The sequence below is a fragment of the Mesorhizobium abyssinicae genome (assembly GCF_049887195.1).
GTDB classification, from domain to species: Bacteria; Pseudomonadota; Alphaproteobacteria; order Rhizobiales; family Rhizobiaceae; genus Mesorhizobium; species Mesorhizobium abyssinicae.
On the sequence record NZ_JARAKC010000009.1, the window covers coordinates 1 to 55,263 of the forward strand.

At 64.3% G+C, this 55,263-nt stretch carries 58 protein-coding genes; 31 read left to right on the plus strand and 27 right to left on the minus strand.

The features are described 5' to 3' along the window. The first annotated feature begins 364 nt into the window (after positions 1-364). On the plus strand, positions 365-1,075 hold the full coding sequence (locus tag PU724_RS19975; protein ID WP_426213542.1) for a hypothetical protein: 711 nt from the start codon (positions 365-367) through the stop codon (positions 1,073-1,075). 126 nt (positions 1,076-1,201) lie between these two features. Further along, positions 1,202-1,489, plus strand: coding sequence for a hypothetical protein (locus PU724_RS19980; RefSeq protein WP_426213544.1), 288 nt, complete (start codon positions 1,202-1,204; stop codon positions 1,487-1,489). 181 nt (positions 1,490-1,670) lie between these two features. Here the strand turns inward: PU724_RS19980 and PU724_RS19985 are convergent, their stop codons facing one another. The 3 genes from PU724_RS19985 to PU724_RS19995 are packed head-to-tail and all read right to left on the minus strand — an operon-like array spanning position 1,671 to position 5,442. Then, positions 1,671-3,965: a xanthine dehydrogenase family protein molybdopterin-binding subunit gene (locus PU724_RS19985; protein WP_354423611.1), complete on the minus strand. Its 2,295-nt coding sequence runs from the start codon at positions 3,963-3,965 to the stop codon at positions 1,671-1,673. Next, positions 3,962-4,945, minus strand: coding sequence for an FAD binding domain-containing protein (locus PU724_RS19990; RefSeq protein WP_354423609.1), 984 nt, complete (start codon positions 4,943-4,945; stop codon positions 3,962-3,964). The genes PU724_RS19985 and PU724_RS19990 overlap by 4 nt, the downstream gene beginning before the upstream one ends. After that, a complete protein-coding gene (locus tag PU724_RS19995) occupies positions 4,942-5,442 on the minus strand; it encodes a (2Fe-2S)-binding protein (protein WP_354423608.1) in 501 nt (166 codons plus the stop codon). The genes PU724_RS19990 and PU724_RS19995 overlap by 4 nt, the downstream gene beginning before the upstream one ends. 278 nt (positions 5,443-5,720) lie before the next feature. On the opposite strand from PU724_RS19995, the gene PU724_RS20000 reads away from it, so the two are divergent. Continuing rightward, positions 5,721-6,353 (plus strand): TetR/AcrR family transcriptional regulator, encoded by a 633-nt coding sequence (locus PU724_RS20000; RefSeq protein ID WP_354423606.1) that lies wholly within the window; start codon positions 5,721-5,723, stop codon positions 6,351-6,353. 20 nt (positions 6,354-6,373) lie between these two features. On the opposite strand, the gene PU724_RS20005 is transcribed toward PU724_RS20000, so the two are convergent. Then, the gene (locus tag PU724_RS20005; protein WP_320254358.1) at positions 6,374-6,670 is read right to left on the minus strand and encodes a hypothetical protein; all 297 of its coding nucleotides are present in this window, start codon (positions 6,668-6,670) and stop codon (positions 6,374-6,376) included. A gap of 146 nt (positions 6,671-6,816) precedes the next feature. Here PU724_RS20005 and PU724_RS20010 point away from each other — a divergent pair, with 146 nt between their 5' ends. After that, a complete protein-coding gene (locus PU724_RS20010) occupies positions 6,817-7,647 on the plus strand; it encodes an aldo/keto reductase (protein ID WP_354423604.1) in 831 nt (276 codons plus the stop codon). Between the two features lie 90 nt (positions 7,648-7,737). On the opposite strand, the gene PU724_RS20015 is transcribed toward PU724_RS20010, so the two are convergent. Then, positions 7,738-8,550: a class I SAM-dependent methyltransferase gene (locus tag PU724_RS20015; RefSeq protein ID WP_354423602.1), complete on the minus strand. Its 813-nt coding sequence runs from the start codon at positions 8,548-8,550 to the stop codon at positions 7,738-7,740. Between the two features lie 507 nt (positions 8,551-9,057). Here PU724_RS20015 and PU724_RS20020 point away from each other — a divergent pair. From PU724_RS20020 to PU724_RS20040, 5 genes are all read left to right on the plus strand, one after another. Then, positions 9,058-10,062, plus strand: a complete 1,005-nt coding sequence (locus PU724_RS20020) for a LacI family DNA-binding transcriptional regulator (RefSeq protein WP_354423623.1) — start codon at positions 9,058-9,060, stop codon at positions 10,060-10,062. Positions 10,063-10,345: 283 nt separating this feature from the next. After that, the gene (locus tag PU724_RS20025) at positions 10,346-11,137 is read left to right on the plus strand and encodes a 3-methyl-2-oxobutanoate hydroxymethyltransferase (RefSeq protein WP_354423600.1); all 792 of its coding nucleotides are present in this window, start codon (positions 10,346-10,348) and stop codon (positions 11,135-11,137) included. 24 nt (positions 11,138-11,161) lie between these two features. After that, complete coding sequence (locus PU724_RS20030; RefSeq protein WP_354423598.1) at positions 11,162-12,169, plus strand: sterol desaturase family protein; 1,008 nt, start codon at positions 11,162-11,164, stop codon at positions 12,167-12,169. A gap of 78 nt (positions 12,170-12,247) precedes the next feature. Further along, positions 12,248-13,195 carry a substrate-binding domain-containing protein gene (locus tag PU724_RS20035; protein WP_354423596.1) on the plus strand — a complete coding sequence of 316 codons (948 nt, stop codon included), beginning with the start codon at positions 12,248-12,250 and terminating at the stop codon, positions 13,193-13,195. 74 nt (positions 13,196-13,269) lie between these two features. Continuing rightward, complete coding sequence (locus tag PU724_RS20040) at positions 13,270-13,584, plus strand: MocE family 2Fe-2S type ferredoxin (protein WP_354423594.1); 315 nt, start codon at positions 13,270-13,272, stop codon at positions 13,582-13,584. A gap of 171 nt (positions 13,585-13,755) precedes the next feature. On the opposite strand, the gene PU724_RS20045 is transcribed toward PU724_RS20040, so the two are convergent. Further along, positions 13,756-14,055: a hypothetical protein gene (locus PU724_RS20045; RefSeq protein ID WP_127310928.1), complete on the minus strand. Its 300-nt coding sequence runs from the start codon at positions 14,053-14,055 to the stop codon at positions 13,756-13,758. 176 nt (positions 14,056-14,231) lie between these two features. On the opposite strand from PU724_RS20045, the gene PU724_RS20050 reads away from it, so the two are divergent. Together PU724_RS20050 and PU724_RS20055 are read left to right on the plus strand one after the other, a co-directional pair. Then, the gene (locus tag PU724_RS20050) at positions 14,232-15,131 is read left to right on the plus strand and encodes a VOC family protein (protein ID WP_127284463.1); all 900 of its coding nucleotides are present in this window, start codon (positions 14,232-14,234) and stop codon (positions 15,129-15,131) included. 23 nt (positions 15,132-15,154) lie between these two features. Further along, entirely contained in the window at positions 15,155-15,778 is a 624-nt protein-coding gene (locus PU724_RS20055) for a sulfotransferase family protein (protein WP_354423591.1), read from the plus strand. Between the two features lie 79 nt (positions 15,779-15,857). Here PU724_RS20055 and PU724_RS20060 read toward each other — a convergent pair whose 3' ends face one another. After that, positions 15,858-16,088 (minus strand): hypothetical protein, encoded by a 231-nt coding sequence (locus PU724_RS20060; protein ID WP_127391387.1) that lies wholly within the window; start codon positions 16,086-16,088, stop codon positions 15,858-15,860. Between the two features lie 113 nt (positions 16,089-16,201). Beyond that, complete coding sequence (locus PU724_RS20065; RefSeq protein ID WP_127284466.1) at positions 16,202-16,504, minus strand: hypothetical protein; 303 nt, start codon at positions 16,502-16,504, stop codon at positions 16,202-16,204. Positions 16,505-16,739: 235 nt separating this feature from the next. Here PU724_RS20065 and PU724_RS20070 point away from each other — a divergent pair, with 235 nt between their 5' ends. The 8 genes from PU724_RS20070 to PU724_RS20105 all read left to right on the plus strand — a co-directional run bounded on the left by PU724_RS20070 (position 16,740) and on the right by PU724_RS20105 (position 25,939). Then, a complete protein-coding gene (locus PU724_RS20070) occupies positions 16,740-17,882 on the plus strand; it encodes a helix-turn-helix domain-containing protein (RefSeq protein ID WP_354423590.1) in 1,143 nt (380 codons plus the stop codon). A 395-nt stretch (positions 17,883-18,277) separates the two neighbouring features. After that, complete coding sequence (locus PU724_RS20075; RefSeq protein ID WP_292101813.1) at positions 18,278-19,927, plus strand: putative bifunctional diguanylate cyclase/phosphodiesterase; 1,650 nt, start codon at positions 18,278-18,280, stop codon at positions 19,925-19,927. A 162-nt stretch (positions 19,928-20,089) separates the two neighbouring features. Then, on the plus strand, positions 20,090-20,611 hold the full coding sequence (locus PU724_RS20080; RefSeq protein WP_127310436.1) for a ubiquinone biosynthesis methyltransferase UbiE: 522 nt from the start codon (positions 20,090-20,092) through the stop codon (positions 20,609-20,611). Then, positions 20,608-21,786 carry a methyltransferase domain-containing protein gene (locus PU724_RS20085; RefSeq protein ID WP_354423588.1) on the plus strand — a complete coding sequence of 393 codons (1,179 nt, stop codon included), beginning with the start codon at positions 20,608-20,610 and terminating at the stop codon, positions 21,784-21,786. The genes PU724_RS20080 and PU724_RS20085 overlap by 4 nt, the downstream gene beginning before the upstream one ends. Further along, positions 21,783-24,149: a SpoIIE family protein phosphatase gene (locus PU724_RS20090; RefSeq protein ID WP_127310431.1), complete on the plus strand. Its 2,367-nt coding sequence runs from the start codon at positions 21,783-21,785 to the stop codon at positions 24,147-24,149. Before PU724_RS20085 ends, PU724_RS20090 begins: the two co-directional genes overlap by 4 nt. 3 nt (positions 24,150-24,152) lie before the next feature. Continuing rightward, positions 24,153-24,713 carry a slr1658 superfamily regulator gene (locus PU724_RS20095; protein ID WP_189340528.1) on the plus strand — a complete coding sequence of 187 codons (561 nt, stop codon included), beginning with the start codon at positions 24,153-24,155 and terminating at the stop codon, positions 24,711-24,713. Between the two features lie 18 nt (positions 24,714-24,731). Further along, on the plus strand, positions 24,732-25,070 hold the full coding sequence (locus tag PU724_RS20100; RefSeq protein ID WP_127284471.1) for a slr1659 superfamily regulator: 339 nt from the start codon (positions 24,732-24,734) through the stop codon (positions 25,068-25,070). Positions 25,071-25,276: 206 nt separating this feature from the next. Further along, positions 25,277-25,939: an ATP-dependent DNA ligase gene (locus PU724_RS20105; RefSeq protein ID WP_354423585.1), complete on the plus strand. Its 663-nt coding sequence runs from the start codon at positions 25,277-25,279 to the stop codon at positions 25,937-25,939. Positions 25,940-25,974: 35 nt separating this feature from the next. Here PU724_RS20105 and PU724_RS20110 read toward each other — a convergent pair whose 3' ends face one another. Then, a complete protein-coding gene (locus PU724_RS20110) occupies positions 25,975-26,643 on the minus strand; it encodes an ArsR/SmtB family transcription factor (RefSeq protein ID WP_127391392.1) in 669 nt (222 codons plus the stop codon). Between the two features lie 72 nt (positions 26,644-26,715). Here PU724_RS20110 and PU724_RS20115 point away from each other — a divergent pair, with 72 nt between their 5' ends. Both PU724_RS20115 and PU724_RS20120 read left to right on the plus strand, forming a co-directional pair. Next, complete coding sequence (locus PU724_RS20115; RefSeq protein ID WP_127391382.1) at positions 26,716-27,456, plus strand: MBL fold metallo-hydrolase; 741 nt, start codon at positions 26,716-26,718, stop codon at positions 27,454-27,456. Between the two features lie 3 nt (positions 27,457-27,459). Continuing rightward, on the plus strand, positions 27,460-28,710 hold the full coding sequence (locus PU724_RS20120) for an MFS transporter (RefSeq protein ID WP_127391381.1): 1,251 nt from the start codon (positions 27,460-27,462) through the stop codon (positions 28,708-28,710). Here PU724_RS20120 and PU724_RS20125 read toward each other — a convergent pair. From PU724_RS20125 to PU724_RS20145, 5 genes are all read right to left on the minus strand, one after another. Next, positions 28,707-28,895 (minus strand): DUF1059 domain-containing protein, encoded by a 189-nt coding sequence (locus tag PU724_RS20125; RefSeq protein WP_127284475.1) that lies wholly within the window; start codon positions 28,893-28,895, stop codon positions 28,707-28,709. The two genes, PU724_RS20120 and PU724_RS20125, sit on opposite strands and share 4 nt — an antisense overlap. Positions 28,896-29,060: 165 nt before the next feature. Next, a complete protein-coding gene (locus PU724_RS20130) occupies positions 29,061-31,280 on the minus strand; it encodes a sensor domain-containing diguanylate cyclase (protein WP_354423582.1) in 2,220 nt (739 codons plus the stop codon). A gap of 198 nt (positions 31,281-31,478) precedes the next feature. Beyond that, positions 31,479-32,210 carry a DUF2270 domain-containing protein gene (locus PU724_RS20135; protein ID WP_127286116.1) on the minus strand — a complete coding sequence of 244 codons (732 nt, stop codon included), beginning with the start codon at positions 32,208-32,210 and terminating at the stop codon, positions 31,479-31,481. Between the two features lie 111 nt (positions 32,211-32,321). Next, positions 32,322-32,525, minus strand: a complete 204-nt coding sequence (locus PU724_RS20140) for a hypothetical protein (RefSeq protein WP_127394105.1) — start codon at positions 32,523-32,525, stop codon at positions 32,322-32,324. Positions 32,526-32,572: 47 nt separating this feature from the next. Further along, complete coding sequence (locus tag PU724_RS20145) at positions 32,573-32,782, minus strand: hypothetical protein (protein WP_354423579.1); 210 nt, start codon at positions 32,780-32,782, stop codon at positions 32,573-32,575. On the opposite strand from PU724_RS20145, the gene PU724_RS20150 reads away from it, so the two are divergent. The 4 genes from PU724_RS20150 to PU724_RS20165 all read left to right on the plus strand — a co-directional run bounded on the left by PU724_RS20150 (position 32,757) and on the right by PU724_RS20165 (position 36,601). Continuing rightward, positions 32,757-35,000, plus strand: a complete 2,244-nt coding sequence (locus tag PU724_RS20150; RefSeq protein WP_354423577.1) for a cation:proton antiporter domain-containing protein — start codon at positions 32,757-32,759, stop codon at positions 34,998-35,000. The genes PU724_RS20145 and PU724_RS20150 overlap by 26 nt on opposite strands. A gap of 147 nt (positions 35,001-35,147) precedes the next feature. Beyond that, positions 35,148-35,711: a hypothetical protein gene (locus PU724_RS20155; protein ID WP_354423575.1), complete on the plus strand. Its 564-nt coding sequence runs from the start codon at positions 35,148-35,150 to the stop codon at positions 35,709-35,711. A gap of 41 nt (positions 35,712-35,752) precedes the next feature. Continuing rightward, positions 35,753-36,289 carry a GNAT family N-acetyltransferase gene (locus PU724_RS20160; protein ID WP_354423574.1) on the plus strand — a complete coding sequence of 179 codons (537 nt, stop codon included), beginning with the start codon at positions 35,753-35,755 and terminating at the stop codon, positions 36,287-36,289. Positions 36,290-36,304: 15 nt separating this feature from the next. Beyond that, complete coding sequence (locus PU724_RS20165) at positions 36,305-36,601, plus strand: DUF1330 domain-containing protein (protein WP_354423572.1); 297 nt, start codon at positions 36,305-36,307, stop codon at positions 36,599-36,601. A 71-nt stretch (positions 36,602-36,672) separates the two neighbouring features. Here PU724_RS20165 and PU724_RS20170 read toward each other — a convergent pair whose 3' ends face one another. Further along, positions 36,673-37,308, minus strand: coding sequence for an ankyrin repeat domain-containing protein (locus PU724_RS20170; protein ID WP_127286121.1), 636 nt, complete (start codon positions 37,306-37,308; stop codon positions 36,673-36,675). A gap of 154 nt (positions 37,309-37,462) precedes the next feature. Further along, complete coding sequence (locus PU724_RS20175; protein WP_354423570.1) at positions 37,463-38,671, minus strand: MFS transporter; 1,209 nt, start codon at positions 38,669-38,671, stop codon at positions 37,463-37,465. Between the two features lie 293 nt (positions 38,672-38,964). Between PU724_RS20175 and PU724_RS20180 the strand changes: the two genes are divergently transcribed. Then, positions 38,965-39,384, plus strand: a complete 420-nt coding sequence (locus tag PU724_RS20180; protein ID WP_354423568.1) for a VOC family protein — start codon at positions 38,965-38,967, stop codon at positions 39,382-39,384. 11 nt (positions 39,385-39,395) lie between these two features. Here PU724_RS20180 and gcvA read toward each other — a convergent pair whose 3' ends face one another. Then, the gene (gene gcvA, locus PU724_RS20185; protein WP_354423566.1) at positions 39,396-40,289 is read right to left on the minus strand and encodes a transcriptional regulator GcvA; all 894 of its coding nucleotides are present in this window, start codon (positions 40,287-40,289) and stop codon (positions 39,396-39,398) included. A gap of 122 nt (positions 40,290-40,411) precedes the next feature. Between gcvA and PU724_RS20190 the strand changes: the two genes are divergently transcribed. Then, on the plus strand, positions 40,412-41,116 hold the full coding sequence (locus PU724_RS20190; protein ID WP_354423564.1) for an SDR family oxidoreductase: 705 nt from the start codon (positions 40,412-40,414) through the stop codon (positions 41,114-41,116). Positions 41,117-41,186: 70 nt separating this feature from the next. On the opposite strand, the gene PU724_RS20195 is transcribed toward PU724_RS20190, so the two are convergent. The 8 genes from PU724_RS20195 to PU724_RS20230 form a co-directional block, all read right to left on the minus strand. Beyond that, a complete protein-coding gene (locus PU724_RS20195) occupies positions 41,187-42,080 on the minus strand; it encodes a carbohydrate ABC transporter permease (RefSeq protein ID WP_127285796.1) in 894 nt (297 codons plus the stop codon). A gap of 1 nt (position 42,081) precedes the next feature. After that, complete coding sequence (locus PU724_RS20200; RefSeq protein ID WP_407045985.1) at positions 42,082-42,933, minus strand: carbohydrate ABC transporter permease; 852 nt, start codon at positions 42,931-42,933, stop codon at positions 42,082-42,084. Positions 42,934-43,120: 187 nt separating this feature from the next. Beyond that, a complete protein-coding gene (locus PU724_RS20205) occupies positions 43,121-44,446 on the minus strand; it encodes an ABC transporter substrate-binding protein (RefSeq protein ID WP_127285798.1) in 1,326 nt (441 codons plus the stop codon). A gap of 38 nt (positions 44,447-44,484) precedes the next feature. Next, positions 44,485-45,567 (minus strand): ABC transporter ATP-binding protein, encoded by a 1,083-nt coding sequence (locus PU724_RS20210; RefSeq protein WP_127285799.1) that lies wholly within the window; start codon positions 45,565-45,567, stop codon positions 44,485-44,487. 430 nt (positions 45,568-45,997) lie between these two features. Next, entirely contained in the window at positions 45,998-46,600 is a 603-nt protein-coding gene (locus PU724_RS20215; RefSeq protein WP_354423561.1) for a DUF922 domain-containing Zn-dependent protease, read from the minus strand. A gap of 72 nt (positions 46,601-46,672) precedes the next feature. After that, positions 46,673-48,205, minus strand: coding sequence for a winged helix-turn-helix domain-containing tetratricopeptide repeat protein (locus PU724_RS20220; protein ID WP_354423559.1), 1,533 nt, complete (start codon positions 48,203-48,205; stop codon positions 46,673-46,675). A 64-nt stretch (positions 48,206-48,269) separates the two neighbouring features. Next, positions 48,270-48,512 (minus strand): hypothetical protein, encoded by a 243-nt coding sequence (locus PU724_RS20225; RefSeq protein ID WP_127285802.1) that lies wholly within the window; start codon positions 48,510-48,512, stop codon positions 48,270-48,272. 148 nt (positions 48,513-48,660) lie between these two features. Further along, entirely contained in the window at positions 48,661-48,882 is a 222-nt protein-coding gene (locus tag PU724_RS20230) for a hypothetical protein (RefSeq protein ID WP_127285803.1), read from the minus strand. 241 nt (positions 48,883-49,123) lie between these two features. On the opposite strand from PU724_RS20230, the gene PU724_RS20235 reads away from it, so the two are divergent. From PU724_RS20235 to PU724_RS20250, 4 genes are all read left to right on the plus strand, one after another. Next, entirely contained in the window at positions 49,124-50,560 is a 1,437-nt protein-coding gene (locus tag PU724_RS20235; RefSeq protein WP_354423556.1) for a LuxR C-terminal-related transcriptional regulator, read from the plus strand. A gap of 86 nt (positions 50,561-50,646) precedes the next feature. Next, complete coding sequence (locus PU724_RS20240; RefSeq protein WP_127287142.1) at positions 50,647-51,747, plus strand: flavin-containing monooxygenase; 1,101 nt, start codon at positions 50,647-50,649, stop codon at positions 51,745-51,747. A gap of 211 nt (positions 51,748-51,958) precedes the next feature. Continuing rightward, the gene (locus PU724_RS20245) at positions 51,959-52,588 is read left to right on the plus strand and encodes a glutathione S-transferase family protein (RefSeq protein ID WP_127287141.1); all 630 of its coding nucleotides are present in this window, start codon (positions 51,959-51,961) and stop codon (positions 52,586-52,588) included. 130 nt (positions 52,589-52,718) lie between these two features. Beyond that, on the plus strand, positions 52,719-52,961 hold the full coding sequence (locus PU724_RS20250) for a hypothetical protein (protein ID WP_127310050.1): 243 nt from the start codon (positions 52,719-52,721) through the stop codon (positions 52,959-52,961). Between the two features lie 30 nt (positions 52,962-52,991). Here the strand turns inward: PU724_RS20250 and PU724_RS20255 are convergent, their stop codons facing one another. Beyond that, positions 52,992-54,266, minus strand: a complete 1,275-nt coding sequence (locus PU724_RS20255; protein ID WP_127392373.1) for a D-tagatose-bisphosphate aldolase, class II, non-catalytic subunit — start codon at positions 54,264-54,266, stop codon at positions 52,992-52,994. Beyond that, positions 54,266-55,246 (minus strand): tagatose kinase, encoded by a 981-nt coding sequence (locus PU724_RS20260; protein ID WP_128346699.1) that lies wholly within the window; start codon positions 55,244-55,246, stop codon positions 54,266-54,268. The genes PU724_RS20255 and PU724_RS20260 overlap by 1 nt, the downstream gene beginning before the upstream one ends. Positions 55,247-55,263: the final 17 nt, after the last annotated feature.

The following is a 55,263-nucleotide window of genomic DNA, read 5'->3' on the forward strand; positions in this document are numbered from 1 at the left end:
GCACGGCGCCGAAATAGCTTTCAAGGCTCGAAATGGCAGTCTCTCCCTCGTTAAGACTGCCTGCTCACAGAATCCCTTCTCAGCCCAACTTCAAGTCCCAAAAAGCCATATGCGATTCCCCTGCCCTTGAGGGGGAGATGGCGGTTTCAGCGCCGGCGCGCACCCTCGCAGCGTTCGAAATTGGCGAAGGCGGCGGAGCGAACAATCTCCCCCCTTGAGGGGGAGATGCCCGGCAGAGCAGATGGGGGTGCCTGGCGCGACCTCCCAAATCACCTTCTCCGATCGCCGCCTGACCGTCGCAAAATAGCCGCTGTTACTGGAAATCCTGCTGGCTGCAAGGGCGTGGCCCGGGGGGAGAGTCATGATGAGATTTTCGATCATGGTGGGTCTTGTTCTCGCCAGCTCCATGGCGCGGGCGGACGACAACCTCCCCTATTCGCCCTCCGCTGATGTCCCCGACTATGTCGCGACCATGACGGTCCAGCCATTGGTAGGACCGACTGCAGCCTATACGAGGATAGTCACGCATCATGGCGGCTGGGTCCGTGTCGAGGAAATGCAAGCCACAACCTATGGAAATCCGGCAAAGCAGATATCAGTCACTTTCCGCGGGGATTCGCAGACAGGCTATTCGCCTGTTTCGATAAGTCGTGAGACATCGACATCCTATGAGAGGATTCGCGGGGTAATCGAAACCGGACAGACCCAGACGCACGGTAGCGAGCGATGCGCTGTACGGGAAATCCAGCGGCGCGATCCAGACAGGTCAGAACCCGGCCTGAAATGGCTGAGTTGCGTGACAGCCGATGGTATCGAGATCGCCACCAAGGTGTTTGTGAACGGTTCGCCGTTTCGTCAGTCAACGCTTGTCAAACTCGAACGCCGGCCTGTGTCCGCCGAGGAGGTCGCGCTCCCTGCCAAGCTGCTCGACGTCGCCCAATGGCTGCACTTCGACGACCAGCCGGCCGCAACGGGTGTCAAGCGGCAGCCGGATTTCGCCATGCGCATGCATTGGAAAGGTGCGGTCAGAGTCATGCGGCGGCATGATCCGTGGATCTATGATGAAGCTGCCTAACCGGATGGGCGGAGATACCTAAGCATCCGCAACGCTCGGACAGGGCAGGAACTGTCCTTCAGGGCCGCCAAGGGCGGCGCGTTCGAGGATCTCTTCCTGTGCCAGAAATGTCGGCCAGGAGATATGTTGTCTATTCTCCTTGGCCGCGACGTCATCCCCGAGAGCATCGGTCGCACGGACAGTGTCCTCGGCGAGGCATGCGAGTGGTTCGACATGGCGCCGCGCACGGTTGATGTCGACCATTCGCAATGTCTGACGCCGGACAAGATCCCGTTGGAAATCGGCATTGGTGGGGCGTGGGCGCCGCGTGAGGAGTTTGTCGCCGATGAGATCCAGCGCCGGGACCTCAATCCCGAAGAGATCCTTCCACCCGCCGATGTGCTGACACGATCGAACTGGGACATTCCGGGATAGCGGAACTTACCAAAACGCGGGCGGGACAGCACCCCCCTCTGGCCTGCCGGCCATCTCCTCCTCAAGGGGAGATTATTCGCTCCGCCGCCTTCGCCAATTCGAACGCTGCGAGGGTGCGCGCCGGCGCTGAAACCGCCAATCTCCCCCGGGGGAGATGCCCGGCAGGGCAGAGGGGGGTGCCTCAGATCAATTTCTCCAGCGTGATCGGCAAATCCCTTACCCGCTTCCCCGTCGCATGGAACACCGCGTTGGCGATCGCCGGCGCGACGCCGACGATGCCGAGCTCGCCGACGCCCTTGCCGCCGAGCGCTGACGAATGCGGGTCGGGAATGCCGACCGAGATCGTCTGGATATCCGGAATGTCGGCATTGGTCGGGATCATGTAGTCGGCGAGGTTGCCGTTGACGATGCGGCCGTGGCGGCGGTCGACCAAGCCTTCTTCCAGCAGCGCCTGGCCGATGCCCATGATGATGCCGCCCTTCCACTGGCTTTCCGCCAGCTTGGGGTTGTAGAGCCGGCCTGAATCCAGCGCCGACACCACGCGCGACACCCGCACCGTGCCGAAATCCTCGTCGACGCGGACCTCGACGAAATGCGCGCACCAGGAATGGCGCGAATAGTCGCCCTCGGTGTGTGGGATCGACATGGCGATGGTGGTGTAGTTCTTGTAGCGCTCCTCCGCTGTCGTGGTCGCCGGCATGGTGTCGCCCTTGGCCTCGATCTTCTCGCGACCGACGGCGGACAATAGCTCGGCGATCGACAGCTCCGGCCCTTCGCCGCGCGGCGAGGCGATGCGGCCGTCCCTGACCACCAGCGTGTTCGCCTGCAGCGCATGGAAGGGCGAGCGCGGATCGGCGATCGCCAGCCCGATCAGCTCGTCGAGCGCCTGGCTGGCCGCCTTGTAGACGGCGCCGGTCATGACACCGGCAAGCCTGGAGCCACCTGCAACGCCGGCGCGAGCGAAGTGGGAATCTCCCAGCTTCACCGACACCTGTTCCACCGGCACGCCTAGCGTCTCGGCCGCCGTCTGCGCCAGGATCGTGTAGGTGCCCTGGCCCATGTCGATGGAGGAGCTTTCGACCTCGACCGAACCGTCGGCGAGAATGTTCACCACCGCCTCGCCATGGGCGCGCCGCACCGGATAGGTGCCGGCCGCGACGCCCCAGCCGATCAGGTGATGGCCGTCGCGCATCGAGCGCGGCGCGGGCGAACGCGTCGCCCAGCCGAAGGCTTCCGCGCCGGCCGCGAAGGCCTCGCGCAACTGGCGTGTCGACCATGCCTTCCGGGCGTGCGGGTCTTCCTCGGCGTAATTGCGCAGCCGGATCTCCAGCGGATCGATACCGAGCTCATAGGCGAGCTCGTCGATGGCACTCTCGATGCCGAAGGCGCTGGGGTTTTCGCCCGGCGCCCGTTTGGCTCCCGGCACCACGGTGTTGACCCGCACGACATTCTGCTTCGAGGAGAAATTGGGCGTGGCGTACATGATCGAGGTAACGGAGCCGAGTGGCTCGACCCACATGCCGTCGACCGCCGTCTCGTTGACGCCGCGATGCACGATCGACTGGATCTTGCCATCGCGATCGGCACCGATCGCCACGGTCTGCCTTGTCGCGGCGCGGCCGCCATAGGAGGTAAAATTCTGCGGCCGGGTCAGCACCAGCTTGACCGGCCGTCCCAGCATCTTTGCCGAAGCCGCCGCTACCGCGCTGTGCGCCAAGGCGAGCGCCTTCGAGCCAAAGCCGCCGCCAATATAGGGCGAGACCAGCCGCACGTTCTCGAACGGGATCGCGAACCATTCGGCATAGGTGCGCGCCATGCCGTCGAGCCACTGGCTGGGCTCCCAGATGGTGAGCGCATCGCCCTGCCAGCGCGCGATGAGCCCATGAGGTTCCATCGCCGCCTGGAACTCGCGCGGCGTGTTGTAGGCGGCGCAGACGCGCACCGGCGAGGCGGCAAAGGCGGCTTGGGCGTCGCCCCACTCCTTGGTCATGGCCTCGATCGGGATGCCGTCGCCGGCCTTGGGGTCGCTGAGGTCGACGATGGCCGGCGTCTCGTCATAGGTCACCTTGACGAGGCCGGCGGCCGCGACTGCCTGCTCGAAGGTCTCGGCCACCACCGCCGCGACATGCTGGCCGGAATAGGTGACCACGCGGGCGAGCGGGCAATAGGGGACGTTGGGCGGTGGCGTGCCGAACCAGTCCGACGCCGTCCTCAGCGGTATGATGGTGTCCGGCGTCAGCACTAGCAGCACGCCGGGCGCGGTCTCGGCCGCGCGCGTGTCGATCGAGAGGACCGTGCCGGCGGCGACGGTGCTTTCCACCATCACCGCATACGCCAGCCCTTCGAGCTGCTGCTCGACCGCGTAGTGGGCCGCGCCTGTGATCTTGGCCGGGCCGTCGACGCGTGATAGCCGCCCGCCAACCGCTTCGAGGCGCGCGCTGTCGGAGGCGGCGTGTTTCATCTCGTGAACGGTCATGCCGTCTCTCCCAATTTGAGGATGGCTCTGGCGACGACGCGCGGCGCGAGCTCGATCTTGTAGTGGTTGGCGCCATGGTCGACGGCGCCCTCCATGGCGAGTTCGCTGGCCTTGCGGACTGTGGCCTCGTCGAACGTCTTGCCTTTGAGCGCGTCTTCGACTGCACGCGCACGCCAGGGCTTCGTGGCGACGCCGCCGAGCGCGACGCGGATGTCGCGGATGGTGCGGCCATCGCCTTCGAGTTCCAGCCCGACGGCGGCACTCGCCGCCGCGAACTCATAGGACTGGCGGTCGCGGACCTTGAGATAGGTCGAGCGCCTGGCTGCGGCCGAGCCGGGGATCTCGATGGCGGTGATCACCTCGCCGGGGCGGATGTCGTGCTCACGTTCGGCCGTGGCGCCCGGCGCCAGGAAGAAGTCCTCGACCTTGAGCCGCCTCTCGCCGAGATGGACCTCGGCGTCGAAGGCAACGAGCGCGATGGCGAGATCGCCCGGATAGGTGGCTATGCAGGCCTCGCTGGTGCCGAGCACGGCATGGCCGCGCGTCACCCCGCCGATCGCCGAGCAGCCGCTGCCGGGCGCGCGCTTGTTGCAGGCCGGGAAGTTGGCGGGATCGCGGAAATAGGGGCAGCGTGTGCGCTGCATCAGATTGCCGCCGATGCTCGCCATGTTGCGCAGCTGCGCCGAGGCTGCCTGCCAGAGTGCTTCCGAAACGGCCGGGAAGCGGCCCTTGATCTCGGCATGGTCGGCGACATGGCTCATTTTCGCCAGCGCGCCGATCACGGCGCGGCCGGCGCTGACATCGATGGCGTCGAGCCCCTTGATATGGCTGATGTCGATGACAGCGGAAGGTTCGGCGACGCCGCATTTGGCGAGGTCGACCAGCGTCGTGCCGCCGGCGAGCAGCATGGCGCCGGGAAGGGCGGCGGCGTTGCGTGCAGCTTCCACGCTGTCGGCGCGAAGGTAGGAAAAGTCTCTCATGAGCGGAGCCCCACTGCTGCATGGCGAACGGCGGCGACGATGTGCGGATAAGCGCCGCAGCGGCAGAGATTGCCGGCCATGTATTCGCGGATTTCTTCGTCGGAGCCGGCATGGCCTTCGCGGATGCAGGCCACCGCCGACATGATCTGGCCGGGCGTGCAATAGCCGCACTGGAAGGCATCCTGCTCGAGGAAGGCGGCCTGCACGGCGTTGAGCGTGCCGTCTTCGCCCGCCAGCCCCTCGATGGTGGTGATCGAACGGCCCTGAGCTTGAGCCGCGAGCGTCAGGCAGGCCAGCACGCGCTCGCCGTCGACATGCACAGTGCAGGCGCCGCACTGACCCTGGTCGCAGCCCTTCTTGGTGCCGGTGAGATGGAGACGATCGCGCAGCGCGTCGAGCAGGGTGACGCGCGGCTCGATGTCGAGCGCGTGGTCGCGGCCGTTGATGGTGAGATGGATGGAGAGGGTGGTGGGGCTGATGGTCGATTGGTCATTCATGAGGGCGTCGGGCTCCAATTGCTGGACGCTAGGCGGATGGAAATGGGGCTTGGGAGAAGAGGGGCAAGGCGTGGAAGCTGCTAATCTCCCCCATAAGGGGGAGACCCGCAGTTCCGTCGTCCAGCGGGCAACCGAATTTTGCTCCTCTCGAACACGTGACATACCGGTCCCCCTGATTATATGATAAAGGTGCTCCACTAAAACGGAGGCGCCTCCGTTTATTTACGTGGGGGCTGACCGGCCACGGTTCAAGCCCCAATCGACCTGTGGAGACAAAATTGGCTGAAAGGCCGCCAACTGCCGCCGAGAAGAAGCCCGCCACGCCAGCGCCAAAACCGCTGCGCGCAGACGCCCAGCGCAATCGCGACAAGCTTGTCGAGGTGGCGGCGCAGGCTTTTGCGACCGACGGCGTCGACGCTTCGCTGGAGGAGATCGCCCGCCAGGCAGAGGTCGGCATCGGCACGCTTTACCGCCATTTCCCGACCCGCGAGCATCTGGTCGAAATCGTCTACCGCCGCGAGGTGGAGGCGCTCTGCCTGGCGGCGGAAGAACTGGCCCGCGATCACCCGGCCGATGTCGCGCTGGAGCTTTGGATGCAGCGTTTCGTCGACTACATCGCCACCAAGCGCGGCCTGGCGACCAGCCTGCGCATCCTGCTCACCACCAATTCGACGCTGTTCTCCGACACCTCCGGCCGCGTCTCTCAGGCGCTCAAACGGTTGGTCGAAGCGGCCGCCGCCGCCGGCACGATCCGCGCCGACGTCGATGCCTCCGACGTGCTGCATGCGCTCGGCGGCATCTACTCCGCCCCCAACACGCCCGACTGGCGCGACCGGTCGGGGCGGCTGGTCAAGCTCTTGATGGATGGGTTGCGGTTCGGGGCGACGAAGGCGTCGAAGGTGCCCCGATAGTCGGGCGCGCCGCGATCGGCCTATCGACCCAGCGGTTGCCTCGACAGCGAGAGAAGTTCTTCCTCGTCGGTGATGCCGGCCATGTAATTGGCAAGGATGCGCGACGCCAGACCTTCGAGACGATCGGCGGCATCGCTTTCATGTTTCAGCCGTTCGAAGATCCGTGCCAGCAAAGCCAGTTCGGACGGATCGAAAATACCAGCGTCCTGAGCTTTTCGACGAATTGGCATGACGCCTCCCACGCAGACGTTTTCGCAAGGCCATTGCAACGCGCCCCATCGAGACTGCGAGTTCGTGGTTAAGAAAACATTAGCCATGCAAAAAGTTCCAGTGCGGTCGAATGGGCCGTGTGCGCTTAGCCGCCGACCGTTCCGCAAATACACAAACGTGTCATCGACTCGCATTGCCTGGAGCGCAGCCTAGATAGGGCGCGGGGCAAACATGATTGCAGAAGGACATACGCATGCCTGAACGACTGACACTGAACGACGGCTCCGCCATCCCCCAAATCGGTCTGGGCGTATGGCAGGTCGACCCGGGCACCACCGCCAAGGTCGTGCGCTGGGGGATCGAGGCCGGCTACCGGCTGATCGACACCGCCGAGGGCTACCGCAACGAGGAAGGCGTCGGCGAGGCGATCCGCGCGGCTGGCGTGCCGAGGGCCGAGCTGTTCATCACCTCCAAGCTGCGCAACGGTGCCCACCAGCGCGATGCCGCGCTGCGCGCTTTCGACGACACGATGCAAAAGCTCGGCATCGACCAGATCGATCTCTTCCTCGTCCACTGGCCGGTGCCCAGCCAGGGCAAGTATGTCGAAGCCTGGAAGACGCTGGTCGAATTGCGGAAGGCCGGCCGCATCAAGTCGGTCGGCGTGTCGAACTTCAACCAGGACCATCTGGAGCGCATCATCGGCGAGACCGGCGTTACGCCGACCGTCAACCAGATCGAGCTGCACCCGCGCTTCCAGCAGCGCGACAAGCGCGATTTTCACACCAGGCATGACATCAGAATAGAAAGCTGGAGCCCACTGGGCAGCGGCCGGCTGCTTGCCGATCCGACGCTCGGGGCAATCGCCGAGAAGCACGGCAAGTCGGTGGCGCAGGTGATCATCCGCTGGCACCTGCAGGAGGGGCTGATCGTCATTCCGAAGTCGAACCACCAGGACCGCATCGCCGCCAATTTCGACGTCTTCGATTTCGCGCTCGATGGCAGGGACCTTGAGACTATCCGCGGCATGGACTCGCAAGACGGCCGCACCGGGCCAGATCCGGCGACGGCGGAGTTTTTGTTCTGAGGCGTTGAAACAGCTGATCTCCCCCATCGTGGGGGAGATTAGCGCTTCGCCGAAGGCGCCATTTCTGCACCGTTGGCGATTGGCCTATCGCTACGCCATCGCCACGATCACATGCGCCTGGATCTTGGCGGCGACCGCGCCGCTGCCGTGTCTGTCCTTGATCACGGCTTCGGCATGGTCGGTCGCGGCTTGCAGTTTTCCCGCGTCTCTGGCCTCGATCTCGTTGCGCAGCAGCGTTCCCTGGCAATAGGCGACGGCCGGAACGCGCGGCGAGGATGCGCGGCTTTGTTCGGCTATCGTCTCGATCGCCACATGTGAGAACCCCGCGGCCTCGACGTCTCTGCGGATCAGGTCCTTGTCGTGGTAGCCGTGCGGCGTGCGCGCCAGGAAGCGCGGCGGATCGTTGGGAAAGATTTTGGCAAGCGCATTCGTCACGTCATGCGCAAAGACATTCTCCTCGATGCGATCCCACACGTTGAACAAAAAGCGTCCTCCGGGCTTCAGGACGCGCCTTGCTTCGCGATAGCCGGCCGTCCGGTCGGGAAAGAACATCGCGCCGAACTGACAACAGACGAGATCGAAGGCCGCGTCCTCGAACGGCAGCACCAGTGCATCCGCCTGGCGCCATTGGATGCGGCTGTCGGGGCCTTGCCGCGCGGCGGCATAGTCGAGCATCGGCTGGTTGAGGTCGGTCACGACATAGCTTGCGCCGACCGGCAGTTTTGGCGCCAGCGCGCGGGTGACGACCCCGGTGCCGGCTGCGGTCTCCAGGACGGCGCCGGGCGACAGCGCCGCCGCCCGTCGCGCGAGATCCACTGCGTAGGGCTCGAAGATCAACGGCACCATATGGCGGTCGTAGTTTTCCGGAACAGAGCCGGCGAACACCTTGTCGGTTTCCAGCATTCCTATTCCCCCGTACGTTTGATGGCTGGCAAGGCTAGCATATGATTGCTTGCTTCGGCTCGTTTTCGACCGAAAGGCGTCCGGCCCCATATGCGGCTACGCCGGACCTATCTCGCTTATCCAGCTTGGTTGGTTGAACTCGCCCGAACCCAGGGCGCCAGCCGGCTATCCCTTTTCTTCCACCAGGATCACCAGCGATTCCGGTACCACGCCGTCGAATTCCATGGCATCGGCGGCTGCCTTGCTCTGCATCAGCCTTGCGCTTGGGCGACGTGAGCCAGTGCTTGGCGCCTTTCGTGATGTTGTGATGGCCGATGATCGTTGGCATTGCGGACCCTCCCAAGGTGGCGCCCGGCGGGTCGAAATCGCCCGTCTGGTGCGATCTATGCGAGCGCCAATCAGCGCCGTTTCCATTTGGCTGTCAATTAACATTCGCTGATGGGTAGGCACCTTCTCCGGCACGGGGAGAAGGATTAGGTTCCGTCGTTACGCACCAGGAGTCCGCCCATTCCAAAGCCTACCTTCCTCGAGATCGCCCGCCGTGCCGGCGTCGGCACGGCGACCGTCGAGCGTGTGCTGAACGGCAGAGGCGGGGTGCGCCCTGCCACCGTCGAGAAGGTGGTGGCGGCGGCGCGCTCGCTCGACTATCCGCGCCGGCTTCCCGAGGCGCATCGCGGCGTCATCCGCATCGAGGTGATCCTGGTCAGGCCGGACGCGACTTTCTTCGCCAGGCTCTCGCGCGCCTTCGAGCGCATCGCCGCCACCCTCGACCGCTCGATCGCCGTCCACCGCACTTTCCTCGACGAAGCGAACCCGGCCGAGATTGCCGCGCGCATCCTCGATCCGGACTTGCGCCGCGCCGGGCTGATCCTCGCGGTCCCCGACCATCCGCTGGTCAGCGCCGCGCTTCGCCAGCTCGAGGGCGAAAGGATCCCGACGGTGCAGATCGTCACCCAGATCTCCGGCACCAAAAGCACCTATGTCGGCATCGACAATTACGCCGCCGGCCGCATGGCCGGCCTGCTGATGGCACGCATGCAGCGCCGGCCGGGCAAGGTCGTCGCCATCTGCCACAGCCAGATCTACCGCGTCCACCGCGACCGCGTGCGCGGCTTCTTCGACTATCTGATCGAGGCTGGCGTTGAGTTCGAGCCGGTCGCGGCGCTGTTCGGCCATGACGATGGCGACCGCAACGCCGAACAATTGCACGAGGCACTGAAGCGCTGGCCGGACCTTGCCGGCCTCTACAATGCCGGCGGCGCCAACACGGCGCTGAACGAGGTGCTGCGCCGCCAGTCGAGGGGTCGCGACATCTTCTTCGTCGGTCACGAATTGACCGAGCGCAGCACGCGCGCCTTGCGCGAGGGCACGATGGACGTCGTGCTCGACCAGTCGCCCGAAGCTCAGGCGCGCCGCGCCATAGACCTTGTGCTCGCGGCGCTGAACCTGCACGACCTGCCGGTCGACAATCCGCCGATCCGCTTCGTCACCTTCACCGTCGAGAACCTTTGATCTGATTTGATCAAGGAACCGGGAGCTTTCGCCGCCGTCGCGGTGCTAACTCGCCCGTGAACGGAAGGGCGATGGCATGTGAAGTTCGCCCCCTCATCCGGCCGCTTCACCTGTACCTTTTGCCGTTTCGGAGAAGAGGCGGGCGGCGGCACCGATGATCTCCCTCTTCCTTCGGGAAGAGGTCGGATGGCTACGATCTGTCCTTCACAGATCGGCAGGCAATCCGGGTGAGGGGGCTCTTTCCTACCTGCGATCGTCCGCCCGCGAACGGGAGGATGCATTTGTGACGAGACGGCTGACAGTCAGCGACCTGCAAAGCCAGAAGGGCGGCCGCAAATGGCTGCAACTGCATGTCGACACGCCGGCCGAGGCGGCCGCCGCGGTAGCCTGCGACATCGTCATCCTGTCCTGTGAGCCCGACCACAATCTGGAATTGATCCGCCAGGCGGCACCCTTCGCCTTCCTCTCCGTCGGCATGCCGCACGGCGCGGTCGCCTCGCCCGATGAGGCGGTGCGGCTGGGCTTCGCCATGATGAAGCGCGGCGCCGATGCGGTCTATTGCTCGCATTCGCCGCGCTTCATCGAGGCCATGGCGGCGGAGGGCATCCCGGTCACCGGCCATGTCGGCCTGGTGCCGAACCGCGCCACCTGGACGAATTTCCGCGCCGTCGGGCGCACCGCGGACGAAGCCTTCAAAGTGCTGCGCGCGGTAAAGGACATCGAGAATGCGGGCGCGGCCTGCGTCGAGGTCGAGGTGGTGCCGGTCAGGCTCGCCGACCACATCACGCGCGCCACCCCGCTGACCACCATGGGCATGGGCTGCGGTACGGCCTGCGACACGCAGTATCTGTTCTCCTGCGATGTGCTCGGCACCCATGCTGGCCACTATCCGCGCCACGCCAAGCGCTACGCCGACTTCGTCACGCTGGAGGCCGAGCTGCAGGAAAAGCGTATTGCCGCCTTCCGCGCCTTCGGCTGCGACGTGGCGGCCGGCGCCTATCCCGAAGCGAAGCACCAGGTCGACATGGACGATGCCGCCTACGACCGCTTCCTCACCCTCTCTCAATCTTTGTGAAACCGGGGCCCTGTGAGATCAGCCATGGACGACTTGCAATACGGCACGCGCAACAAGCGAGGCGACTGGGCGCCGAACGAGCCGGCCGGCACCGCGCCGCTCTTCGTCTTCCCACCGCGGCCGCTGGCGGTGCTGAAATGGCTGCCGAGCTACTTTCTGCCCTACAATGTGCTGTTCGCGCTGTCGGCGGTGGCGTGGTGGCGCTTCGTGTTGCCCGACGTCGAGGTGATGAAGACGCTTTCCGTCGGCTGGATCCTTTGGCTGTTCGTCGTCAACTGCGCAGCGCTGCTTGTCTTCTTCGGCGTCTTCGAGCTTCGACTCTACATTTTGAGAGCCCAGGGCAACCGCTTCAAATACAACGGCAAATGGCCGTCGGAGCAGAAGAGCAAGGCATTCTTCTTCGAGAACCAGAACCTCGACAACATGCTGCGCACCTTCGGCACCGGCATGCCGATCTGGACGGCGATCGAGGTCGCCATCCTCCATGCCTACGCCAATGGCTACGTGCCGTGGCTGAGCTTCGCCGAGCACCCGCTCTACCTGTTCCTGCTGGCGCTGGTGGTGCCGATCATCCACGAGACGCATTTCTTCCTGCTGCACCGCGCGATCCACTGGGCCCCGCTCTACAAATGGGTGCATTCGGTGCATCACAATTCGGTCAACCCGTCGCCCTGGTCGTCGCTGTCGATGCACCCGGTGGAGCAACTCGGCTATCTCGGCGTAGCCTTCTGGCACCTGATCATCCCGTCCAACCCGCTGCTCGCGCTCTACCAGCTCCACTATGCCGGCTTCGGCGCCATTCCCGGCCATGTCGGCTTCGACAAGGTCGAGCTCACCGGGGACACGTCGGTGGATAGCCACGCCTACATCCACTACCTGCACCACAAATACTTCGAGGTGAACTACGGCGACGGGCTCATCCCGTTCGACCGCTGGCTCGGCACCTTCCACGACGGCAGCAAGGACGGCGAGGCCCGCATGCAGGCCCGCTACGAGAAGAAGAAGGCGCGCGCCAACGCCGCCGCCAAATGACAGCCCAGTGAACGCTATCCCGAAAGGGCCGGAGACAAAGCGGGTGAACCGGCACCCATCTGCAAAGGGAGGAAACCCGTGAAGAAACTTCTGATCTCGACCGCGCTTGCCGCGCTGATGGCGATGCCGGCAACCGCCTTCGCCGCCAAGATCGGCGTCTCGATCGTCAATTTCGACAACAACTTCCAGACGCTGCTGAAGAACGGCATGCAGGCCCGCGCCAAGGAAAAGGGCGCCGACATCCAGGTCGAGGACGCGCAGAACGACGTCGCCAAGCAGCTCGATCAGGTGAAGAACTTCATCGCCAGCGGCGTCGACGCCATCATCGTCACCCTGGTCGACACCAACGCCTCGAAGTCGCTGAGCGAGGAGGCCGCCAAGGCCGGCATTCCGCTGGTGTTCGTCAACCTCGAACCGACCGACATGGCGAACCTCCCGGAGAAGCAGGTCTATGTCGGCTCGAACGAGGTCGAGTCCGGCACGCTGGAGGCCTTCGAGGTCTGCAAGATGCTGCGCGCCAAGGGCAAGTCATCGGGCGCCACCGCCTACATCGTCATGGGCAGCCTGGTGCACCAGGCAGCGCTGCAGCGCACCAAGGATGTCGAGCAGGTCTTTTCGACCGACATGTGCAATTTCATCAAGGTGACCGACAAGCAGTCCTCCGAGTGGTCGCGCGACAATGCGCAGAACCTGATGACCAACTGGCTGACCGCCGGCCAGGCGCCGGATGCCGTCATCGCCAACAATGACGAATCCGCCATCGGCGCCATCCTGGCGCTGAAGGCCAACGGCATCGACATGAAGAGCGTCGTCGTCGGCGGCATCGACGCCACGCAGGACGGCCTCCAGGCGATGAAGGCGGGCGACCTTGCGGTGACGGTGTTCCAGAACGCCAACGGGCAGGGCGGCGGCGGTGTCGATGCCGCGCTCGCGCTTGCCAAGGGCGAGAAGGTCGACCGCGTCGTCTACGTGCCGTTCGAGCTGGTCACCCCGGCCAACGCCGCCGAGTACCTCAACAAGAACTGATCCTACGACCAAGCCCTTCGGGCGGTCGTTACGGCCGTCCCGGAGGCTCGACCGAAATTGACAGGGAAAGAAGAATGACCAGCTGGATCAGGGCCTGCGGCCTCGACGACATCGAACAGGAAGGCGCGCGGCGCTTCGACCATGGCGGCCGCACCTACGCCGTCTTCCGCTCGCCCGACGACGAAGTGTTTTGCACCGACGGGCTGTGCACGCACGAGGCGGTCCACATCGCCGACGGCCTGGTCATGGACTACGAAGTCGAATGCCCGAAACATGCCGGCGCCTTCGACTACCGCACCGGCGCGGCCAAGCGCCTGCCGCCTTGCATAAATCTCAGGACCTATCCGGCGAAGGTCGAGGCGGGAGAGGTAATGGTGAAGGTGGGGTAGGGCGTTGAAGCTGCCAATCTCCTCCCTTGCGGGGGAGATGCCCGGCGGGGCAGAGGGGGTCGGTTCGACTGGGCTCTACCTCCTGCGGCGGATCAAGGCTGGCGCTCCACGCGCGGCGACCTCCCTCTGTCGCCTTCGGCGACATCTCCCCTCAAGGGGGGGAGACTGGCGCTAAATCCCCGAGCCGTCCAGCAGCGACACGTCCTCCCCCTCCCAGGGGCTCGGCATCGAGCCCCGGCCTGCCGTGGGCAGCGGCATCCAGCATTTCAATTCCGGTTCGGCATATTCGACCACGCGGCCCGGCTGGGAATCGGAGGAGCGCCAGCCTTCTTCGCCATGCTGGTCGGCGCGTGACCAATAGGCCATGTCGACCTCGGCCGGTCCCTGTTCGGTCGGCCGCACCGTGACCAGGATCCGGCTGCCATCCCTCGGCGCGCTCGCCATGTTGCGCCAGCGATCGGGCTCGTCCATTCGCATCTCCTCCTGCATTTATGGCCGCCATCGTGCGGCGTGGCGGCATGCCATTCTTGTTCGTTTTCCGCCGGAAGGCCACAGGCGATCGAATGGGCCACCGAACTTTCCGCAGCTCACCGCGTCCCCGTGCCAGCTTTGCTGACAGCCATATCATTCGCCGCTAATATTCCGGCATGAGCGACGGACTGCTGGCAGGCGCCACCCATCTCGGGCCGGTTCATCTCAGGGTGATCGACATCACGGCGGCCTTGCCCGTCTGGCGCGATGCGGTCGGGCTGTCGCTGCTTGGGGAGGATGACGCGGTGGCCGGGCTTGGGGTCGACGGCAAGGCGCTTATTGTGCTGCATGAAGGCGCAGAGGTCGCGCTGCCGCAAAAGGCGCGCGGTCTCTTCCATGTCGCCATCCACGTCACGACGCGCCGCGACCTCGCCCATGCCGCCGCCAGGCTCAAGGCCTCCGGCCTCAGATACAGCGCCCAGGATCATCTGATTTCGGAATCGCTTTACGTCTCCGACCCTTCCGGCAACGGCATCGAGATCTGCTTCGACACACCGGAGCGCCTCGCCGACAGGCAGGAGGCGCCGGATGGCCGCGTCACCCTGATCGCCACGGACGGCAGCGCCCATTCCGGCCTCGAGCCGCTGAATGTCGCCGCCCTGCTGCGCGATCTCGGCAATTCCGGTCATGTTGAGGCAAGACTGCCGGCGAATGCCTTCATCGGCCATATCCATATGCGCGCCCGTTCTCCCGAAACACTGATGGCGTTCTATGTCGGCGTGCTCGGCTTCCGGCCGCATATCCAGTCGAGGGCCTTCGGCCTGTTCGACTGCGGCACCGACCGGCGCCCGCACATGGTTGCGTTCAACATCTGGGCCCGCGATGAATTGAGGGAACCGCCAGCGGACGCGGCGGGGCTGCAGCGTTTCACGGTCGTACTCGACGCAGCCGATGAGCTTGCCGCCGTGGCGGAGCGCCTCGGCCAGGCCGGCGTGCCCTTCGGCGAGGCGGGCGGCGCGCTGGACTGCGCCGATCCCGAGGGCAACCGGCTGCGCATGGTGGTCGCCGGCACCTGAGCGTGGCGATGGGGGAGGGTGGCATGTCGATCAAGGTCATCGGCACGGGCTTTGGCCGGACGGGTACGGATTCGATGCGCGAGGCGCTGACAATCCTCGGCTTCGGCCCCTGCCATCACATGTCCGAAGTGATGGCCGACGGCGAGCAGAAGCGGCTGTGGCGCGCGCTGGCAAAAGGAGCGGCGCCCGACTGGAGCGCGCTGTTCTCGGGCTACAATTCCTGCGTGGACTGGCCATCGGCGCATTATTGGCCCGAGCTGATCAACATCTATCCGGACGCCCGCGTCATCCTCACCTGGCGCTCGCCGGAAAGCTGGTGGGAGAGTTTCGAGAAGACCATTCTCGTCGGCATCGGCCAGACCCAGGACCAGGATGCGCTCGGCCGCACTTTGGTCGCTGCCCGAGTGTTCGGCGGCCGGCCGCATGACCGCGCGCATGCGATCGCCGTCTATGAGGCCAATGTCGCCGCCGTCATGGCGACGGTGCCGCGCGAGCGCCTGCTGGTCCACCGCCTCGGCGACGGCTGGGAGCCGCTTTGCGCCCATCTCGGTGTTGCCGTGCCTGACGAGGCCTATCCCAATCGCAACAGTACGAAGGAATTCCGCGCGGCGCTGGTAAGGCGGGAGGCAGTAGGCAATAGGGAATAGGGAATAGGGCGGTGGGAAGATAGTCCTGAACGCTCTCGCCGTATTCCCTACTGCCTACTGCCTACCGCCTGCTGCCTCCCTAATGCGCGGTTCCCGCGACTTTGTTCCGTCGAGACCTGACCGCCTCCAGCAGGTCGCGCTCGCTGGTGTGAGCATTTCGAAAAATGGCCACAACCATCTCAGCCAGAATTTCGGCGTCCGGCCCCAAGGGGTCGAGATGCTCATCCGCGCAGATCTGATCGAACACGCGCTCGCAGATTGCCAGATCGTGGGGGCTGAAGCAGGTGCCATTGAAACGCCGGCGTGGCATTTTGCGAACCTTTCAGGGCCCGCTGCGCGTGGTTGCGGCGGGCTTTTTACCGGGGAACCGCCGAGGCGATGGAACGCCCGAGTAACAATATCGTCGACAGTATTGCCATACGACTACTCAGGACCCGGCAGCTGCATCGTCAACAGGCCCAAGATCTGCGCGCATTCGCGAGCCTTGTACTGCCCGGCGATCATCAGCTGATAGTAATCTCGCCGTTTTTCGTCGGGCACACGAAAGCCGCGCCGAAATGCGGCGGCCTCCTTTGGAGTCCTGGTGCAGCCGAGTTTGCTGGCGCTGACCTTCAAACTCGCCAGTGAGCATCCGATCCTGGCAGCAATATCTTTCAAGGGTTCATTGTTAAAGTACCCATCAAGAATGATTTTGCGGCGAGCCTCCGCTTTGAGCTTTGCGTTCATCTCGTGGTCTCCTCGACTACGCTTTCACGATGCCAGATTTTATACGCACCGGGGTGAGGAGTGTCGTTATCGTCACATCCATAAACTTATCTCGGAATGCATTTCTTGCTGACATCCAGCGTGATGATGGCCGCTTCTGTGGACTTCAGTTCCGCCAGTCTTGCCAAGTGCCTGTGGTACACCACATGATTGACGTGGGCGCATGGGTATACCGGATTCGGATAGGTACCCTGCGATGGATGCTAAGAAGCACGGCGAGGCGCGCGCGAGGCAAGCGCCGGAGCGTGATCGACGTCGGTGGCCGCGCGAAGCGCAACCTCACAACGAGCTTGCGCCGTCACTTGCGCCGGCGCTCGACCCTTTGCCATTTTCAACGCGCGAACTGGCGCCGGAGCAGCAGTTCGCCGCCTGGCAGGCGCATATGGCACCGCTTGTCGAGGTCAAGCTGCCGGACGACAAATCGGCCGACGATGGCTTTCCTGCCGACCATACGGCCTGGAACTTCGGCCGCATGTTGATCGTTCAACAGCGCACGCCGGCGTATAGCTACATGCGCTCCGCCGCGAAGCTCCGATCCAGTTCGATCGATCACTGGTATATCGCCTTGCCGCGCACTGGCCGGTCGTGGACCGAGGTCGATCGCCGCGTTGCGGAAAACCAGCCGGGCAAGTTGGAGATCAGATCGCTTGGCTACCCGTTTCGCGGCAGGACAACGGAATCCGAAAGTCTCTTCGTCTATCTGCCGCGTGACTTGTTCGCCGACGCGAGGGCAACCCTGGACGCAAAGAACAATTCAGTCCTGTCTGGCAACTTTGCCGACCTCTTGCTCGATTACCTCAACAGCATCGAAGCAAGGTTGCACAGTCTCACGGCTGACGATCTCCCCCGCATCGTGCACGCGACGCGTAGCATGATCATTGCTTGCCTGTCGCCCCCGGCGGAACACGCCGCGGCTGCCGAACAATTGGTCAGCGTGGCGTTGATGGAGCGCGCCCGCCGGTACGTTCAAAACAATCTGGATGCGGCCCATCTGACACCGGATTCAATGTGCCGTGCGCTCGGCGTCTCGCGCTCCCGTCTCTATCAGCTGTTCGAACCGAGCGGTGGTGTCCTCCACTACATACAAAGTCGCCGGCTCCTGGCAGCCCATGTTGCGCTTGGCGATCCGGCGGACAGCCGGCGCATTGTCGATATTGCGGAAGCCGTTGGGTTCAGTTCAGCGGCCAATTTCAGCCGGGCATTCAGCAAGGAATTCGGCTACAGCCCCCGCGAAGTCCGAAGTTCCGCGGTGCCGCCGCGCCCCGCCCACTCTGTCCCGCTTGCCGAGCACGACAGGGTCTCGTCCTTTGAAGGCTGGCTGAAGGCGCTTGGAAGCTGACTCCGGGCTCAAAACCGGCTTGGCTGGGCAGGGAGCTGCTCCGCCTCATGGGATACAATATTTCGAATCGCTTCCACCACGGCATCAGTCATATAGCTGAATTCCCGCCAATTTCGATTTATTAACGAACTGTGACTGTTCATCGTTATCGATAACTTGCTACCCTTCACAACCGAGCATTCATCGCAATTGCGCCGCACGCGACGCTTGTTGATACGGCGCGCTGAAAGTTTGCCAAGCTTGATAGTTATGCTATTTCTAAACTGGGGGACGCGAACTCGCACCGCCTATGGAGGTGGCTCTTGCGCCCAGAGGCATCAGGCGTCGGCACGCAGAGCGAGGGCCCTTCCTCGAGCGATGTTCCACGTGCCGGCGAACCGCTTCTCGCTGACCTTTTGGCGAACACGACCGAGCTGCTGTCGTTCTATGATCGCGACTTCCGCCTGACGCACTACGCCACCAGCCTCAAAGGCCTGTATGGCGGCGCGGTGGCGCTGGGCGCCGCCATTTGGGAGATCTACCCAGGCTTCCTCGATTCCAGGTGTCGCGACGAATTTCTTCGGGTGTTCCAGGGCGGCTCTGCGGCAAGCATCGACCTGCCGCGATCGTCGGGCGAAGCACCCCGATCCGTTTTCGTCTTCGGCACCGCAAATGGTGTGGGAATCGTCGAATCACGAGAGCGTGGTGGGCGCAGCGCAGCGGACGAGCAGGAGCATGTGATTCTGCTCCACCAGGCGACGCACGACGTGCTGACCGGACTGCAAAATCGGCGGCGATTCGGCGAGCGCCTGCAGCAGGCGCTGACGACCGTTGGCGGACCAAAGCCGAAAGCCGCCCTGCTGCAGATCGACCTGGACGATTTCAAAGCGGTCAACGACACGCTCGGCCATGGAGCCGGCGACACGCTTCTTCAACTCGCGGCAGGTCGCATCCGCGACGCACTGCAGGACGGCGAATCCGCCTACCGCTATGCCGGCGATGAGTTCGCTGTCATCCAATTGGGCAAGGAGCAGCCGGCCGAAGCCGAGCGCCTCGCCGGATTGCTGGTCAATGCGTTCAAGGACCCGTTCGTCATCAACGGCATTTCTGTCTTCGTGGGCTCGAGTATCGGAATTGCTTTCGGGCCGGAGCACGGGGCCGATGGCGAGCAACTGATGAAAGCCGCCGACATTGCTCTTTACGCGGCCAAGACGGATGGACGCGGCTGCGCTCGAACGTTCAACCGTTCGATGCTGCTCCTGCTCGAGCAACGCGAAAACCTGAGGCGCAGCCTTCGAACCGCGCTGGAGCGGAACGAGCTTTATCTGGAGTATCAGCCGCTCATTCGGGCCCGTTCGTCGGTGGTCGGATTCGAAGCGCTGTTGCGGTGGCGGCACCCCGAGATCGGGATCATTCCGCCCGGCGTGTTCATCCCGATCGCCGAAGCCGATGGTTTGATGGATGAGATCGGGAGATGGGTGCTCGAGCAAGCCTGTCGCCAGGCATTGACGTGGCCCTCCTCGCTGACGGTCGCAGTGAACCTGTCCCCGGCCCAGTTCCTTAGCGGTTCGCTGACGGACACGGTCGCCCAGATCATCGACGAAGTAGGAATCCGCGCCGACAGACTAGAGCTTGAAATAACCGAAACGGTTCTTCTCGAGAGGACGATCGACAATATCGACACGTTAAATACTTTGAACGTCTTGGGGATAAGAATTTCGCTCGACGATTTTGGAACGTACTATTCGTCCTTGAGCTACCTTAAGAACTTTCCCTTCGACACTTTGAAGATAGACCAATACTTCATCGCGGACCTGGAAACGGATCTCAAAAGCCAGACGATCGTGCGATCGATCATCAATCTGGCGCACGGCCTGGGAATAAGCGTCACCGCCGAAGGGGTTGAGACGTCGGCACAGGCACGGTGGCTGACCAAGGAGAATTGCGATTGCCTGCAGGGTAATTTCCTGGGACGGCCGCTCGGAGCCGAGGCGACCAGCGATTTTATCGGGCGATCCTCGCCCAAGGCGGTGCGGGCGATGGAGGAATCGGATCGGGCGCTCTAGCCCCTTGCACCCTTTGTAAAGTGGAGAGTTGTAAAAGCGATCGAGACAGATACCGCGCAACCCTTGTCATGCGGGACTGGCTCATCACGAGGCGGCGGAATTTCCGTCTCGGAGGTCATCGCGCCGCCATGGCTCAATACGGATGGAATAGGGAGGATGCCGATGGGAGCTGTTCATCATGACCTGGCTGGCGAGCCGACTTTTGAGCCGATGATCCAGATCGACATGGAAATCAGAAATTTTGTCTCCGCCTGGAGGCACTGCGACTATGTCTCGACATACGTGGCTCGGATGATCAGCCAGACGAGGTCAGACTCGGTCCGGCATTCAAATCTCTTTTCCTCCGCCTTCAACGAATTGCTGGAGGTTGCCTTTCGCACGCGCCATGGCGACGGCGAACTGGCATGCAGGGTGTCCCGCCATGGAGCGACGGACAGGATCGAGCTGACATTTCCTTGCGTGGCGGAGGAGCGCCAATTCTACAAGGAAGCCGTAAGCCAGGTCGCGGGATTGGAAGCCAGGGAGCGATACGTCAGTTCCGTGTCTGGGGATATCGCGCCCAGCCGGGAGATCGTACTCCTGGAACTGGCTGTCGACTACAACGCGACACTGAGGGTCGAGGAAGCCGACGGCGATGCGATCAAGTTGGTCGTGGATCTTCCGCTCGAGGGCTTTGAACATTGAGCCCTTACAACCTTCTCCCACGCTTCAAGGCCCAATACGACGCGAACAGCCAGGAATTCTCCATATCCGGGGTGGTCCGGCCTCAGGCGATCGACGAGCTTGCGCCCAGCCTGGCATTGCTGCGTGACGCGATCGCCCGTGTGCGCGGCGTTCTCTACGTCAATGTCAGACGCCTGACGCAGATGAACAACGCCGCGTTTCACGCCTTTTCGAGGATCATCATCGACGCTTGTCGCGCTCGACCCGATCTCAAATTTGTCGTCATCACGTCGAGCGTCGTCGGCTGGACCTCGCGAAAATTCAGTCGCCTGAGCGGAATCGAACCGAACATCACGGTCGAGGAGTATGACAGCGAATTCTATCCGGGGCAGGGCTTTCTCGAGGAAGGCGGGTTCGTTCCAATCCTGCGCACGCAGACAAAGATGACCTGGCGCCACGAGCGCGCAATCTTGCCGCGACACGGCATGAGGCCCGGGATCGTCATGGCCGACATCTGTTGCGGGATCGGTGATTTCGCCGTGCTCGTGCAGAAGGAGTTCCAGCCATCGCGGATCGTCGCCCTCGACCACTCCATGTCCAGCCTGAACTATGCTCGACAGGTGATGCGGGAGTTCGATATCCGGGGCATCGAATATACCTATGGCGATGCGTCGGAAATGCTGCTCGATGAAGCGCAATTCGACTTGGTCACCTGCCGGCATTCCCTTCAAATCTTCAATCGACCGGAACTCATCCTTAAGGAACTCTACCGCATATGTAAGCCAGGCGGGCGGGTCTACATCACCAACGAGAAGAACTCGCATTGCCTCGGCGAGCCGCGCGCCGAAAGCATTCGTTGGACCTACAACGAGGTGGCGAAGCTGTTCGGGCATTTCGAGATGGACGTCGAGCTTGGGCCCAAGAGTAGGCGATACCTGATCGAAACCGGTTTCGAAGACATCCGTGTCGAGACCTTCATGGTCACCAACCTGGACGGCGATCCGCAGGACTTCGCCGATGTCATCGTAGCCTGGGGGGATGTCTATGCGGGCGAGATGGCGGTGAGACGCGGCGACGGACCGGAGTTCGTCGCACGGTTCCGGCAGGGTTTCCAGGACCACATTTTCGCGGCGCTACATCCCAAGGGTTATGCGGGTTGGCCGATCTGGGTCGCATCGGGGCGGCGACCGCAATGAAAGCCGACAACGAACCTGCACCGCGTTTCGGCCTGCGCTCCTTTCGAGCGAAATTCGTGTTGGTCGTTGGCGGCGCGGTGCTGTTCGACCTCCTGCTGAGCGGCGGTCTGGCGCTTTGGAACGTTCAGAAGCTGTCGAGTGATGCCACATCGGAAGTCGGCGAGGGCCTGACGACCGCAAACCAGGAATACATTCGCTCCTATGCCGAGTCGACGGCATTGAGTGTCGACCTGCTGCTCGATCGGGTCCATGGCGACGTCAAGGCGCTGGCCGGCGTGCTGCAGGGCCAGATCGATGATCCTACGCGCCAGCAACAGGTCGGAGCGACGCTTTCGCATGAAGCGCCGGGCTCCGTGAAGGTCGTCTACGACGCGCAAGGCGATTGGGCGCAGAACCTGCCGGGCGCGCCTTCGGTGATAAGCGTCTGGGGCTACCTGCTGGGGGCCGACCACAATCCGTTGCCGAGCGTCCAGCAGGAAATAGAAGACAGTACCGTGTTGGATCTCGTCGCGCCGACGCTCATGGCCAGCGGGTCGTCCAAACTGCAGATGTACTATATTGGTCCAAAAGAGCGGCCGATCTTCAGGACGGTGCCGTATACGGACCAGGCACAGACCTTCGACCGGCTCTATCCGGGCCATAACAAAGCCGAGTTCTGGGAGTTCTTCTTTCCTGGGATCTATGGGTCGTGGCAGCAATGGGCCAAGGATCCGGCCTCGCGGCCGGTCCCTGACGACATCACCCAGACAGCGCCCTACACCGATGCAATCACGGGAAAGCTGATCGTCAGCTTTTTCCACCCGCTGTGGACGCGCGATCGCACCGGTATCGCCGGCACGGCGGGGGCAGACATCACGCTCGATCAGCTGGCGGAAGTCGTCGAACGTGTGAAGATCGCCGAAACCGGGTTTGGTTTCCTCACGATGTCGAGCGGCAACGTGGTGGCGATCAATGCGTCGGGCCAGGCGATCATCGGCCTGACGTCATCGAGCGATGCGGGCGCGCAGGGCGTCACCGGCCTGGAGAGGTCCCTGCGCGGAAGCACGCAGCCCGCCATCGCGTCGCTGCCTCTCGACCAGAACAATGACGGTGTCATTCAGCATATCATGCTCGACAACAAGGGCGAACGCGTCCCCTACATTGTCGTCCTGAAGAGATTGAAGCCGACCAATCTGTGGAGTTCGGGACCGATCAAGCCCGAAACGATGTCGGTCGGCATCGTCGTGCCCGAACGGGAGATCTATGCATCGCTGTTCGCCGCGCAGCAGAGCATCTCCCGCGCAACCAATCGTATCCTGCTCTTCCAGATCGGCGCGATCGTCGTTTCGCTCCTGATTGTCTTTGCGGCGGTGCTCGGAATTTCGAAGCGCATCACCGCTGGCCTCAGGTCGCTTGCCAGTGCCGCCCAGCGGCTCCAGTCCAAGGACTATTCAGTCCGCGTGAGCATTCCAACGCGCGACGAGGTAGGAGCGGCAGGCATCGCCTTCAACCGCATGGCCGAGGAGATCAGCTTTCACACCGAAAACCTCGAGCAGCTCGTCGACGATCGAACCAGGGAGCTCGGGGACGCAAACCTGGAGATTTCCGCGCTCAACGAAAAGCTGCGGGACGAGAACGTCCGCCTCGGCGCCGAACTTGCGGTTGCCCGGCAGATCCAGATGATGGTCTTGCCGAAACCATTCGAACTCGAAGCGATTCCCGGGCTGGAGATCGCAGCCTACATGCGGCCGGCCGACGAGGTCGGCGGCGACTATTACGACGTTCTGCAGAACGGATCGCGGGTCAAGGTCGGCATCGGCGACGTGACCGGTCACGGCCTCGAGAGCGGCGTGCTGATGCTGATGGTCCAGTCCGTTGCACGCGCGCTGCAGGAGGCCAACGAAGCGAATCCGCACCAGTTTCTGAATAGGCTGAACAGCGCGATCTACAAGAACATCGAGCGTACCAACACCGACAAGCATCTCTCGCTGGCTTTCCTTGACTTTGAGGATGAGCGGGTCACGCTATCCGGCCAGCATGAGGACGTTCTCGTCGTGCGCGCGGATGGGGAAGTCGAACGCATCGATACGCTTGATCTGGGTCTGCCGGTCGGTCTGGAGAGCGACATCTCGCAGTTCATTGACACGCGTGACATCCGGTTCGGCAGCGGCGACGTCATCGTCCTGCACACTGACGGTGTGACCGAGGCGGAAGACCAGAACAAGAGACTGTTCGGGTTCGAGCGTCTCTCCCAGAGCGTGCAAAGACGTCACGGCCGAAGCGCCGAGGAAATCAAAACCGGGATCGTCGACGATCTGATGGCCCATATCGGAATCCAGAAGATCCACGACGACATCACCCTTGTGATCATAAGGCACACCTAGGCAATGACCGCGCTGTTCGGCACCCCTGACATTGCAATCGGGATGAGGGAGAACGTCAGTCGCGTGCGGCTGTTCGACGGCCCTCTCGACCTGAGTTGGCGTCACTGCGCTACGACCTCGGACTTCATCGCCGATCTTTTCGCATTGCGCTTTCAGTCGTCTCGCAATGACTACTTGGAAGTGCGGCATAGCATCGGATATCTGGTCAACGAGCTCATCGAAAATGCCGTCAAGTTTCGCGCCCCGGGTGAGATCGTGATCGAGGCGTCGATGGATTCGGAGTGCTTCAAGCTCAAGGTGTCGAACGACATCGATGGTCAAGACGCGTCCGAGTTCCAAACTCTCCTGGCGGACATCACGGTTGGCGACCCCAAGGACCTGCTGATACAGCGAATAGAAGCGAATGCCGCGAACCCTGACATGTCGGGCTCCGGGCTCGGACTGCTGACGTTGATGAGCGACTATGGCGCACGCCTGGCCTGGATATTCAGCTCAGCGGACGAAAGCGATCGGGTTTGCCTGGAGACATACGCCTCCATTCCGATCTCGCAAACTCAAAACTAGAAGAAACGAAACCAGGCTATGGAAATCAAGACAGACGATTACCGTGTGTGGATTGAGGGAAGCGATATATTTTTCGACGGTTCAATGCGGCTCGCCAGTTCACAAGCGGGTGCGCCCATCACGGCCTTGGCGTCCAGTGTGCTTGCGTCAAATCCCGCTTCCATTACGCTCAATTTGAAGGACCTTCACTTTCTCAACTCTTCCGGCATCAACCTGCTGGCGAAATTTACCATCGAGGTGCGCAAGCATCCTGATGTTCGGTTGGTCGTGCGTGGAACGCCCGACATACCCTGGCAATCGAAATCATTGCCGAATCTGAAGAAGCTGCATCCGGCCCTGGTGCTTTTGATGGACTGACCGGGTCGCCGTGAACTGGCCAAGGCCCAGGTGGCTCGCGACAATCCCGGATAACATTTGGCGTCAGAGAGCGCCGCACTGAGCGAGATATGTACCCCAGGATAAGTATTTGGATGCGGGGCTAACGACAAATCGGCCCCGTGCGTAGATGATTGCAATGACTCGGCGGGGGCTCGGCACAGGCGGCAGGCATCCAGGTTGGGGGGATGTCGGGCCGCCTGTGCCGACAAGCCGCCGCCGCGTGGTCAAAGGTGGCGTCATTGAGTAAGCGAGCCAAGGTCAACAGCGGCCGGCTGGAGTTCATCCCGCCGCAGATCCCGACTCGGGTCGAGCAGCCGCCCGAAGATGAGGGATGGGTTCACGAAGTCCATCTTGACGGCTACCGGACGCAGATCATCATCGATAACGGCGGGGTGCGCCTCTACAGCAAGAACGGCCGTGACTGGACCACGAAATACTGGCCCATCGCGCTGGAAGTCGAGCTGCCGTGCCGGTCCGCCATTCTCGACGGCGAGGTCATTGTGCCGGGCGAGCAGGGCTCTCCCGACCGCCCCGCGCTGGAAACCGCGATCTGGCACGAGCCGAGCCGGCTGGTCTTCGTCGCGTTCGACATCCTCCATCTTGACGGTCGCGATCTGGCCTCCTTGCCCCTGCTGCAGCGCAAGCAGGCGCTGTGGCAACTGGTCGAGCCCGGCCTCGGCAGGATCCAATACAGCGAGCATTTCGAGGGCAGTGCGCTGGGCATCATCCGCGCCACCGAGAAGATGGGGCTCGAAGGCATCATCTCGAAGCGCGCCGACAGCCGCTACAGCAGCGGACCGTCGAACACATGGCTGAAGGCCAGGTATTGCACGCCCACCCAGGCGTAGCCGTCCCGGGCAAGGCCCAAGGGTGCGAGGCCACTTTAGGCCGCCGCCTCAACCGGAAGGCCCGCAGCCTTCCATTCGGGGTAGCCGTCCTCGAGCCGATGAACGACATACCCTCGCGCCCGCAATGACGCGACAGCCTCGAAGGACAGAACGCAATAAGGACCGCGGCAATAGGCGATGACCTCCCGGTTGGCGGGAAGCTCCGCCAGCCGGCGTTCAAGGTCAGCGAGCGGAATGTTGAGCGCCCCCGGAAGATGTCCAAGCGCAAATTCGTCCTCCGACCGGACGTCGAGAACCGTGACAAGACCGTCATGCAGTCTTGAGACAAGGTCTTCGCGCGACACAGCCTCCAGCGCGTCGCGTGCGTGGAAGTAGTCGGCCATGACGCGATTGACATCGGCGACGTTCCGCTCGCCCACGCGCCCCAAGGCCTTCATCAACTCAACCACCTGGGTATCTCCGGCAAGACGGTAAAGCACATGCTTGCCGTGCCGCCGCGCCTCGACAAGGTGCGCGCGCCGGAGGATCTGAAGGTGGCGCGAGGCGTTGGCAAAGCTGAGGCCCGCCCGTGCCGCAAGCCCCTCGACATTCCTTTCACCCTGGGCGAGGTGCTCCAGCAACTCCAGCCGGTGCGCATGCCCGAGAGCTTGAGCCAGTTCGGCAAGGCTGGCGAAAACCACCTGTTTTGGTCCGATGCTTGACATGCCTTCTTCTCGATGGAACATTCAGCAGAATAATTGAATGTTATCTCGGGCGAGGCAGGGAGTGCAAGAGTCATGATTCTCCGTCAGTTCCTCCATTCCGATCCCGTCGCTGCATCCTACCTGTTCGGATGCGGAGGCAAGTCGGCAGCCGCCGTCGTCGATCCGGTAGGCGATATCGCGCCCTATCTTCGAGTTGCCGAGGCGACCGGCATGCGCATTCTCTATGTGGTCGATACGCACATCCACGCCGACCACATTTCCGCCGGGCGGACGCTCGCCGCAGCCTCCGGCGCGGAATACATGCTGTTCGAGGGCGCGGAAGCCGGTTTCCCATTTCGACGCGCCAAGGACGGCGAGGTAGTCGAGCTCGGCAACGTGACCATGACCGTCATGCACACGCCCGGGCACACGCCGGAGCACATCTCGCTCCTGGTCACGGACAGGACACGCGCGGCCGAGCCATGGTTCGTGCTGACGGGCCACACTCTCATGGTTGGCGATCTCGGACGAACCGAACTTGCAACCAGTGCCGAGGACGGCGCGCGGACGCTGTTTTCGAGCGTGCGCCGCCTCAAGCAACTGCCGGATCACGTCGAAGTGCTGCCTGGCGCCTACTCCGGCTCGGTCTGCGGGCGCTCGCTCAGCGGCAAGCCGACATCGACGATTGGCTTCGAGAAGCGCTTCAACAAGGCGTTCCGCATTGATGACGAGGACGCTTTCGTCGCCACGATGATCGCGGACATACCGCCCCCGCCGCCGGAGGCGGCGCGCAACCGTGCCGCCAACGCGGGTCTCGCCGCCGCCTCGGCCTGAGCAATGAACGAGGGGGCATCAGTTTCGCCAGGCTCCACTGTCAGGCTTGGGCTCAAGGAAAACTGGCGGCAGTTTGCGCTGCTCATGCTGGTGAATGCCTTTGTCGGCGGCATGGTCGGGGTCGAGCGAACGGTCGTGCCGCTCATCGGGTCGGAAGAGTTCGGCATCACCTCGACGACACTCGTCGTCTCCTTCATCGTCAGCTTCGGCGTGGTCAAGGCGCTTGCCAATCTGGTCTCGGGCCAACTCGCGGACGCCTGGGACCGCAAGCGCGTTCTCGTCCTCGGCTGGCTTGTCGGCCTGCCGGTCCCGTTCATGATCATCTGGGCGCCGAGCTGGGGATGGGTGATTGCGGCCAATGCCCTGCTCGGCATCAACCAGGGGCTCGCCTGGTCGATGACGGTCATCATGAAGGTCGATCTCGTTGGCCCGAAATCGCGCGGCCTCGCCGTCGGCCTCAACGAATTTGCCGGCTACCTCGCCGTCGGCGTGACGGCGTTCCTCACCGGCTATCTCGCCTCGCGGTATGGTCTGCGTCCCGCGCCGATCTATCTCGGCATGGGCTACGCCGTGATCGGCGCCGTGCTGTCGATCCTGCTCGTTCGTGACACGCGCGACCACCTCAGGCTGGAGGCGTCCGCCCACAAACAGCAGACGGCGCCGATCAGCTTCCGGGAGGTGTTTGCGCTGACCTCGTTCAGGGATCGCAATCTGTTCGCGGCATCGCAAGCGGGTCTCGTCAACAACCTCAATGACGGCATGAGCTGGGGTATTTTCCCGTTGTTCTTCGCCTCCTTCGGGCTTGGCGTCGAGCGCATCGGCATCCTGAAGGCGATCTATCCCGCGACCTGGGGAATCCTGCAGGTCGTCACCGGCCCCTTGAGCGATCGCTGGGGTCGCAAAGGCCTGATCGTGGCCGGAATGTGGGTTCAGGCCGGCGGCCTGTTTCTCACCGCGGCCACCAGCCGGTTCGAGTGGTGGCTCGTCGGCAGCCTTCTTCTCGGCCTTGGAACGGCGATGGTCTATCCAAGCCTGATCGCTGCGGTTTCAGACGCCTCGCATCCAAGCTGGCGCGCCCGCTCGCTTAGCGTCTATCGGTTCTGGCGCGACCTCGGCTACGCGATCGGCGCGCTCTCCGCGGGCCTCATCGCCGATCGCTTCGGGCTCTCATGGGCGATCACGTCGATCGCCGCACTGACGTTTTTCTCGGGCGCGATTGTCGCCGTCGCGATGCGCGATACCGCCAAGGGTTAGCTGGCCTGAATGATCTTTTTCACCTGTTGCCGGTCTTCCGGCGACCACTGCTCGGGGTTCTCCTGATGAGCGATGGCGGCGTGAAGCTCGATGTGTTTCCACAGTTCAGTTTCGGTCTCAGCCGTGAACGATCCCGGACAGGCTTCCATTCCAGGGTAGTCCTTGCACCGATATGAATAGGCCATATCTACGCCTCCCTAGTTTGCCCAGTTAGCAGGCGAGGAAGCGGCTCGCTTGTCAATTCACAGTTTTCGAATGCGCAGTACGCGCATTTCATCCAATCGGATCAGCGCTGGTTCGTGCTTGGTGCGGCAAATTGAGGATCGCGGATGGCCGACGGTGAAAACATATCAGCCCTTGGCCTCGGCGCCCGCCTTCGCCGGCGGCACAAGCTGGATCGCCGGGCGCTCGCCGGGCGTATTGTTCCTGGCGATGACGACGCGGTCACGGCCTTCCGCCTTGGCGTCGTATTGGGCGTGGTCGGCGGCGTTGGTGAGCTCGGCCCAGCCGGCGCCATGCTCGGGATAGGCGGCGACGCCGAATGAGGCGGTGACGGTGCCCAGCGTGCGGCCGCGATGCGCCAGATGCAGCTGCTTGATCGCCTGGCGCAGCGTTTCCGCGCGCGCGGCGCCCTCTTCGAGCGATGCCCCCGGCATGACCAGCGCGAATTCCTCGCCGCCATAGCGCGACACGACATCGCTGTCGCGGGCATGCTCGATCAGGGTTGCCGCGACCTGCTTCAGCACGAGGTCGCCGGCTTCGTGGCCGAACGTGTCGTTGAACTGCTTGAAGTGATCGACGTCGAGCATGATGATCGCCAGCGGCTGGGCCGAGCGCTCCATGCGCCTGAGTTCGCGGCTGCTGGTTTCCTCGAGATAGCGGCGGTTGAACAGGCCGGTGTTCGGATCGCGGATCGATTGCTGCCTGAGCGTCTCGCGCAGCCGCAGATTGGCCAGCGCCAGCGCCAGCGTGTCGACGACGCCGCGCAGGATCTGCTGCCGCTCGGCAAGCCATTGCGGTTTCTCGGCCGCGTTCGGCTCGCACAAATGCAGGATGCCCAGCGTCTCGCCCTGCGCCGCCAGCGGCATGCAGACATAGCCCTTCTTGCCGTTCTCCGTGATATGAGCGCAGCGCGGCGTCAGCATGCCCGGACCGGCGACATGTTCCTGGCCGCGGCGCAGCGCCCAGCAGTCCTCCGGCGCGAACTGGTTGACGCTGGAGCGTACGTCGCCCCAGTGCGCCATCTCTTCCACCAGGTTGCGCGAGGCGCTGGTCAGATGCACGCTGCCGCTCAGGCCGCCGAGGAACTCGGTCATCGCCGTTCCGACCACCGAGAAGGCTTCGGGGAAGGTCACGCAGGCCTGCAGCAGCTCGCCGAGCTTGACCAGCCGGGTCGTGGTTTCCGACTTCTCGTGCAGCTCGCGATTGAGGACCGCGAGCTGGTCGGCGCGCTCGTTGACGACGCCTTCGGCGCGGCGCAGCTCGCTGATATCGTTCAGCGTCAGCACCAGCCCGCCCTCGGACCGGCTCAGCGGGCTGCAGCTGGCGATGACGGGCACTTGCGATCCATCCGATCTGGTCAGGCGCACTTCGCCCTGGTGCTGGCGTCCGGTGGCCAAAGCCATCTCGACGGGAGACGTCCCGCCGGCGAAGTCGCCGCCTCTTGCGTCGTGGAGTTTCAGCGCCGCGTCCCATTGCAGGCCGACGATCTTGTCGGCGCGCCGGCCGACCATCGTTGCCGCCGCGGGATTGGCGCTGGCGATGCGGCCATGGGCGTCGAGCACCGCGATACCTTCGGCCACCGTCTCGACGATGTCCTCGATGTGCGCCCGCGCCGATGCGAGCTGGTCCGCCATGGTGTTGAAGCCGTCGGCCAGCTGCCCGAACTCATCCTTGCGGCCATGGCTGATGCGCATCATTTGATTGCCCTGCGCCAGCGCCTGCATGCCGCCCATCATATCCCTGAGGCCGGAGCCGAAACGGCTGAGCAGCACCCAGGCGAAGAGAGCCGCCACCAGCATGGCGGCAACCGCGCTGAGGCCAATCAGCCACAGCATGCTGTTGGTGCGCTGCTCGGCCGCGTTCAGCACCGCATCGTATTCCAGCAGCACGGCGCCGACGATCGTCTTCCCGCCCTGTTCGATCGGAACGGCCAGTATGGCGTTCACTTCCTCCGGATCGACGAACTTGCGCGGGATGCCGTCTTCCAGCGTCTGGCCGACCTCGTTGCCGGGGTCGTGCTCGAATTTGTCGCCGGCCTTGTGCTCCTCGTCGGCGGCGTGGGCGACGATGACCTTGTTGCGGTCGACGACGACGAAATCCCGCTGCGAGCGCCCGTGTTGCAGCTCCAGGAACTGGTTGAGCGCCTCGGGCCGCTCGAGCAGCGAAGGCGTCCCGTCGGACGGCTTGAAGACGATCGTGTCGGCGAGCTCGCGCGCGACGTTGGTGGCCTCGGTCAGCCCCAGATATTTGGTTGCCGCCATCTGCGTGAAGACCGCGACGCCGCCGACCGCTCCGATCAGCGCCGCGGCGCCGACCATGCTGAGGATGATCAGGCTCCTAATGCGCACGGCAGGGCCCTGCCGGCGATGGCGCCATTGTGCTCGCGGATTGAGGCAAGTCTCTCATCCATGAGCTTTTATTACCAATTGCTTATCAACGTGCTAACGGCGGCCGGGCCCGGAGGTTGTCCCGGCGAGGCATCGGCGGCGCCTGCTTTCTTCGAAAGCAGCAGCTGGAATTAGGATCAGGTTGCAGCCTTCGTCCGCTCAGACATGCACGGTGCCGTGTGAGAGCTCGCCCTCGTCGCTACTGACGAGGAAGGCGGCGGCGAGCAGGCCGACATAGAACAGTCCCACGATGGACGCGACAACGATGCCGGGCACCGGCCCGAGCGCGGCCACGCGCATCGCGTCGAGAAACGAGGCGCCGAAGCCGATCGGCGAGCCTTCGCGCTGCAGGCTGGGTGTCGTGATCTTCAGCACCCAGGCGAGCATCAGGATCGTGTACATGAAGATGTAGTTGCGGCGCAGCCGGCGCACCAGCGCCGCGCGCTGCGAGATCAGGAAGCGGGGCGAGCGCAGGCCTTCGCCGACGATCGCCAGCCAGTTGGAGGCGAAGTCGGGCTGCGGCGAGAAGATCTGCGCGAAATAGTAGCGCTCGAACTGGCGCACCCGGGCACGGTAGACGTCGAAGAAGCGGTAGCGCCGCGCCTCGATCCAGAGCAGCAGCGTGATCAGCAGCATCGCGAACAGCAGCACGCCGTGATGCGAGCTCGGCGTCGACAGCGATACCGAGAGCATCGCGGCGGCGACGGTGATCGCCCAGTTGCTGGTGCGGTCGAGCCTGTCGCGCCAGCCGGCCATGCGCGCGATCTCGGCGCGGTGGAAATGCGACATCGTCGTCGCCAGTTCGGAGGAGGTGAGTTTCAGCGCGAACGCATCAGAGGCCCGCGGCGCTGCCGCCGCCTCGACGGGCTTGACGGTCTCGATCTTGGACATCCCCTTGCCATCCAAATGCAATGGCCGGCGGAAATGGCCGGCCATCACCCCGATGACAACAACGCGCGGCACACTGAAACGTTCCCGCGCGTGGATGTCGGAAACCCGGCTTCAGCCCTGGTAGGAGATTTTCCTCGCGGCCGGTCCCGGAAATTCCACCACATCGGCCGAATGGCGGCTGTACTGGGCCACCGTGATTGCTTCTATCATGAGATCGAGCGCCGCAAGCGTCGTGTGGCTGGCTTCGTCATCGCCGCGCAGATAGTGGCCGGCCCGCTCGAGGTGCAGACGAGCGGCGGCAAAGTCGCTTTTCATTAGCTTCTCCTTATTGCCCGCCGTGCCGCGAACATGCTCGAGTCGCTTTACCCGAAAGCAAACATCCACAGCCGCATTTGAATCGAATTGTCCGCGTTGCCGCCGAGGCGTTTCCGCGCCACGCGGCGGTGCAACCGATAGGCGCGCCAAACCGTTGTCGTTCGCAATAATCGAGGGGTGCGAATCTTGTCCTTCCTGCCAAACAGGCACCGGTCGGTCGCGATGGCGGCAATGACGCTGTTCGTGACGCCGGCCATGGCTTGGGGCGCCGAGAAGACCGGCATGTCGAGCGAGGGCGTCTTCGTTCTCGAGATCATCCTTTTGCTTCTCGTCGGACGCGGTCTCGGCGAACTGCTCGAACGCTTCGGCCAGCCTGCCGTGATGGGCCAGCTCATCGCCGGCATCCTGCTCGGCCCCTCGCTGCTCGGCTGGCTGTGGCCGGAGGCGGAACGGGTGGTCTTTTCCGGCGATGCCAGCCAGAAAAGCATGATCAATGCCGTGGCCCAGCTCGGCGTGCTGATGCTGCTTTTGCTCACCGGCATGGAAACCGACCTCAAGCTGGTGCGCAGGGTCGGCCGCGCCTGCTTCTCCATCTCCGCAGCCGGCGTGGCGGTCCCCTTCGTGATCGGCTTCGCTGCGGCGCAGTTCATGCCTGCGACGCTGCTCGCCCCAGGCGGCGAGCGCATCGTCGCAGGCCTGTTCCTCGGCACCGCGCTGTCGATCTCCTCGGTTAAGATCGTCGCCATGGTGGTGCGCGAGATGAACTTCATGCGCCGCGACCTCGGCCAGACCATCGTGTCGTCGGCAATCATCGAGGACACGATCGGTTGGGTGATCATCGCGATTACCATCGGCATCGCTACCCATGGCCGCGTCGAGGTGAGCAGCCTTGCCTTCACGATATTAGGCGTCGCCGCCTTCATGGCGTTTTCGTTCACGCTCGGCCGCCGCATCGTCTTCGACGCCATCCGCTGGACCAATGACAATTTCCACAGCGAATATGCCGTCGTCACCATCATCCTCGCCATCATGGGCGCCATGGCGCTGATCACCGACCTGATCGGTGTCCACACCGTGCTCGGCGCCTTTGTCGCCGGCATACTGGTCGGCGAGTCGCCGATCCTGTCGCGCCACATCGAGGGCCAGTTGCGCGGCGTCATCACGGCGCTATTCATGCCGGTGTTCTTCGGCGTCGCCGGTCTGTCGACGGATCTTACCGTGCTCGTCGATCCGCAGCTGGCAATGCTTACAGTGGCGCTGGTCGCTATTGCCAGCATCGGCAAGTTCGCCGGCGCCTTCATCGGCGCGGAACTCGCCGGCATGAGCCGTGCCGAGGGCATCGCCGTCGGCTGCGGCATGAACGCGCGCGGCTCGACCGAAGTCATCGTCGCCTCGATCGGCCTGTCGATAGGCGTGCTCTCGCACAACCTCTTCACTATGATCGTGACCATGGCCGTCATCACCACTTTGGCGATGCCGCCGACGCTACGCTGGGCGCTGGGGCGCCTGTCGATCGGCGAGGCGGAGAAGAAGCGGTTGGAGCGCGAGGAGGTCGACCAGCGCGGCTTCATCGCCAATCTGGAGCGGCTGCTTGTGGTCGTCGACGAGGGCGTGGTCGGCCGCTTCGCCGCCTACCTTGCCGGCGTGGTCGGGGCCGGCAAGCCGATGACGGTGCTGCATGCCAGCGGCGAAAGCGAAGCCGAGCCCGACGAGGCGGCGCATCTGGACGAGATCGAGCGGGGCGCCGAGGAAGGCCGCGAGGCGGCACTCCAGGCCGACCAGGAGCCGGCCCGCGAGGCGCCCGTCACCCGCCGCCGGCACGAAGCGCCGCTGTCGGCCGAGGCGGTGGCGAAGGAAGCCCGCAAAGGCTACGGCGTGCTGCTCATCGGGCTCGGCCGCGCGGTGACTTCAAAGGGCAGCTTCTCGCATCGCTTGAACGACATCGCCGGCGCCTTCGACGGCCCGCTTTGTCTGGTGCTGAAGCCCGCCGGCGCCGGCCGGCAGATGCCGAGGCTCGGCCCGGGATCAGGCAAGATCCTGGTGCCGGTCAATGGCACTTCGGTCGCCCGCCGTGGCGCCGAGCTCGCGCTTGCCATTGCCGCTGTCACCGGGGCGCCGGTCAAGATGCTCTATGTTGCGCGGGTCGGCCGCGACGAACCGCGTGACACCGTCTCGCATCGCCGTAGGGAGGCTGTGCTTAAGGACATTGTCGAGCTTGCCGACCGCTATGGCGTCGAGATCGAGACCGCCATCCGCAGCAGGGCCGCCGCCGCCGATGCCATTGCCCGCCAGGCTGGCAGGAGGGTGGCGTTGATCGTCATGGGCGTAGCGCGGCGGCCGGGCGACGAGCTCATCTTCGGCGAGACGACGAGCGGCGTGCTGCAGCGCTGCCCGTGCCCGGTGATGCTGATCTCCGACGCGCGGCTGCGCCGCGACGACGAGGGGAGGGAGGCGGGGCGCTCCATCAGCGGTTGACAGGCCCAGCCCGCGTCCCGATTGTCGACGCCTTCATTCGCTTTACCCATTCGAAGGGACGACGCTGATGATGTCGGGATTTGCCGCCTGTTCCGGAACTGAGGCGCGAACCCTCAAAACGGCTATCGCTGGCTTTGAGGAACCACGATGAGCTTCAGCGTAAAACCCCTCGACGAAACAACCTGGCCGGATTTCGCCGCGCTGGTCGAGCGCCACAATGGCGTTTGGGGCGGCTGCTGGTGCATGGCCTTCCATGCCAAGGGCAACGGCGCCGGCGGCAACCGCGCCGCCAAGCAGGCAAGGGTCCGGGACGGCAGCACGCATGCCGCGCTTGTCTTCGACGGCGCGGCCTGCGTCGGCTGGTGCCAATTCGGGCCGACCGATGAACTGCCGCGCATCAAGCACCGGCGCGCCTATGAAGAAGGGCTGACAAACCTTCCGGACTGGCGCATCACCTGCTTCTTCATTGACAAGGCGCGTCGTGGCGAAGGCGTGGCCGCCGCCGCGCTGGCAGGTGCGCTCGGCGAAATCGCCCGCCTCGGCGGCGGCACGGTGGAAAGCTATCCCGAGGACGCGCAAGGCCGGAAGGTCGCCGGCGCCTTCCTGCACAATGGCACGCTCGCGATGTTCGAAAAGCAGGGCTTTCAGCGCGCTCGCCGGATCGGCAAGCACCGCTGGGTGGTTGAAAGGATGGTGGCGTCGGGTGCTTGAAGGCTTGGCTTCCGCCCCGAACGGCACGTGGCATTCGGCAGATGGCTGACCAGGAGCTGCAGTACCGGACTGCGACGCGCGACGACATCGCGGCGATTTCGGCGCTGATGGCGCTGGCGATCGGCGAGCTGCAAAAACCCTTCCTGAATGATGCCCAGATCGAATCCAGCCGCGCCATCATGGGCCTGGACACGCAGCTTATCGACGACGGAACCTATTTTGTCGTCACCTGCGGAGGAGCACTGGCGGGCTGCGGTGGCTGGAGCCGGCGCGCCACCCTTTATGGCGGCGACAGGACGCCGGGGCGCAGCGCGGCATTGCTCGATCCCGCCACCGACGCGGCGCGCGTCAGGGCGATGTACACGCATCCCGATTTCGTGCGGCGCGGCGTCGGCCGCCTCATCCTTTCGCTCTGCGAAAATGCGGCGAGGGCAGAGGGCTTTCGCCGTGTCGAGCTCGGCGCGACAATGGCTGGAGAGCCGCTCTACCGGGCCTGCGGCTACCAGCCGGGCGAGAGGATCCTCGACGATCGCGGCGGCGCGCCGGTGCCGATCCTGATGATGTGGAAGACGATTTGAGAAGGAGGGACTGGAATGGCTGCCTATCTCATTGCCGATGTCGACGTCACCGACGCCGCCATGTTCGATGAATACCGGCGCGAGGTTCCGGCGACGGAAGCGCGTCATAGCGGGCGGTACCTGGCGCGCGGCGGCTTGACCCGGGTGCTGGAGGGCGACTGGGAGCCGCACCGTCTGGTCATCATCGAATTCCCCGACATGGCGGCGCTGACCGCCTGGTACGACTCGCCTGAGTACGAGCGGCTGAAGCAGATCCGCTTCCGCTGCGCCAATACGCGCATCATCGCGACCGAGGGCGTGCCGCCGGCCTGACGCCTGCCACCGAACAGTGCGCGGCGGGTTCGTCTTGCGTCAGGACATGTGGATCGCGGTCGGTCCTGCGCTCACTTGCCCTCGAAGAAGGTGTGGATCGCGGCGTCCAATGTCTCGATGAGCCGGGCGTTGCGGGTGCTGCCGGCCCAGATCAATGCGTTGAGCCGCATCTCCTTGTTGAGGAAGTTCACCTGCCTGGTCGCCAGCAGATACTCCGCGACCTCGTAGTGCCGTCCCTTGATGGCCTCGATGAGCGCGCTGTTTCGCCCCGTCTTGTCGGCCAGATTGACGTCCGCGCCATGCTCGACGAGCAGCTTGACGACATCGAGATGCCCGTTCCTTGCCGCCTCGATCAGCGCCGTCCTGCCATAGTAGTCGGCGCGGGCATTGATATCGATCCGAGGATGTCCCGCCAGCGCCAGGATGCAGTCGTAGTGACCCTTGGCTGCGGCCAGGCTGAGCGGCGTGCTCTTCCACTTGTTCCGGGAATTGACGTCGATTTCCGGCTGCGCGATCAAGGCTTCGAGCACCGCGAGGCGGGCATTGTGGGCGGCAAGGTGCAGCGCCGACCAGCCGCCTTCGTCGCTCTGGTTGATGTCCGCACCGGCGGAAAGCTCCGCGCGCACGGCCTCAGCGTCGCCTTTTTCCGCCGCGACCAGCAGGGTGGACCAACTCCTGGCGTCTTCGGCTTCCAAGCTTGCGGTCACTGCAATGTCTCCCGGACCATGGGATCTTGCCGACATTCATCGGATGCGGCGTCTCTTGCGGAGCCTTTCACACTCGCAAGCGTCCGGCAAATGGATTTCGCGCCACCGGTCGGCGGTTCCGTGAAGAATGGAACCGCCGACTGTCTTTCGCTGCCTACGCCATCTGCAGCCGTTGCCGGCTCGGCTGCGGCGGGAAGGCAATCGCGATGCCTGCGGCGCCCAGCCCGACCAGCGCCGAGCCGATGAACAGCCAGGAATAGCTGGCATAGGCGTCATAGATCATGCCGCCGGCCAGAGGCCCGAACGCCATGCCGAGGCTGGACAGCATGGTGGCGGCACCGAACACGGTGCCGATGATGCGCGGCCCGAAATATTCGCGCGCCAGCACCGCGTAGAGAGGCATGACGCCGCCATAGGTGGCGCCGAAGATGACGGCCAGCACATAGAACTGTTCGAGCCGGCTGACCGCGAGATAGGCCGAGATCACCGCGGCCTGGATGAGGAGCCCGGTGATCAGCACCGGCTTGACGCCGAGCCGGTCGCCGAGCACGCCGTAGAGCAGGCGCCCGCCGAGGCCGGCGAGGCCCTCGACGCTGTAGATCGAGACGGCTGCCATCGGCGCCACGCCGCAGGCCATGGCATAGCTCACCATGTGGAAGATCGGGCCGGAATGCGCCGCGCAGCAGGCGAAGAAGGTCATGCCGAGCACCAAAAATTGCGGCGAACGCAGCGCCTGGCCGACGCTCATGCCGGGATCGTCTGTGGCGGGTGCCGGCGCGCCATCGGTTGCCGCGACCGCCGCCGGCGGCTGTCGCACCAGAAAGGCGACGGGCAGCAGCAGCACCCAGGCCATGACGCCGATGTCGAACATGGCCGCACGCCAGTCATAGGCGGTGATCAGCCAGCGCGCGAAGGGCGAGATGGTCATCGGCGCCACGCCCATGCCGGCCGATACCAGCGACACGGCCAGGCTGCGGTTGGTGTCGAACCAGGCGGTGGTGAGCGCGATCATCGGCGCGAAGAAGGCGCTTGCCGCGAGCCCGACCAAGACGCCATAGGTGAGCTGGAAGACGGTGAGCGAGCCGGTGCGGCTGGCCAGCACAAGCGCCAGGCCCAGAAGCAGGGCGCCGGCGAAGACGACGGGACGGGCGCCGACGCGATCGTAGATGGCGCCCCAGGCGAAGCCGCCGAGACCCATCACCAGAAAATTCAGCGTCATCGCGCTCGATATGCCGGCGCGCGACCAGCCGGTGTCGAGCGACATCGGCTCGAGAAAGATCGCCAGCGAAAACATCGCGCCGATGGCGACGCAAGTCATCATCGCGCCAGCCGCGACGATGACCCAACGATAGGAAAGCTTCATGTTCTTCTCCCATGCCGGAAGCTAGAGTTTGTCGACACGGCGCGCGCCTCTTTCGAGCTTCGTCACGCCGCTTGCGTCCGAAGGACGTTGACGACGTCTTGAATCCGACAATCCGGTTGCATTTTTTAATCAGATTTTGGCACGGGTGATTTTTGCTGCCTCCTGAAAAGTTGCGTTGCTTCACACCTCCTCCGCCCCACCGTCTTCTCTAGTGTCAGTAGCATGCAATACCCGACATTGACCGGAGGTTGGTCCCTTCTAGATGATTGACCAGTCAAAACAGGAGGCTCTCCATGGAACTCTATCGCGGCCGGCTCATCGACCACATCCAGCTTGTGGTGCGCGACCTGAAGGCCAGCCGGCGCTTCTACGGCGCGGTGTTCGACGTGCTGGGCATCCCGGTCGGCGGCGAGGCCGAGGATTACTTCTGGGCCGATGAACTATTCGTCTCCAGCGTTGACAGCCGCGCCGCCCAGGGCGTGCTCACCGGCCGCCATCATCTCGCCTTCCAGGCCAAGGACCGCGCCATGGTCGACGCCTGGTACAAGGCGGGACTTGCGGCCGGCGGCGAGGACAACGGCGCGCCCGGCGAGCGCCCCTACCACCCCGGCTACTACGCCGCCTTCCTGCTCGACCCCGACGGCAACAACATCGAGGCGGTGTTCCATGGCGAGGCGAAGCGGAGTGCGGCGGCGGTGGAGATCAGCTTTTAGGGCACGGAGCTTCAGCCCGCGTCGCTCGCATCCAGCAGCCATTGCCGGACGGTTTGCGTCGGTTCGGGATGCCGCTGCCTGCGCGGCATGACGACGTGGAAATCCTGGGTGCCGCGCATGTCTCCCTGGACCGGCTGCACCAGCCGTCCGGCGGCAAGGTCGGCGGCGACCAGGAAGCGGCTGGCAAGCGCGATGCCCTGGCCGGCGATCGCCGCGTCGATCGCCAGCGCCGTTTGGTTGAAGCGCATGCGCTTGACCTCCTTCGCCATCTTCAGGCCGAGCGCCTTTTCCATGAATTCCGGCCACAGATTGTGCCCGTCATGCAGCAGGACATGCTGCTGGATGTCCGCCGCGGCGATTTCGCCGGCGCCGGGCGGCAAAAGGGCAGGGCTGCAGACGGCGATGATTTGCTGCGGGAACAGGAGGTCGACGACGAGGCCGGGGCCGAAGGGAGGACGACCCTGCCGCACCGCGATGTCGACGCCGTCGGCCTGGAAGCTCGACAGGCTTTCGGTGGCGAGGATGCGCAGGTCGACCAGCGGGTTGTGCGCGACGAATTCCGGCAGCTTCGGGATCAGCCATTTGGTGGCGAAGCTCGGCGTCACGCTGATCGTCAGCCGCGCCGGTTCCGGCCGCAGCAGCACCGTCGCCTCCGAGATCAGTTCGAAGGCGCGGCGGATGTTGGGCACATAGGTGCGGCCCTCGTCGGTCAGCGCTAGGCCGCGCGGCAGCCGCTCGAACAGTTTCGCGCCGAGGCTGGCCTCCAGCCCTCGGATGTGCTGCGCCACCGCGCCCTGCGTTACGTTGAGCTCATGCGCCGCGAGGCGGAAGTTGAGATGCCGCGCCGACGCCTCGAAGGCGCGCAGCGCATTGAGCGGCGGCAAGCGCAGGAAGGCTTCGGGCATCGAGTAGTTTTTCTACAGTCCGTTTTCAGGCTTTCTGGTTCGAACCAGCGGCGAAAGTCGAATATAACACGTTGTGATCAATGGTGGTACGGGCCGAAAACCAATCCGGAAAGGAAGATGCGATGAGTGTAGAAAAAGTGGCAGTCGTCGTTGCTGGCGGCAGCGGCATGGGCGCGGCGGCGGCAAAGCGCCTGGCAGCCGACGGCTTCAAGGTTGCGATCCTGTCGTCGTCCGGCAAGGGCGAGGCGCTGGCCACCGAACTCGGTGGGCTCGGCGTCACCGGATCCAACCAGTCGAACGAGGATCTGCAGCGTCTCGCCGACCTGACGCTCGAGCGCTTCGGCCGCATCGACGTTTTGGTCAACAGCGGCGGCCACGGACCGCGCGCTCCCATCCTCGAGATCACCGACGAGCAGTGGCACACCGGCCTCGACGTCTACCTGATGAACGTCATCCGGCCTGTGCGCATCGTGGCGCCCCACATGGTCAGGCAGAAGGCCGGTGCCATCATCAACATCTCGACGGCGTGGGTGGTCGAGCCGAGCCCGATGTTCCCGACCTCGGCGGTGTTCCGGGCGGGTCTTGCCGCCTACACCAAGATCTTCGCCAACACCTATGCCGCCGACAATGTGCGCATGAACAACGTTCTGCCCGGCTGGATCGACAGCCTGCCCGCCACCGAGGAGCGGCGCGACAGCGTGCCGATGCAGCGCTACGGCACCAGCGAAGAGATCGCAGCCACCATCGCCTTCCTCGCCTCCGAAGGCGCCGGCTACATCACCGGCCAGAACATCCGCGTCGACGGCGGCATCATCCGGGCGATCTGACGCCTGTCGGCCGCGGCCATGCGGCCGGCTTGCCGCCGTGCATTTGGCGGCAAGCCGCTCGCTGTCGGCGTCATTCCTTCACCGCCCCGGTCATCGAGGAAACGTAGTGCTCGACAAAGAACGAGTAGAGCACCACGACCGGCAGCGAGCCGATCAGCGCTCCCGCCATCAACGCCCCCCATTCGTAGACGTCGGAACGCACAAGCTCGGTCAGCACCCCGACCGGCACGGTCTTGTTCTCCGACGATTGGATGAACGTCAGTGCGTAGATGAACTCGTTCCACGAGAGCGTGAATGCGAATATGCCGGCGGAAATCAGGCCCGGCACCGACAGCGGCAGCACGATCTTGGTGAGGATCTGCAGCCGGGTCGCTCCGTCTATGAGCGCGCATTCCTCCAACTCGAAGGGGATGGAGCGGAAATAGCCCATCAGCAGCCAGGTGCAGAACGGGATCAGGAACGTCGGGTAGGTGAGGATCAGCGCGAATGGCGTGTCGTAGAGCCCGAGGTTGAACACCATCACCGACAGCGGAATGAACAGGATCGAGGGCGGCACCAAATAGGCGAGGAAGACGGCGAGACCGACCTGCCGCGCTCCCGAAAACCTCAGCCGTTCGATCGCATAGGCTGCCAGCACCGCCGCCAGCAGTGACAGGAACGTGGCGGCGGTGGAGATGATGACCGTGTTGAGCAGCCAACCGGGATAGGACGTCTCGAAGAGAAGATAGCGGATGTGCTGCAACGTTGGATGCACGACCCAGAACGGATTGAAGTTGGCGTAATCGGTCATCTCGACATTGGGCTTAACCGCCGTGATCGTCATCCAGTAGAACGGAAACAGCAGCACGATGATGAACACCAGCAATGGCAGATAGACCGTCACCACGCGGCGCGGCAGGCTTTGCAGGTAGCCCATGCCGCCTTCATCGGTTTCCGGACGTTTCGGTCTCTTGATCGCGGCCATTTCAGTCTCCGCCGCCTTGCTGCCACTTGCGGCGTTGCAGGCCGAAATAGCTGAACAGGATCGCCGCCAGCAGGAAGGGGATCATGGCGACCGCGATAGCGGCGCCCTCGCCAAGCTGGCCACCTGAAATGCCGCGCTGGAAGGACAGCGTCGCCATCAGGTGGGTGGCGTTGACCGGTCCGCCGCGGGTCAACACATAGATCAGCTGGAAATCGGTGAAGGTGAACAGCACTGAAAAGGTCATGGTGATGGCGATGATCGGCGTCAGCAGCGGCAGTGTCACATGGCGGAACAATTGCCAGCGGCTGGCGCCGTCGAGCGTGGCGGCCTCGTAAAGCGATTGGGGGATCGTCTGCAGGCCGGCAAGCAGGGTGATGGCGACGAAAGGAATGCCGCGCCAGACATTGGCCGCGATGACCGAGGCGCGCGCGTTAGTCGGGTCGCCGAGGAAATTGATGCGATGGTCGATCAGGCCCATCTGCTGCAGCGCCCAGGACAGGATCGAGAACTGCGCATCGTAGATCCACCAGAAGGCGATCGCCGACAGCACCGTCGGCACCACCCAGGGCAGCAGCACCACGGCGCGGAAGAACGATTTGAAGGGAAGGTTCTCGTTGAGGATGAGCGCCAGCCAGAGGCCGAGCATGAACTTCAGGATCGAAGCGCTGATCGTGTAGAGCAGGGTGTTGAAGACGGAGAGCCAGAAGACGCTGTCGCTCCAAAGGTATTGATAGTTCTCGATGCCGATGAAGATGCCGGGGCGGCCGATACGGGCATCGGTGAAGCCGAGCCAGACGCCCAGCCCGAGCGGATAGGTCAGAAACACCAACAGCAGCACCGCCGCCGGCAACATGAAGCCGAAGCCAAGCGCGTTGCGGCTTTCACTCAGGCGCGACAGGATCGAAGAACGCTGCTCAACGGCAACGGACGGCACGGCCATGCGGTGGCTCCTCATCAGATATGATTGCGTGGCGGCCAGGGCGGCCGCCGCGCGGTTGCGCACCCTCACCGGGCAGCGCAGCTGCCCGGCCGGGCGATGATCAAACCCGGTAGTAGCGGTTGGCGCGCTTCTCCGCCTCTTCCATCGCCTCCTGCGGCGTGGCCTGGCCGGTCACCGCCTTGGCGAACATGTCGACCAGCACGTAGTCTGCCATGGTCGCGGCCGAGGCGTAGCCGAGCGGCCCGGCATAGCCGTTGGGACGCAGCGTCGCCGAGGCCTTCGCGTAGGCGGCGTTGTTCGGATCGGCCTTCCACACGGGATTGTTGTCGAAGGCTTTCAGCGTCTGGCAGCAGTAGCCCGCGGAGGAGGTGATCCAGTCCGACATCTGCGGATCCTCGAACATGAACTGCAGATAGGCTTTGGCTGCGTTGGGGTAGGGCGTGTAGTCGAAGATGACGGCCGTGGTCACCTGGAACAGCTCGACCGACTTTCCGACCGGGCCGATCGGCAGGTTGGTCGTGCGGATGTCCTTGGCGATTTCGTCCAGTTTGGGATCCTTGTCCTTGTTGATCTTGGCAGTGTTGTAGGCGGAAATGCCGTTGGCGATGACGCTCACTTCGCCGGCCAGGAAGGCACGATTGTTGTTGACGTCGAGCCAGCTCTCGGTCCCCGGAATGAAGGTCTTGTAGAGCTGCTGCGCGTAGTCGATCGCCTTCAGCGTCTCCGGGCTGTTGATCGCGACCTTGCCGCTCTCGTCGACCATCTGGCCACCATGGCTCCAGAGCAGCCAGTGCGCGTAGTTGTTGCCGTCGCCGACGCCGTGGCCGTGCGTGAAGCCGGCCGGATGTCCCTTCGCCTGTAGGGCCTTGCAAAGCTCGAGGAAGCCCGCCGTGTCCTTGGGAAATTCCGCGAATCCGGCCTCCTTCACCCAGCTTTCGCGGTAGACGATGGCATTGCCGATGGTGGCGAGCGGCAGACCGAGGAATTTGCCTTCCCGGGTCGCGTACTGCTTCGGTCCGTCATACCAGCCGCCATATTTCGAGCCCAGATACTCACCCAGCTCGGTCACGTCGTGCAGCTTGTCGGGGTATTGATGCGGGTCGTCGAACCAGACGAACATCAGGTCGGGACCGGAACCGACATTGGCGGCGACCGCCGCCTTGGGACGGATGTCTTCCCAGCTTTCCTTGTCGACGCGAACCTCGACGCCCGTCGCCTCGGTGAACCGCTTGGTGTTGGCCAGCCACTGGTCCTCATCGCCCTGCACGAAGGGCGACCAGCGCAGCAGCCTGAGCTTGGCGCCGTCCTCCGGCTTGTATTTCAGGCCTTCCTGGGCCAGGGCGGGAGAGCCGACGAACCGGCTTCCCAAGGCTCCCGCCGCCACGCCGGCGGTCGTGCGGATCACGTCACGTCTGGTGAATTTCATGGTGGTCTCCTCCTGTCAGTTTCCTCGCTCAGTCGTTCTTACGGCCTGGTGCCCATCTCGAACCGCTTTCCGGTTTCGCCGTGAAAGAGATGGATGAGGCCGGGCTCGGCCGAGAGCCGGATGGTTTCACCTGGCGTAAAGGAATGGCGCTCCCGGAAGTTCGCGACGATCTCCTCGCCGCCTTCTGTCCGGCCGATGAGCTGCACCTCCGAGCCGGTCGGCTCGACCACCGCGACAGTGACCGGAATCCCCGCCTCGGACAGCCTCAGGTGCTCGGGCCGTATTCCCAGCACCACCGGTTCGCCATTGCTGATCGACGGCGTCGCCGCCAAAGGCACGGAAATCTCGCCTGCGCCGCGAAAGGATGGCGAGCCATCGGTCGCAATCCCGCCCTTGAGCAGGTTCATGGCGGGCGAGCCGATGAAGGAGGCGACGAAGAGATTGTTTGGCCGGTCGTAGAGTTCCAGCGGTGGCCCGATCTGCTCGACGAGGCCGTCATGCATGACGACGATCTTGTCGGCCATGGTCATCGCCTCGATCTGGTCGTGTGTGACATAGACCGTCGTGGTCTTTAGCCGCTGGTGCAGCTCCTTGATCTCGGCACGCATCTGCACCCGGAGCTTGGCGTCGAGGTTTGAGAGCGGTTCGTCGAACAGGAAGACGGCCGGATTGCGCACGATCGCCCGGCCCATGGCGACGCGCTGACGCTGGCCGCCTGAAAGCTGGCGCGGATAGCGCGACAGCAAGGGCACCAGCCCAAGGATCTCGGCCGCGCGCCGCACGCCGGCTTCGCTTTCTGCCTTGGAGACACCTTTTAGCATCAGCGAGAACGCCATGTTCTCGGCAACCGTCATATGTGGGTAGAGCGCGTAGTTCTGGAACACCATGGCGACGTCGCGCTCCTTTGGCGCGACGTTGTTGACGACACGCTCGCCGATCGCGATCTCGCCGCGCGAGATCTTTTCCAGGCCGGCGATCATCCTGAGAAGGGTGGATTTTCCGCAGCCGGATGGCCCCACCAGGGTGACGAATTCACCGTCCTCTATGTCCACGCTGACGCCGTGAAGGATCTCGACGCTTCCGAATGACTTGTAGACATCGGCAATCGCGACAGACGCCATCGAAATCCTCCCGGCTGGGTCCTGCGACGTCCGCAAGACTCCATTTTCTTTCTGACATAGGGCTGAGGCGGATCCCGTCAAAACGGCGGGAACCTCAATCCACCACACCAGCCGGCGACAGCTACCAAGGCTCCCCCCTTGGTCACGCGACTGGGCAAACGGTAGCGCTACCAACCCTGCGTGTAAAGCGGCGGTGAGAAGCCAGATCTGCCTAAGCGCTCAGGGTAAATGAACGTAGATAGGCCTTAGACGGAAGTCCACGCATAGCTGTGCTATTCCAGCGTGTATCGATCTACTGGTAAGCTCGCCGGGGTTATATAAGCCAATGCTTGAATGGCGCCGCATTCCTCGAAACACGAATCTGCCAATTTTCTCGCCAGGGTGGAGATCGATCATCGCAAATGTTCGGACGTGCTTGCCCGAGCTGGGCTCATTCCCCATTCACAAATGCCAGCACCAGCCTCTGCAGATTGCCGCCCGGCCCGAATTCGACGCGGTCGAAGTCGCGGCTGGCCTGGCGCTGCGTCTGCGAGAGTTCGGCCAGGCGCTGGGTGAGCTCGGTCCTGATCTTCTTGCAGCCGGGGTCGTCGGCGACGGTCAGTCCGACGCTGAGCGCTTCGATCTTTTGCACCATGTCGATGATCTGACCGCCATGCACCTTCTCATGCGCGGCAAGGCCTGCGGCGAAGCCGTCCCAGCGCTTCTGCAAGCCCGCCGGCAGCGGACCGGTCGGCTTCGGCAGCGTGTAGGTGATGATGAGCTTTGGCCGCGCCGATTTGAGCACGCAGGCGCCGCCCCCGGCCTTGTCGTAGTCGCGCTGCCAGGTCAGCTTGAAATTGGTATGCGCGATGACGCGCTTCTTGCTCTCGCCAATGAGCGGGCCGTTTTCACCGACCGAAGCATAGAGCTCGGGCGCGGTGTGGCCGGAGATGGCGTAGGTCTCGACCTTTTCTACCGGCTTCCAGTCGCCGGCCCGCGCCGGTGCGGAGGGCAGCATGGCCGCGAGCAAAAGCAAAAGGATGGCTGGTTTCATGCGCCCCCGCGGACTTGGAGCCCGAGTCGGCGGGCGATCGCCTCCCATCATGCCCGTTGCGCGCCGGACTGGCTATGCCGGCGTGTTGTCCCAGCCGGCCCGCTCGAGACCGATGCGCAACCGTTCACAATCCTCGGCGCACTCCAAGCGCAGGTCTGCAAGGATTTCCGCCATAGTCAGGCCCGAATCCAGCGCGCGGCCTTCCCTGACGCAAGCCCTGGCTTTCTCGGTGTCGCCATCGAGCGCGTGGCAAGCCGCCAGCCGCGCCCATTGCCAGACACTTTTGCGCGGCAGGGAGGAAAAGGAGGTTGCGGCCTCGCGGTAGCGTCGAGCAACGAACAAGGCTACGCCGCGGTCGAAATAATACCAGCTCGGATGCATCGGGTTGAGCTGAATGGCCTGGTCGAGCAGAGCCAGCCCGGCTTCGCCATCGCCGCGCAGCGCCTTGAAGTAGCCGGTCTGTGCGAGCGTGTCGGCATCGTAGGGGTTGAGGTCCAGCGCACGGGCAAGATGCTTTTCGGCGGCATCGTACTCGTCGCAACCCCGGTAGAGCAGGGTAAGCGCCAGGATCCTGTGGCATCGCCCCTCGTCGGGGCTGAGCGCGATAGCATGCAGCGCTCGGTCGCGCGCCTGGTCGAGCACGGCGCGCGGCGCGCCGGAATAGCCTCCTATGATCAAATCGGCGAGCGCCAGATAGGCATGCGCAAGACCCGAATTCGGGTCGCGTTCGAGCGCCTTGAGGAGATAGCCGCGCGCCTCCTCGTTCACGCCTTCGCCATAGCTGCGCAGCAGGGCCATTCCACGCAGCAGGTAGAGATAGGCCTCGACATTTGCCGCCGAAGCGGGCTGGCTGCGGCGCATGACGGCGCTTTCGATATTGGCGACCAGCGCCATCGCGATCCGTTGTGCGACCGTTTTCTGGAAGGCGAAGATCTCGCCTCTGGCGAATGTGAAATTCTGTATCCAGACGCGACGTCCGGATATCGTCTCGGTGAGCACGACGCGAGCGCTGTAGCCATCCCCGGCGGATTCCACGCTGCCTTCCGCGATGTAGTCGGCGCCAAGCCGCAAGGCGGTCGCGTTGATATCCTCCGTCCAATGCTCGGCCAGCATGAAGGCCGAATGGCGAGCCAGCACCGCGACGGTCTTGAAGCACGACAGCGCGTTGGTGATTTCCTCGACCGCGCCGTCGAACAACACCCTGCCGGTGGTGTCGCCGGCCTCGACGCTGAACGGCAGGATGGCGACCATCGGTTCGGCCGCGCGTCCGGCTTGGGGCGCCATCTGCGGAGGCTGATCGTTGGCCCGGGTTTCCGCGACCTGGAACAGATAGCCGCGCCGGGGAACGGTACGGATCAGCGCCTGCGCTTCGTCGCCGATCGATTTGCGCGCGTCGCGAATGCACTGGGTGAGCGAATCCTCGGTGGCGATGATGCCTGGCCAGACAGCCTGCAACAATTCGTCCTTGCCCAGCACCCGGCCGGAATTGCGTATCAGGAACGCAAGAAGGTCGAAGGTCTTCGGCCGCACCGGCACGATCTCGCCGTCACGCCTGAGCGTGCCCAGTTCAAGATCGATAACCGCATTGCCGAACTGTTGCGACAAGCCCTTGCCCCATCGCCGCGCCCATTCGCGCGGCGACTATCGGAGAGGCAGAATGCCGGCAAGGTCAAGCCCGAAAGAAGCTCCCCGGAAAAACACTGTGCGGCAGGACGTGGCGAATTCGAGGCCATAGGCCCGGCCGTTTGGCGGACGGGGCTGGCGTCTCGCAAGGCGCCTGCCGTTCGAAATAGGCCAGCATCTCATTGGCTTCCCCACAGATGAGCCCGGCGACGCCCATCGACAGGATGCGCTGCGTTTCCTCCTGCGCCAGCATCGAGGACCAAAGCGCTCTTTCAGCCTTCTCACGCATGATCGATCTCCAGGGTCAGTGGTTCGCAGTCGCTAGGCCTGTATTGCTTCAACATTGCCCCAACGCGCGCTCGCCGTCCTGAACGGCTGCTGATATTTTGCTGAAATCGGCTTTCAGCGCCGCGGCCTGCGATCCCGGCTTTTCGTTGCTATTCGCTCGCCAGCGTGTCGAAGCGGGGACAGTGCGGGCGGGCGCCGACGGGGACGATCTCATACCCGGCGGCGATCAATTGCAGCTTCATCTCATCGAAATGCCGCTTCGAGCCGATGACGATCGCCTCCGGCGTGTAGTCCCAGCCATTGCGGGCGGCATTGGCCAGGATGTCGGCATAAAGCCGCATGCTGGCAATCTTGACGTCCGATTCCAGCATTTGCCTGCACCCGCTTGCGAATGACTGCGACGGGGAAGAAAAACCCACGATTGCGCATGCCAGTCCGATCGAAACACCTCGCATGAAAACCTCCCATGGTTACAGCCTGTTGCTGCAAGGAAGCTTGCACCTCCTGCGCCCGCGAGGGGATCGGCCAGATGCGGTGTTTTAGGTCCTGCATTTGTAGTATTTTGCCACGGCAGGCGTTGATGGCGCGTGCGCCCGCGGGCAAGGGATCTGCATGAACCACAACGCGACAGCGGCCACGTCCTCGCCGGCTCTGTCCGAGCGCGAGCGCGCCGTGGCGGAAAAATTCGCGGCCGGGCTGACCTATCGCCAGATCGGCGAGGCGCTGTTCATCGCGCCGTCGACCGTGCGCACCCATCTTGCCGCGATCTACGAGAAGCTCGGCGTGCGCAACAAGGTGGCGCTTGCCGCGCACCTCAATGGCATTGCCAGCTTGCCGCCGGACAAGCCGTCGGCCTTGCCCGGCGCTTCGCCGGTGCTGGCGATATTCCCGATCGAATGCCTGAGCGATGAAGAGCGCTGGCGCCGCTTCGCCAACGGCCTGTCGTCGGACATCACCGTCGACCTTGCGCGCTATGCGGACCTGCCGGTCATTGCCTTCCACACCATGAAATCGCTGGGCAGCAAGCCCGCCGATTTCGTGGCCGACGGCAAGGCGCTGGGCGCCGCCTATATCTTGTCGGGCCAACTGCGCGCCGACGACACCCGCATTCGGCTGACCATCGAGCTCGCCGATGCGAGGAACGGCGTCAGCCTTTGGAGCGAGCGCTACGACCGTCCGGTCGAGGACATCTTCGCGCTGCAGGACAGCCTGACCGAAAGCGTCATCAATGTGCTCGCCGGCTGTTTCGGAGCGATCGCCACGATCGGGCGCAACGCGGTTCGCCGCAAGCCGCCGGCCAGCCTGCGCGCCTATGATCTCTATCTGCTTGGCGTCGAGCAGCACAACACCTTCAGCCGCGCCGGCAATGCGGAAGCGATCCGGCTGTTTTCACGCGCGCTGGAACTCGACCCGACGCTGGTCAGGGCCTGGACCGAGCTCGCCTACGCCTATTCGATCGAAGCCGGCAACTGCTTTGGCCGCGATCCGCGGGCATCGATCGAGAAATGGCGCGCGGCGGTCGAAAATGCGATCCGGCTCGATCCCTTCGACAGCAGCGCCTGCAACTGCTTCGGCGATCTCATGGGATGCCTCGGCGACCTCGATGCCGCGGAGCGTGCCTACAAAAGGGCCTACGAATGTGGCCCCAACCATGCCGACACGCTGGCGCTGCTTGCCGGCAGCAAGGCGCTGGTCGCAGGCGATCCTGCCGAGGCGATCCCGCTCATCGAGCGCGCCATGCGCCTCAATCCGCTCGCTCCGCCCTGGTACTTCGGCATGCAGGGCCGCGTCCTGTTCTGCGCCGGCCGGCACCGGGAAGCCATCGCGGCCTTGCGCAGAAGCACGCCGGACTCGCCCAATGTGCTGATGTTCCTGGCGCTCTCCCATGCGGCGTCGGGCGACAGCGCCGAGGCGGCCGGATTCGTGGCGCGGCTCGCGGCCGAGTTCCCCGACTTTTCCGTCGAGGGTTTCATCTCGGGCTATCCCGTGACCAACCCGGGCGCCGTCAACGCCATTCGCGACGCGGCGAAGCTGGCGGGGCTGGGCTGAGGGGGAGAAGGGAAGCGCCGCACCCCACTTGTCCAGCCTGCACCTCCCGGCATAGCCTGCCATGACCTGGGAGGGGAGGAAACCGCTTGGATACCAATGTCGTGATCGTCGGCGCCGGGCCGGCCGGGCTTGCCGTCGGCGCTTGCCTGCGCCGGGCGGGGGTGGATTTCCTTATGCTTGAAAAGGCCTCGGAGGTGGCGCCGGCCTGGCGGCGGCACTACCGGCGGCTGCATCTGCATACGGTGAAGTCCTTCTCCTCGCTGCCCTTCGTGCCGTTCCCCAGCGACCATCCGCGCTATGTGCCGCGCGAGAAGGTGGTGGCCTATCTCGACGCCTATGCCGAACGTTTCGAGCTCAGGCCGCGCTTCGGCGTGACGGTCGACAGCATCCGCCGCGACAAGGACGGTTTCCGCGTCGAGACGGGATCCGACGCGCTGACGGCGCGCCATGTCGTCGTCGCCAGCGGCAACAATGCCGAGCCCATCGTCCCCAGCTTTCCCGGGATCGAGACCTTCAAGGGCAAGGTGCTGCACAGCGCCGACTATACCGAGGCGGCCCCTTTTTTCGGCAGGACGGTGCTGGTCATCGGCATGGGCAACACCGGCGCCGAGATCGCGCTCGACCTTGCCGAGAGTGGCGCCCACCCGACGCTCTCGGTGCGCAAGGGCGTGCACATCGTGCCGCGCCAGCTGTTCGGCGTGCCGATCCAGATGGTGGGCATCGCCACCCGGCCGATGCCGCAGGGCCTCAACGACCGCATGTTCCCAATCATCCTCGACCTGGCGCTGGGCAAGCTCGAGAAATACGGCATCGTCAGGCCGAAGGAAGGCATCCTGAAGCAGATCGACGCCGGCCGCATTCCGGTCATCGATGTCGGCACCGTGGCGGCGATCAAGGCCGGCCGGATCAAGGTGGCACCCGACGTCAAGCACTTCGGCGAGCGCGGCGCCACCTTCGTCGACGGCGGGCAGGAGGAATTCGACGCCGTCATCCTCGCCACCGGCTACCGCCCGGCCTACGACAACTTCCTGCCGGCGGAGCTCAGGCCGCAGAAGAGCGGCGTCAATGCCCGCTCCTCGGAACTCGGCCTCTACCTCGTCGGCTTCCACAATCCCGTCACCGGCCTGCTGCGCGAAATCGGCCTGGAAGCTATGGCCGTGGCCGCCGATATCGAGAAGCGGGGATGAGGGCGGCTTCCGACGACGAGGGGACAAACGACACTCATGCCGACCAGAGGATGGGACATGCTGCCTCAGATGCAGGAGCTCTTTGAGTTCTTCGGTCCGCACGTAGACATCGCCGGCGGCCGTTCAGAGCCGCTTCGGGGCCTAGCATAGATCGGGTGGACCATACCCCTGCGCTATGCGAAGCCGGTCCCGATTGCACGAAAGGACCACCATGCTCACGCTCTACGATTATCTGCCGTCGCAGAATGGCTGGAAGGTGAGGGTTCTGCTCGGCTTGCTCGGCATCGCCTACGAAACCCGCGTCGTCTCGATTTTCGAGGGCGAGAGCCACACGGAGGCTTTCCTCAAGCTCAACCCGGCCGGCGCCGTGCCGGTGCTCGCCGTTGAGAACGGGCAGGCGATCGCCGAGTCCAACGCGATCCTCGTCTGCGTCGCGGAGGGCACATCCTATCTGCCGGCAGACCGGCTTCTCCGCGCCAAGGTGATGCAATGGCTGTTCTTCGAGCAGTACTATGTCGAGCCGGTGATTGGCTCGCTGCGCTACTGGATCCTGACCGGGCGGCTCGAGCGCAACCAGGCGATGGTTTCGGGCAAGCGCGAAGCCGGCGCCCGTACGCTGGCGGCGCTGGAGCGCAGCCTCGTCGACGGAGCGTTCCTTGTCGGTGACACTCTCACCATTGCCGACATCGCCGTCTATGCCTACAGCCACCGCGCCGAGGATTGCGGCTTTAAGCTCGCGGACTATCCGTTCGTGACGGCGTGGATCGGCCGGGTGCGGGACGCGATCGGTCCCGACTATCCCGTCCATCCTTACAGCATCGATCCACATTCCGGCGCCTGACGCCCGCTCGCCGAGGATCGCGTTTCGAATCCGCGCCAAACCCGGCTCTGCCATTGCCTATCCGATTTCGCGCCCCAGATTCCGTCGCCAGGGCCGGGCCCTTCGGCGCCGGGCCGGCGCGGAGGTGACAATGACACGCGACGACATCATTTCAGTGCTGGGTCCGGTGGACGAGGCCGTCCTCGCCGACATCGCGCTGACCGGCGCCAGCCTTGGAGAACTGCGCGAGGCCTTCGCCTGGATCGGCGCCGACGAGGCGCTGGTCAATGAGGGTCGCCATTTGCCGGGCGCGCGGGTGGCGCGGCTGATCGAGATCCTCGAGCCGCCGGAGGAGGACGACGGGCCGCGGGCGCCGGCGGCGGGGTTTGAGTAGGGGCTGTCCCGCCGGCATCTCCGGTTTAGCTCACCCGCCCCGGCACGCCGCCTCGTAATCCGCCAGCACCGCATCGACCGCCGCGAGCAGGATGGCTTCGGGATCGCTCGCCGGCCCCAGGCCCGCCGGCAGCGTCGGCAGGAACTGCCGCATCAGCGTTTCTGGGATGTCGACGCCGGTAAGCACCTCGCGCAGGCGGCCGACGGCGACGCTGGCCGCGGGATTGCTCCAATAGTAGCGGATGCGATCGCTGTAGCTGTAGTGACGCTGCAGATAGAGGCTGGTCTCGCCGCCATGATAATGGCTGCGCCAATGGCCGGGCGCCGCCAGCATCACCCGCTCCATCGTGCGGGCAAGCGAGCGGTCGCCATAGCCGGGGACCATTTCAGCGGCGATCAGGTCGAGCCCGTAGAGCGCCTCGCGCAAGGCGAAGGTCAGGCCCGGGCCGACCTTGAGGATCGGAAAGCCGTTGGCGACCAGCGCCGCCAGTGCCGCGCGGCTCTGGTAGTCGGTGGAGTGCGCCTCGTAGACGAGCGACGGCTGTTCATCGAGCAGTGCGGTCAGCGCTTTCGATGCTTCCGGCTTGTAGGCGATGACGTTCTCGCTGCCGAACTCGACGCCCGGCTGCACGACCAAAGCGATGACGCGGCCGAACGCTTCACCGAGGCCTTCGCGCGCAAAAATCTCGCGATGGATTTCGATCGTGCGCCGCGCTGCCGCCGCTTCGGTTGGCTTCAGGTCGCTGAGCGCGTGATCGGCGCCGCCGGGGACGGGAACCTCGGTGCCGATGATGTAGAGCGGCAGCGCGCCGCCCTTGGCCCGAGCAGCCTTCTCTGCTGCCTTGGCGAGCCGGGCAGCCCGCGCCGCGATGGTCTCGTCGTCGAGGGCGGCGGGCTCGCCGGCGCAGCCCATCGAGGCGTCGAGATGGATCTTGCTGAAGCCGGCCCAGACATAGGCCGTGACCATGGCTTCGGCCTTGGCCATCGCCTGCGCCGCCGGCTCGGAGCGCCAGGGGTTCGGCCCGAGATGGTCGCCGCCGAAGATGATGCGCGAGGGCTGGAGCCCCTCGCGGCTGGCGATCTCCTGGACGAAGGCGACGAACAGGTCGGGCGTCATCCCGGTATAGCCGCCGAACTGGTTGACCTGGTTGCAGGTCGCCTCGATCAGCAGCATCGAATCCGTGTCGGCGACGGCGCGCCGGATCGCCGACTGGATCACCAGCGGATGCGCCGAGCAGATCGAGGTGATGCCGTAGGGCGATCCTCCCCGGCGCGCGGTGGCGAGGCCTGTCAGCGGATTGGTCATCATGTCGCTCGCGCCGTCCCGGCGATGAAGTCGTCAAGCACGTCGAAGCCGGCCAGGCCTTCCATCGGCCCGCGCCGCGTCACGTTGCGGGCGCCCGCGGCATTGGCATAGAACAGCGCCTTGGCCGGCTCCATCCCCTTGCGCCGGCAGGTGAGGTAGGTGGCGCCGAAACAGTCGCCGGCCCCGGTCGGGTCGACTTCCTCGACCAGGAAGCCGGCGCAGTCGATCCGGCTGCCGTCGGCGCCGAAACGGGTTGAGCCGGCGGCGCCGCGCTTCAGCACGATCTCGCCGACGCCTCTGGCGATCAGCGCCGCCACGGCCTCTTTCTCGTCGTTGACGCCGGCCGCGGCAAGCAGCTCGTCGCCGGAAGGCAGCAGAAGATCGGCGTCGTCGACAAGGGCGGAAAGCAGCGCCCCGTCGGCCCCGTCGATCAGCTCCTTGCGCACATTCGGGTCGAAGGAGGTCGAGCCGCCGCGGCCGCGCACCGCCTTCGCGGCATAGGCGACGATCTCCTTCAGCCCCGCTACCGACAGCGTCGAGCCCATCACGTGCAGATGGCCGGCATCGTCCGCCAGTCGTCGCGCCTCCGGTGTGAGGCGGATCTGCCCGGCGGCGGATTCGGCGATGTTGTAGACGAAGTCCCTGCCGCCGTCCGGCCTGTAGCGGACGAAGGCGCTTCCGGTCGGGAAGCGGTCGCTGACCGACACGGCCGAAATGTCGACGCCGTCACGCTTCAGCCGTTCCAGATTGATGGTGCCGAAATCGTCGCGGCCGACGCAGGCGACGATGCCGGCGCCGCCGCCGAGCTTCGCCACCTGGTCGATGAAGATAGCCGGCGCGCCGCTCGGATAGGGACCCATCAGCGCCAGCGGCTCGAGGAAGCCGAGGCCCTGCTCGGTCGCCATGATCTCGACCAGGATCTCGCCGGCGACAATTGTCGGCCCCGCGGCTTCGGCGGCGATCTCGCTTCGGCGGCTCATTCCTGCAATTTCCTTCT

What these genes read in the sequence shown, in the direction of transcription:
- PU724_RS19975 (WP_426213542.1), top strand. Translation starts at nt 365, where the DNA reads ATGAGATTTTCGATCATGGTGGGTCTTGTTCTCGCCAGCTCCATGGCG.
- PU724_RS19985 (WP_354423611.1), bottom strand. Translation starts at nt 3,965, where the DNA reads ATGACCGTTCACGAGATGAAACACGCCGCCTCCGACAGCGCGCGCCTC.
- PU724_RS19990 (WP_354423609.1), bottom strand. Translation starts at nt 4,945, where the DNA reads ATGAGAGACTTTTCCTACCTTCGCGCCGACAGCGTGGAAGCTGCACGC.
- PU724_RS19995 (WP_354423608.1), bottom strand. Translation starts at nt 5,442, where the DNA reads ATGAATGACCAATCGACCATCAGCCCCACCACCCTCTCCATCCATCTC.
- PU724_RS20005 (WP_320254358.1), bottom strand. Translation starts at nt 6,670, where the DNA reads ATGGCTAATGTTTTCTTAACCACGAACTCGCAGTCTCGATGGGGCGCG.
- PU724_RS20010 (WP_354423604.1), top strand. Translation starts at nt 6,817, where the DNA reads ATGCCTGAACGACTGACACTGAACGACGGCTCCGCCATCCCCCAAATC.
- PU724_RS20015 (WP_354423602.1), bottom strand. Translation starts at nt 8,550, where the DNA reads ATGCTGGAAACCGACAAGGTGTTCGCCGGCTCTGTTCCGGAAAACTAC.
- PU724_RS20030 (WP_354423598.1), top strand. Translation starts at nt 11,162, where the DNA reads ATGGACGACTTGCAATACGGCACGCGCAACAAGCGAGGCGACTGGGCG.
- PU724_RS20040 (WP_354423594.1), top strand. Translation starts at nt 13,270, where the DNA reads ATGACCAGCTGGATCAGGGCCTGCGGCCTCGACGACATCGAACAGGAA.
- PU724_RS20045 (WP_127310928.1), bottom strand. Translation starts at nt 14,055, where the DNA reads ATGGACGAGCCCGATCGCTGGCGCAACATGGCGAGCGCGCCGAGGGAT.
- PU724_RS20050 (WP_127284463.1), top strand. Translation starts at nt 14,232, where the DNA reads ATGAGCGACGGACTGCTGGCAGGCGCCACCCATCTCGGGCCGGTTCAT.
- PU724_RS20055 (WP_354423591.1), top strand. Translation starts at nt 15,155, where the DNA reads ATGTCGATCAAGGTCATCGGCACGGGCTTTGGCCGGACGGGTACGGAT.
- PU724_RS20060 (WP_127391387.1), bottom strand. Translation starts at nt 16,088, where the DNA reads ATGCCACGCCGGCGTTTCAATGGCACCTGCTTCAGCCCCCACGATCTG.
- PU724_RS20065 (WP_127284466.1), bottom strand. Translation starts at nt 16,504, where the DNA reads ATGAACGCAAAGCTCAAAGCGGAGGCTCGCCGCAAAATCATTCTTGAT.
- PU724_RS20070 (WP_354423590.1), top strand. Translation starts at nt 16,740, where the DNA reads ATGGATGCTAAGAAGCACGGCGAGGCGCGCGCGAGGCAAGCGCCGGAG.
- PU724_RS20080 (WP_127310436.1), top strand. Translation starts at nt 20,090, where the DNA reads ATGGGAGCTGTTCATCATGACCTGGCTGGCGAGCCGACTTTTGAGCCG.
- PU724_RS20090 (WP_127310431.1), top strand. Translation starts at nt 21,783, where the DNA reads ATGAAAGCCGACAACGAACCTGCACCGCGTTTCGGCCTGCGCTCCTTT.
- PU724_RS20095 (WP_189340528.1), top strand. Translation starts at nt 24,153, where the DNA reads ATGACCGCGCTGTTCGGCACCCCTGACATTGCAATCGGGATGAGGGAG.
- PU724_RS20100 (WP_127284471.1), top strand. Translation starts at nt 24,732, where the DNA reads ATGGAAATCAAGACAGACGATTACCGTGTGTGGATTGAGGGAAGCGAT.
- PU724_RS20105 (WP_354423585.1), top strand. Translation starts at nt 25,277, where the DNA reads ATGTCGGGCCGCCTGTGCCGACAAGCCGCCGCCGCGTGGTCAAAGGTG.
- PU724_RS20110 (WP_127391392.1), bottom strand. Translation starts at nt 26,643, where the DNA reads ATGTCAAGCATCGGACCAAAACAGGTGGTTTTCGCCAGCCTTGCCGAA.
- PU724_RS20115 (WP_127391382.1), top strand. Translation starts at nt 26,716, where the DNA reads ATGATTCTCCGTCAGTTCCTCCATTCCGATCCCGTCGCTGCATCCTAC.
- PU724_RS20120 (WP_127391381.1), top strand. Translation starts at nt 27,460, where the DNA reads ATGAACGAGGGGGCATCAGTTTCGCCAGGCTCCACTGTCAGGCTTGGG.
- PU724_RS20125 (WP_127284475.1), bottom strand. Translation starts at nt 28,895, where the DNA reads ATGGCCTATTCATATCGGTGCAAGGACTACCCTGGAATGGAAGCCTGT.
- PU724_RS20135 (WP_127286116.1), bottom strand. Translation starts at nt 32,210, where the DNA reads ATGTCCAAGATCGAGACCGTCAAGCCCGTCGAGGCGGCGGCAGCGCCG.
- PU724_RS20140 (WP_127394105.1), bottom strand. Translation starts at nt 32,525, where the DNA reads ATGAAAAGCGACTTTGCCGCCGCTCGTCTGCACCTCGAGCGGGCCGGC.
- PU724_RS20150 (WP_354423577.1), top strand. Translation starts at nt 32,757, where the DNA reads ATGACGCTGTTCGTGACGCCGGCCATGGCTTGGGGCGCCGAGAAGACC.
- PU724_RS20145 (WP_354423579.1), bottom strand. Translation starts at nt 32,782, where the DNA reads ATGGCCGGCGTCACGAACAGCGTCATTGCCGCCATCGCGACCGACCGG.
- PU724_RS20155 (WP_354423575.1), top strand. Translation starts at nt 35,148, where the DNA reads ATGAGCTTCAGCGTAAAACCCCTCGACGAAACAACCTGGCCGGATTTC.
- PU724_RS20160 (WP_354423574.1), top strand. Translation starts at nt 35,753, where the DNA reads ATGGCTGACCAGGAGCTGCAGTACCGGACTGCGACGCGCGACGACATC.
- PU724_RS20165 (WP_354423572.1), top strand. Translation starts at nt 36,305, where the DNA reads ATGGCTGCCTATCTCATTGCCGATGTCGACGTCACCGACGCCGCCATG.
- PU724_RS20175 (WP_354423570.1), bottom strand. Translation starts at nt 38,671, where the DNA reads ATGAAGCTTTCCTATCGTTGGGTCATCGTCGCGGCTGGCGCGATGATG.
- PU724_RS20180 (WP_354423568.1), top strand. Translation starts at nt 38,965, where the DNA reads ATGGAACTCTATCGCGGCCGGCTCATCGACCACATCCAGCTTGTGGTG.
- gcvA (WP_354423566.1), bottom strand. Translation starts at nt 40,289, where the DNA reads ATGCCCGAAGCCTTCCTGCGCTTGCCGCCGCTCAATGCGCTGCGCGCC.
- PU724_RS20190 (WP_354423564.1), top strand. Translation starts at nt 40,412, where the DNA reads ATGAGTGTAGAAAAAGTGGCAGTCGTCGTTGCTGGCGGCAGCGGCATG.
- PU724_RS20195 (WP_127285796.1), bottom strand. Translation starts at nt 42,080, where the DNA reads ATGGCCGCGATCAAGAGACCGAAACGTCCGGAAACCGATGAAGGCGGC.
- PU724_RS20200 (WP_407045985.1), bottom strand. Translation starts at nt 42,933, where the DNA reads ATGTTGCCGGCGGCGGTGCTGCTGTTGGTGTTTCTGACCTATCCGCTC.
- PU724_RS20205 (WP_127285798.1), bottom strand. Translation starts at nt 44,446, where the DNA reads ATGAAATTCACCAGACGTGACGTGATCCGCACGACCGCCGGCGTGGCG.
- PU724_RS20210 (WP_127285799.1), bottom strand. Translation starts at nt 45,567, where the DNA reads ATGGCGTCTGTCGCGATTGCCGATGTCTACAAGTCATTCGGAAGCGTC.
- PU724_RS20215 (WP_354423561.1), bottom strand. Translation starts at nt 46,600, where the DNA reads ATGAAACCAGCCATCCTTTTGCTTTTGCTCGCGGCCATGCTGCCCTCC.
- PU724_RS20225 (WP_127285802.1), bottom strand. Translation starts at nt 48,512, where the DNA reads ATGCGTGAGAAGGCTGAAAGAGCGCTTTGGTCCTCGATGCTGGCGCAG.
- PU724_RS20230 (WP_127285803.1), bottom strand. Translation starts at nt 48,882, where the DNA reads ATGCTGGAATCGGACGTCAAGATTGCCAGCATGCGGCTTTATGCCGAC.
- PU724_RS20235 (WP_354423556.1), top strand. Translation starts at nt 49,124, where the DNA reads ATGAACCACAACGCGACAGCGGCCACGTCCTCGCCGGCTCTGTCCGAG.
- PU724_RS20245 (WP_127287141.1), top strand. Translation starts at nt 51,959, where the DNA reads ATGCTCACGCTCTACGATTATCTGCCGTCGCAGAATGGCTGGAAGGTG.
- PU724_RS20250 (WP_127310050.1), top strand. Translation starts at nt 52,719, where the DNA reads ATGACACGCGACGACATCATTTCAGTGCTGGGTCCGGTGGACGAGGCC.
- PU724_RS20255 (WP_127392373.1), bottom strand. Translation starts at nt 54,266, where the DNA reads ATGACCAATCCGCTGACAGGCCTCGCCACCGCGCGCCGGGGAGGATCG.
- PU724_RS20260 (WP_128346699.1), bottom strand. Translation starts at nt 55,246, where the DNA reads ATGAGCCGCCGAAGCGAGATCGCCGCCGAAGCCGCGGGGCCGACAATT.